Source organism: Bacillus sp. MT(2024), assembly GCF_036362845.1.
GTDB lineage: Bacteria > Bacillota > Bacilli > Bacillales > Bacillaceae > Bacillus > Bacillus velezensis.
The window spans coordinates 2,644,772-2,702,442 of sequence record NZ_CP143632.1 but is presented as its reverse complement, the minus strand read 5'-3'; the positions used below and the strand labels follow the sequence as shown (position 1 = coordinate 2,702,442).

58 protein-coding genes, 2 tRNA genes and 3 other annotated features (2 of these 63 running past the window's edge) are annotated in these 57,671 nt (G+C 47.4%); of the genes, 55 read left to right on the top strand and 5 right to left on the bottom strand.

Going from position 1 to position 57,671, the window contains the following annotated elements; translation table 11 throughout:
* The 13 genes from sdhA to VP472_RS13170 form a co-directional block, all read left to right on the top strand.
* Nucleotides 1–1,532, top strand: partial view of a succinate dehydrogenase flavoprotein subunit gene (sdhA, locus tag VP472_RS13230; protein ID WP_003152573.1) — the 3' portion only. It extends 229 nt beyond the left edge of the window; 1,532 of the gene's 1,761 nt are visible here — the last part of the coding sequence; its start codon lies beyond the left edge, outside the window; the stop codon is at nucleotides 1,530–1,532.
* 2 nt (nucleotides 1,533–1,534) lie between these two features.
* Nucleotides 1,535–2,293, top strand: coding sequence for a succinate dehydrogenase iron-sulfur subunit (gene sdhB, locus VP472_RS13225; protein WP_003152575.1), 759 nt, complete (start codon nucleotides 1,535–1,537; stop codon nucleotides 2,291–2,293).
* Nucleotides 2,294–2,352: 59 nt separating this feature from the next.
* On the top strand, nucleotides 2,353–2,790 hold the full coding sequence (locus VP472_RS13220; RefSeq protein WP_003152577.1) for an acyl-CoA thioesterase: 438 nt from the start codon (nucleotides 2,353–2,355) through the stop codon (nucleotides 2,788–2,790).
* Between the two features lie 120 nt (nucleotides 2,791–2,910).
* The gene (gene gerE / locus VP472_RS13215) at nucleotides 2,911–3,135 is read left to right on the top strand and encodes a spore germination transcription factor GerE (RefSeq protein ID WP_003152579.1); all 225 of its coding nucleotides are present in this window, start codon (nucleotides 2,911–2,913) and stop codon (nucleotides 3,133–3,135) included.
* A 186-nt stretch (nucleotides 3,136–3,321) separates the two neighbouring features.
* The gene (locus VP472_RS13210; protein ID WP_003152580.1) at nucleotides 3,322–3,762 is read left to right on the top strand and encodes a MarR family winged helix-turn-helix transcriptional regulator; all 441 of its coding nucleotides are present in this window, start codon (nucleotides 3,322–3,324) and stop codon (nucleotides 3,760–3,762) included.
* A gap of 7 nt (nucleotides 3,763–3,769) precedes the next feature.
* Entirely contained in the window at nucleotides 3,770–4,588 is an 819-nt protein-coding gene (racE, locus tag VP472_RS13205; protein WP_146277273.1) for a glutamate racemase, read from the top strand.
* Nucleotides 4,589–4,695: 107 nt separating this feature from the next.
* The gene (locus VP472_RS13200) at nucleotides 4,696–5,781 is read left to right on the top strand and encodes a GerMN domain-containing protein (protein WP_003152582.1); all 1,086 of its coding nucleotides are present in this window, start codon (nucleotides 4,696–4,698) and stop codon (nucleotides 5,779–5,781) included.
* Between the two features lie 109 nt (nucleotides 5,782–5,890).
* Nucleotides 5,891–6,628: a ribonuclease PH gene (gene rph / locus VP472_RS13195; protein ID WP_003152583.1), complete on the top strand. Its 738-nt coding sequence runs from the start codon at nucleotides 5,891–5,893 to the stop codon at nucleotides 6,626–6,628.
* A gap of 11 nt (nucleotides 6,629–6,639) precedes the next feature.
* Nucleotides 6,640–7,236 (top strand): XTP/dITP diphosphatase, encoded by a 597-nt coding sequence (locus VP472_RS13190; protein WP_087920775.1) that lies wholly within the window; start codon nucleotides 6,640–6,642, stop codon nucleotides 7,234–7,236.
* Between the two features lie 15 nt (nucleotides 7,237–7,251).
* Complete coding sequence (locus VP472_RS13185) at nucleotides 7,252–7,761, top strand: YfcE family phosphodiesterase (RefSeq protein WP_146277271.1); 510 nt, start codon at nucleotides 7,252–7,254, stop codon at nucleotides 7,759–7,761.
* A gap of 113 nt (nucleotides 7,762–7,874) precedes the next feature.
* A tRNA-Arg gene (locus tag VP472_RS13180) sits at nucleotides 7,875–7,948 on the top strand.
* A 122-nt stretch (nucleotides 7,949–8,070) separates the two neighbouring features.
* Nucleotides 8,071–8,144, top strand: a tRNA-Arg gene (locus VP472_RS13175).
* Between the two features lie 251 nt (nucleotides 8,145–8,395).
* A complete protein-coding gene (locus VP472_RS13170; RefSeq protein WP_007408136.1) occupies nucleotides 8,396–8,581 on the top strand; it encodes a hypothetical protein in 186 nt (61 codons plus the stop codon).
* A 39-nt stretch (nucleotides 8,582–8,620) separates the two neighbouring features.
* Here the strand turns inward: VP472_RS13170 and VP472_RS13165 are convergent, their stop codons facing one another.
* On the bottom strand, nucleotides 8,621–8,971 hold the full coding sequence (locus VP472_RS13165) for a hypothetical protein (RefSeq protein WP_014305527.1): 351 nt from the start codon (nucleotides 8,969–8,971) through the stop codon (nucleotides 8,621–8,623).
* A gap of 422 nt (nucleotides 8,972–9,393) precedes the next feature.
* Nucleotides 9,394–9,645, top strand: a binding site (T-box leader).
* Between the two features lie 119 nt (nucleotides 9,646–9,764).
* On the opposite strand from VP472_RS13165, the gene ilvB reads away from it, so the two are divergent.
* From ilvB to yihA, 13 genes are all read left to right on the top strand, one after another.
* Entirely contained in the window at nucleotides 9,765–11,489 is a 1,725-nt protein-coding gene (gene ilvB, locus VP472_RS13160) for an acetolactate synthase large subunit (protein ID WP_146277269.1), read from the top strand.
* Nucleotides 11,486–12,004 (top strand): acetolactate synthase small subunit, encoded by a 519-nt coding sequence (ilvN, locus tag VP472_RS13155; RefSeq protein ID WP_003152598.1) that lies wholly within the window; start codon nucleotides 11,486–11,488, stop codon nucleotides 12,002–12,004. The genes ilvB and ilvN overlap by 4 nt, the downstream gene beginning before the upstream one ends.
* Before the next feature lie 22 nt (nucleotides 12,005–12,026).
* Complete coding sequence (gene ilvC / locus VP472_RS13150) at nucleotides 12,027–13,055, top strand: ketol-acid reductoisomerase (RefSeq protein ID WP_007408142.1); 1,029 nt, start codon at nucleotides 12,027–12,029, stop codon at nucleotides 13,053–13,055.
* The gene (locus VP472_RS13145; protein ID WP_070082175.1) at nucleotides 13,042–14,598 is read left to right on the top strand and encodes a 2-isopropylmalate synthase; all 1,557 of its coding nucleotides are present in this window, start codon (nucleotides 13,042–13,044) and stop codon (nucleotides 14,596–14,598) included. The genes ilvC and VP472_RS13145 overlap by 14 nt, the downstream gene beginning before the upstream one ends.
* A gap of 20 nt (nucleotides 14,599–14,618) precedes the next feature.
* A complete protein-coding gene (leuB, locus tag VP472_RS13140; protein WP_146277267.1) occupies nucleotides 14,619–15,716 on the top strand; it encodes a 3-isopropylmalate dehydrogenase in 1,098 nt (365 codons plus the stop codon).
* 49 nt (nucleotides 15,717–15,765) lie between these two features.
* Nucleotides 15,766–17,184 (top strand): 3-isopropylmalate dehydratase large subunit, encoded by a 1,419-nt coding sequence (gene leuC / locus VP472_RS13135; protein WP_007408145.1) that lies wholly within the window; start codon nucleotides 15,766–15,768, stop codon nucleotides 17,182–17,184.
* Nucleotides 17,185–17,199: 15 nt separating this feature from the next.
* Complete coding sequence (gene leuD / locus VP472_RS13130; RefSeq protein WP_007408146.1) at nucleotides 17,200–17,799, top strand: 3-isopropylmalate dehydratase small subunit; 600 nt, start codon at nucleotides 17,200–17,202, stop codon at nucleotides 17,797–17,799.
* Between the two features lie 117 nt (nucleotides 17,800–17,916).
* The gene (gene ddcA / locus VP472_RS13125; RefSeq protein WP_070082174.1) at nucleotides 17,917–18,921 is read left to right on the top strand and encodes a DNA damage checkpoint antagonist DdcA; all 1,005 of its coding nucleotides are present in this window, start codon (nucleotides 17,917–17,919) and stop codon (nucleotides 18,919–18,921) included.
* A 216-nt stretch (nucleotides 18,922–19,137) separates the two neighbouring features.
* Nucleotides 19,138–20,412, top strand: coding sequence for a trigger factor (gene tig / locus VP472_RS13120; RefSeq protein WP_003152618.1), 1,275 nt, complete (start codon nucleotides 19,138–19,140; stop codon nucleotides 20,410–20,412).
* Nucleotides 20,413–20,683: 271 nt separating this feature from the next.
* Complete coding sequence (clpX, locus tag VP472_RS13115) at nucleotides 20,684–21,946, top strand: ATP-dependent protease ATP-binding subunit ClpX (protein ID WP_003152620.1); 1,263 nt, start codon at nucleotides 20,684–20,686, stop codon at nucleotides 21,944–21,946.
* Nucleotides 21,947–22,095: 149 nt separating this feature from the next.
* Complete coding sequence (gene lonB / locus VP472_RS13110) at nucleotides 22,096–23,754, top strand: ATP-dependent protease LonB (RefSeq protein WP_003152622.1); 1,659 nt, start codon at nucleotides 22,096–22,098, stop codon at nucleotides 23,752–23,754.
* 200 nt (nucleotides 23,755–23,954) lie between these two features.
* Nucleotides 23,955–26,279, top strand: coding sequence for an endopeptidase La (gene lon / locus VP472_RS13105; protein ID WP_052827698.1), 2,325 nt, complete (start codon nucleotides 23,955–23,957; stop codon nucleotides 26,277–26,279).
* Nucleotides 26,276–26,863 carry a ribosome biogenesis GTP-binding protein YihA/YsxC gene (gene yihA / locus VP472_RS13100; protein WP_003152626.1) on the top strand — a complete coding sequence of 196 codons (588 nt, stop codon included), beginning with the start codon at nucleotides 26,276–26,278 and terminating at the stop codon, nucleotides 26,861–26,863. Before lon ends, yihA begins: the two co-directional genes overlap by 4 nt.
* Nucleotides 26,864–26,895: 32 nt before the next feature.
* Here the strand turns inward: yihA and VP472_RS13095 are convergent, their stop codons facing one another.
* Nucleotides 26,896–27,387, bottom strand: a complete 492-nt coding sequence (locus VP472_RS13095) for a hypothetical protein (RefSeq protein WP_014305520.1) — start codon at nucleotides 27,385–27,387, stop codon at nucleotides 26,896–26,898.
* Between the two features lie 194 nt (nucleotides 27,388–27,581).
* On the opposite strand from VP472_RS13095, the gene hemA reads away from it, so the two are divergent.
* From hemA to ysxE, 8 genes are all read left to right on the top strand, one after another.
* Nucleotides 27,582–28,949: a glutamyl-tRNA reductase gene (hemA, locus tag VP472_RS13090; RefSeq protein WP_003152628.1), complete on the top strand. Its 1,368-nt coding sequence runs from the start codon at nucleotides 27,582–27,584 to the stop codon at nucleotides 28,947–28,949.
* 7 nt (nucleotides 28,950–28,956) lie between these two features.
* Nucleotides 28,957–29,787, top strand: coding sequence for a cytochrome c biogenesis protein (locus tag VP472_RS13085; protein ID WP_003152629.1), 831 nt, complete (start codon nucleotides 28,957–28,959; stop codon nucleotides 29,785–29,787).
* 34 nt (nucleotides 29,788–29,821) lie between these two features.
* Nucleotides 29,822–30,763, top strand: a complete 942-nt coding sequence (gene hemC, locus VP472_RS13080; protein WP_061862443.1) for a hydroxymethylbilane synthase — start codon at nucleotides 29,822–29,824, stop codon at nucleotides 30,761–30,763.
* Nucleotides 30,753–31,535 (top strand): uroporphyrinogen-III synthase, encoded by a 783-nt coding sequence (locus VP472_RS13075; RefSeq protein ID WP_146277265.1) that lies wholly within the window; start codon nucleotides 30,753–30,755, stop codon nucleotides 31,533–31,535. Before hemC ends, VP472_RS13075 begins: the two co-directional genes overlap by 11 nt.
* Before the next feature lie 2 nt (nucleotides 31,536–31,537).
* Complete coding sequence (hemB, locus tag VP472_RS13070) at nucleotides 31,538–32,512, top strand: porphobilinogen synthase (RefSeq protein ID WP_003152632.1); 975 nt, start codon at nucleotides 31,538–31,540, stop codon at nucleotides 32,510–32,512.
* Between the two features lie 28 nt (nucleotides 32,513–32,540).
* Nucleotides 32,541–33,830, top strand: a complete 1,290-nt coding sequence (hemL, locus tag VP472_RS13065) for a glutamate-1-semialdehyde 2,1-aminomutase (RefSeq protein ID WP_146277263.1) — start codon at nucleotides 32,541–32,543, stop codon at nucleotides 33,828–33,830.
* A 132-nt stretch (nucleotides 33,831–33,962) separates the two neighbouring features.
* Entirely contained in the window at nucleotides 33,963–35,909 is a 1,947-nt protein-coding gene (locus tag VP472_RS13060; protein ID WP_153986676.1) for a LysM peptidoglycan-binding domain-containing protein, read from the top strand.
* Between the two features lie 33 nt (nucleotides 35,910–35,942).
* Nucleotides 35,943–36,965: a spore coat protein YsxE gene (gene ysxE / locus VP472_RS13055; RefSeq protein ID WP_070082724.1), complete on the top strand. Its 1,023-nt coding sequence runs from the start codon at nucleotides 35,943–35,945 to the stop codon at nucleotides 36,963–36,965.
* A gap of 14 nt (nucleotides 36,966–36,979) precedes the next feature.
* Here ysxE and VP472_RS13050 read toward each other — a convergent pair whose 3' ends face one another.
* Nucleotides 36,980–37,171, bottom strand: a complete 192-nt coding sequence (locus VP472_RS13050; protein WP_003152639.1) for a hypothetical protein — start codon at nucleotides 37,169–37,171, stop codon at nucleotides 36,980–36,982.
* Nucleotides 37,172–37,343: 172 nt separating this feature from the next.
* Nucleotides 37,344–37,565 (top strand) — a binding site (T-box leader).
* A 58-nt stretch (nucleotides 37,566–37,623) separates the two neighbouring features.
* On the opposite strand from VP472_RS13050, the gene VP472_RS13045 reads away from it, so the two are divergent.
* From VP472_RS13045 to pheA, 20 genes are all read left to right on the top strand, one after another.
* The gene (locus VP472_RS13045; protein ID WP_060674740.1) at nucleotides 37,624–40,266 is read left to right on the top strand and encodes a valine--tRNA ligase; all 2,643 of its coding nucleotides are present in this window, start codon (nucleotides 37,624–37,626) and stop codon (nucleotides 40,264–40,266) included.
* A gap of 58 nt (nucleotides 40,267–40,324) precedes the next feature.
* A complete protein-coding gene (locus VP472_RS13040) occupies nucleotides 40,325–41,617 on the top strand; it encodes a bifunctional folylpolyglutamate synthase/dihydrofolate synthase (protein ID WP_077722653.1) in 1,293 nt (430 codons plus the stop codon).
* 139 nt (nucleotides 41,618–41,756) lie between these two features.
* A complete protein-coding gene (locus VP472_RS13035; RefSeq protein WP_070082169.1) occupies nucleotides 41,757–42,509 on the top strand; it encodes a prepilin peptidase in 753 nt (250 codons plus the stop codon).
* Nucleotides 42,510–42,635: 126 nt separating this feature from the next.
* Complete coding sequence (locus VP472_RS13030) at nucleotides 42,636–43,637, top strand: SPOR domain-containing protein (RefSeq protein ID WP_146277259.1); 1,002 nt, start codon at nucleotides 42,636–42,638, stop codon at nucleotides 43,635–43,637.
* 140 nt (nucleotides 43,638–43,777) lie between these two features.
* Nucleotides 43,778–44,347, top strand: coding sequence for a Maf family protein (locus tag VP472_RS13025; protein WP_070082167.1), 570 nt, complete (start codon nucleotides 43,778–43,780; stop codon nucleotides 44,345–44,347).
* 31 nt (nucleotides 44,348–44,378) lie between these two features.
* Nucleotides 44,379–45,074, top strand: a complete 696-nt coding sequence (gene radC / locus VP472_RS13020) for a RadC family protein (protein WP_007408165.1) — start codon at nucleotides 44,379–44,381, stop codon at nucleotides 45,072–45,074.
* Nucleotides 45,075–45,165: 91 nt separating this feature from the next.
* Nucleotides 45,166–46,179, top strand: a complete 1,014-nt coding sequence (mreB, locus tag VP472_RS13015) for a cell shape-determining protein MreB (RefSeq protein ID WP_003152647.1) — start codon at nucleotides 45,166–45,168, stop codon at nucleotides 46,177–46,179.
* Nucleotides 46,180–46,209: 30 nt separating this feature from the next.
* On the top strand, nucleotides 46,210–47,073 hold the full coding sequence (gene mreC, locus VP472_RS13010) for a rod shape-determining protein MreC (RefSeq protein WP_146277257.1): 864 nt from the start codon (nucleotides 46,210–46,212) through the stop codon (nucleotides 47,071–47,073).
* Entirely contained in the window at nucleotides 47,070–47,588 is a 519-nt protein-coding gene (gene mreD / locus VP472_RS13005; protein ID WP_003152650.1) for a rod shape-determining protein MreD, read from the top strand. Before mreC ends, mreD begins: the two co-directional genes overlap by 4 nt.
* Nucleotides 47,589–47,641: 53 nt before the next feature.
* Nucleotides 47,642–48,322: a septum site-determining protein MinC gene (minC, locus tag VP472_RS13000; protein ID WP_003152653.1), complete on the top strand. Its 681-nt coding sequence runs from the start codon at nucleotides 47,642–47,644 to the stop codon at nucleotides 48,320–48,322.
* Nucleotides 48,323–48,324: 2 nt separating this feature from the next.
* Nucleotides 48,325–49,128 carry a septum site-determining protein MinD gene (gene minD / locus VP472_RS12995; protein ID WP_060674730.1) on the top strand — a complete coding sequence of 268 codons (804 nt, stop codon included), beginning with the start codon at nucleotides 48,325–48,327 and terminating at the stop codon, nucleotides 49,126–49,128.
* Nucleotides 49,129–49,255: 127 nt separating this feature from the next.
* Nucleotides 49,256–50,059 (top strand): M23 family metallopeptidase, encoded by an 804-nt coding sequence (locus VP472_RS12990; protein WP_007408168.1) that lies wholly within the window; start codon nucleotides 49,256–49,258, stop codon nucleotides 50,057–50,059.
* On the top strand, nucleotides 50,052–50,918 hold the full coding sequence (locus VP472_RS12985) for a M50 family metallopeptidase (RefSeq protein ID WP_003152659.1): 867 nt from the start codon (nucleotides 50,052–50,054) through the stop codon (nucleotides 50,916–50,918). Before VP472_RS12990 ends, VP472_RS12985 begins: the two co-directional genes overlap by 8 nt.
* 58 nt (nucleotides 50,919–50,976) lie before the next feature.
* Nucleotides 50,977–51,050 (top strand) — a sequence feature (ribosomal protein L21 leader region).
* Nucleotides 51,051–51,063: 13 nt separating this feature from the next.
* Entirely contained in the window at nucleotides 51,064–51,372 is a 309-nt protein-coding gene (gene rplU / locus VP472_RS12980; protein WP_003152660.1) for a 50S ribosomal protein L21, read from the top strand.
* A gap of 2 nt (nucleotides 51,373–51,374) precedes the next feature.
* The gene (locus VP472_RS12975) at nucleotides 51,375–51,716 is read left to right on the top strand and encodes a ribosomal-processing cysteine protease Prp (RefSeq protein WP_146277255.1); all 342 of its coding nucleotides are present in this window, start codon (nucleotides 51,375–51,377) and stop codon (nucleotides 51,714–51,716) included.
* A gap of 12 nt (nucleotides 51,717–51,728) precedes the next feature.
* On the top strand, nucleotides 51,729–52,013 hold the full coding sequence (rpmA, locus tag VP472_RS12970; RefSeq protein ID WP_003152662.1) for a 50S ribosomal protein L27: 285 nt from the start codon (nucleotides 51,729–51,731) through the stop codon (nucleotides 52,011–52,013).
* A gap of 317 nt (nucleotides 52,014–52,330) precedes the next feature.
* Nucleotides 52,331–52,909, top strand: a complete 579-nt coding sequence (locus VP472_RS12965; protein ID WP_003152664.1) for a sporulation initiation phosphotransferase B — start codon at nucleotides 52,331–52,333, stop codon at nucleotides 52,907–52,909.
* 31 nt (nucleotides 52,910–52,940) lie between these two features.
* Complete coding sequence (obgE, locus tag VP472_RS12960; RefSeq protein ID WP_003152665.1) at nucleotides 52,941–54,227, top strand: GTPase ObgE; 1,287 nt, start codon at nucleotides 52,941–52,943, stop codon at nucleotides 54,225–54,227.
* A 53-nt stretch (nucleotides 54,228–54,280) separates the two neighbouring features.
* Nucleotides 54,281–54,724, top strand: a complete 444-nt coding sequence (gene thrR / locus VP472_RS12955) for a transcriptional regulator ThrR (protein ID WP_007408173.1) — start codon at nucleotides 54,281–54,283, stop codon at nucleotides 54,722–54,724.
* Between the two features lie 13 nt (nucleotides 54,725–54,737).
* Complete coding sequence (pheA, locus tag VP472_RS12950) at nucleotides 54,738–55,595, top strand: prephenate dehydratase (protein WP_003152668.1); 858 nt, start codon at nucleotides 54,738–54,740, stop codon at nucleotides 55,593–55,595.
* Nucleotides 55,596–55,620: 25 nt separating this feature from the next.
* On the opposite strand, the gene VP472_RS12945 is transcribed toward pheA, so the two are convergent.
* Both VP472_RS12945 and VP472_RS12940 read right to left on the bottom strand, forming a co-directional pair.
* Nucleotides 55,621–56,163: a transcription repressor NadR gene (locus tag VP472_RS12945; RefSeq protein WP_014305508.1), complete on the bottom strand. Its 543-nt coding sequence runs from the start codon at nucleotides 56,161–56,163 to the stop codon at nucleotides 55,621–55,623.
* The gene (locus tag VP472_RS12940; protein WP_146277253.1) at nucleotides 56,160–57,311 is read right to left on the bottom strand and encodes an IscS subfamily cysteine desulfurase; all 1,152 of its coding nucleotides are present in this window, start codon (nucleotides 57,309–57,311) and stop codon (nucleotides 56,160–56,162) included. The genes VP472_RS12945 and VP472_RS12940 overlap by 4 nt, the downstream gene beginning before the upstream one ends.
* Nucleotides 57,312–57,416: 105 nt before the next feature.
* On the opposite strand from VP472_RS12940, the gene nadB reads away from it, so the two are divergent.
* Nucleotides 57,417–57,671: the 5' portion of an L-aspartate oxidase gene (nadB, locus tag VP472_RS12935; RefSeq protein ID WP_146277251.1), read on the top strand. It continues 1,311 nt past the right edge of the window; 255 of the gene's 1,566 nt are visible here — the first part of the coding sequence; its start codon is at nucleotides 57,417–57,419; its stop codon lies beyond the right edge, outside the window.

The following is a 57,671-nucleotide window of genomic DNA, read 5'->3' as shown; positions in this document are numbered from 1 at the left end:
CAAACCAGCCTCCTGTAAAAGCGATGTGTGAAGCGGCGCCGTCCATTATCCACTTATTGGACCGCATGGGGGTTATGTTTAACAGAACGCCGGAAGGGCTCTTGGACTTCCGCCGTTTCGGGGGTACACAGCATCACAGAACCGCTTACGCGGGAGCGACGACGGGTCAGCAGCTTCTTTACGCACTGGACGAGCAGGTGCGCAGATATGAAGTGGCGGGTCTCGTCACAAAATACGAAGGCTGGGAATTCCTCGGCGCCGTTCTTGACGATGAGCGCACGTGCCGCGGTATCGTAGCCCAAAATCTGACCAATATGCAAATCGAGTCATTCCGTTCTGACGCCGTTATTATGGCGACGGGAGGACCCGGAATCGTATTCGGAAAATCAACAAACAGCATGATCAATACGGGATCTGCCGCATCAATCGTCTATCAGCAGGGCGCTTATTATGCAAACGGCGAATTTATCCAAATTCACCCGACAGCAATCCCGGGGGACGATAAACTGCGTCTGATGAGTGAATCGGCGCGCGGCGAGGGCGGTAGAGTCTGGACGTACAAAGACGGAAAACCTTGGTACTTCCTCGAGGAAAAATATCCGGCTTACGGAAACCTCGTGCCGCGGGATATTGCGACACGTGAAATCTTTGACGTGTGCGTGAATCAGAAACTCGGCATCAACGGAGAAAACATGGTGTATCTCGATCTGTCGCACAAAGATCCGAAAGAGCTTGACGTTAAGCTTGGCGGCATTATCGAAATCTATGAAAAATTCATGGGCGATGACCCGCGCAAGCTTCCGATGAAAATTTTCCCTGCCGTTCACTATTCGATGGGCGGACTGTGGGTTGATTATGATCAGATGACAAGCATCCGCGGACTGTTCGCAGCGGGTGAATGTGACTATTCAATGCACGGAGGAAACCGTTTAGGGGCGAACTCTCTGCTTTCCGCCATCTACGGAGGAATGGTGGCCGGACCGAATGCGGTGAAATATGTTTCCGGACTTGAAACATCAGCGGAAGACCTGTCTTCTTCATTATTTGATTCCTATGTGAAAAAAGAAGAAGAAAAATGGGCCGATATCATGAAGATGGACGGCGACGAAAATGCCTACGTGCTTCACCGTGAGCTCGGAGAATGGATGACGGCCAACGTCACGGTGGTCCGCCACAACGACAAGCTTTTGAAAACGGATGACAAAATCCAAGAGCTGATGGAACGCTTTAAGAAAATCAATATCAACGATACGACAAAATGGAGCAACCAAGGGGCGATGTTTACCCGCCAGTTCTCCAATATGCTTCAGCTTGCCAGAGTCATCACGCTCGGCGCATATAACCGAAATGAAAGCCGGGGAGCGCACTATAAACCGGATTTCCCTGAAAGAAATGACGATGAGTGGCTCAAAACGACGATGGCTAAACATGCCGGTCCGTTTGAAGCTCCAGAATTTGAATATCAGGATGTCGATGTATCACTGATTGCGCCCCGTAAACGCGACTACTCGAAGAAGAAGGTGGCGAAATAATCATGAGTGAGAAAAAGATACGGTTTATCATTACACGCCAGGATACGCCCGAAAGCGCGCCATACGATGAAGAATTCGAAATCAATTACCGCCCGAATCTGAACGTGATTTCCGCCCTGATGGAAATCCGCAGAAATCCCGTGAATGCAAAAGGAGAGAAAACCACTCCGGTCGCATGGGACATGAACTGTCTTGAAGAAGTATGCGGCGCCTGCTCCATGGTCATCAACGGAAGACCGCGCCAGTCATGTACGGCGCTGATTGATAAGCTGGAACAGCCGATCCGTCTGAAGCCGATGAAAACATTCCCGGTTGTCCGTGACCTTCAGGTTGACCGCAGCAGAATGTTTGATTCACTGAAAAAAGTGAAAGCATGGGTGCCGATTGACGGAACTTACGATTTGGGGCCGGGGCCGAGAATGCCGGAAAAACGCCGCCAGTGGGCATATGAATTGTCTAAATGCATGACATGCGGCGTCTGCCTCGAAGCCTGCCCGAACGTCAACAGCAAGTCGAAATTCATGGGGCCTGCCCCGATGTCGCAAGTGCGTCTGTTTAACGCCCACCCGACGGGCGCAATGAACAAAGCAGAACGTTTAGAAGCTTTAATGACAGACGGCGGTCTCGGAGATTGCGGGAATTCACAAAACTGTGTTCAATCCTGCCCGAAAGGCATTCCGCTTACGACTTCAATCGCTGCTTTGAACAGAGATACCAATTTACAAGCATTCCGTAATTTCTTCGGAAGCGACAGAGTATAAGAAAGAGAAAAAGAGCCTCTTCCGCACGGGAGAGGTTTTTTTATAAGGAGCTGAAGGTGATGAAACAACCGCAATATATTGATATCCCGTTTGAAGAATGGAGACAGTCGTTTTCTTTCTTTACTGAAGTATCGGTTCGTTTTTCAGAAACGGATATGTTCGGCCATATGAATAATGTAACCCCTTTCATCTATTTTGAAGAAGCACGGATCGCTTATTTTAAACAGCGGGGCATGACGGCGCAAAACTCGGAAACGATGACGGTCGTCGCAAGCCAGCAGTGCGACTATATGCGTCAGGTGATGCCGTATGAAAATCTGCGGATTTATGTGAAAGCAAGCGCTGCCGGAAATGCGTCCGTCACCCTTCATTACCTTGGAGAAAATGAGTCGGGCCTGCCGTGCTTTACAGGTTCCGTCGTTATGGTTCAAGTGTCGAAAAAAAGCGGCAAAGCGGTCAGCTGGACGGAGCGGGAGAAAGGCATTCTGCTCGCCTGAACGGATAACTATTTCTCTAAGAGACGTCACCTCCGAAGCGCCCTTTACATATGATATCTTGACTATATAAACCCATTCGTTTCAGATTCGCTCTCACCTTAGCAAGGAGGGTTACAATACTTGAAGGAGAAAGATTTTCAATCAAAGCCGCTGCTGACCAAAAGAGAAAGAGAAGTATTCGAATTGCTCGTTCAAGACAAGACAACAAAGGAAATTGCAAGCGAGCTATTTATCAGTGAAAAAACTGTACGGAATCACATTTCAAATGCCATGCAGAAGTTAGGTGTGAAAGGGCGTTCGCAAGCTGTTGTCGAGCTTCTTAGAATGGGTGAGCTAGAGCTCTGATTCTTGCCGGTTTTCCTTCTTTACGAGAAGGAGCCGGTTATTTGCGTTGGCGCCCGGGCTGATGGGCATGCGGTGAAAATTCCGGTTTTTCCTTTTTCTCCGTCAGTCTTGCATTTTCTTAAAAAAAGAAGGAAAATAGACACGGAGCGCATAGCCCAGAAAGATCCTTGAGTGAGGGATGGACAAATGACATCAAAATCTGTAGAGCATGTTGCGGATATCGAAAAATCACTCCGCCATATCGCTGCGATCATTAAACAAAAAGGAAGAGAAATCCTTAACCAATATGCAATTACACCGCCGCAATTCGTGGGGCTTCAATGGCTTTATGAATTGGGGGATATGACAATAGGCGAATTATCAGGCAAAATGTATTTGGCTTGCAGCACGACGACGGATCTGATAGACCGCATGGAAAAAAATAAGCTTGTCGAGCGGGTCAAAGACCCGGCTGACAGACGGGTCGTCAGAATTCATCTTCTCGCTGAAGGAGAGCGCATTATCCAAGAAGTGATTTTGAAAAGACAGGCTTATTTGCGGGATATGTTTGCGACATTTTCCGAAGAAGAAACAGCCGCTTTCGAAAAATCATTATTGAAACTGCAGCATGAAATGAAAAGAAAATGAGGCGATTTTGTTGGAACAGCCGATAGGAGTCATTGATTCCGGGGTTGGCGGGTTAACCGTTGCTAAGGAAATCATGAGACAGCTACCGAAGGAAAATATCATCTATGTGGGAGATACAAAACGCTGCCCGTACGGCCCGCGTCCTGAAGAAGAAGTTCTTCAATACACGTGGGAAATGACCGATTACCTGCTGGAAAACCACCATATCAAAATGCTCGTGATCGCCTGTAATACGGCCACGGCCATTGCCTTGGAGGATCTTCAGCGCAAAACGGATATTCCGGTTGTCGGCGTCATTCAGCCGGGTGCGAGAACGGCGATAAAGGTCACGAAAAACCAGCATATCGGCGTCATCGGCACGGTCAATACCATTAAAAGCAGAGCGTATGAGCAGGCGCTGCTCGGGTTAAACGCAGAACTTCAAGTTGAGAACACGGCTTGTCCGCTGCTCGTGCCGTTTGTGGAAAGCGGACGGTTTCTTCAGGAATCAGCGGAGGAAGCGGTTGAAGCATCGCTTGAACCTTTAAAAGGTACATCAATTGACACCTTGATTTTAGGATGTACGCATTATCCGATTTTAAAAGACCCGATTCAGAATTATATGGGAGAGCATGTGAAAATCATTTCCTCCGGAGACGAGACGGCGAGAGAAGTGAGCACCATCTTGTCTTATAAAGGTTTGTTAAACCAATCGAAACATGCACCGGAGCATCAATTTCTTACAACGGGAGAGCGGAACGGCTTCGCAAAAATTGCCGAAGACTGGTTCGGTCACGAAATCGGCCATGTCGAGTGCATCTCCCTTCAAGAGCCGGTCAGAAAATAAATCAAAAAAACCCCGCTGTTTACAGCGGGTTTTTTTGCGCTTCCCGGTCTATTTCCCGGACAGGGCTCGTATACATCATAGTACAAACAGCCTTAGGAGGGAAAAGTATGCTGAAAAAAGGACCTGCAGTCATTGCTGCAACATGTCTTACTTCGGCTTTTGTGTTATCTGGATGCGGTTTGTTTCAATCCGATAAAACAGCCGGGGAAATTGACCCGCCTCAAGACATTTCATATGTAAAGGATGAAGCGGGAATTCAGGCAAAACCAAAGCAGTCAGAGAAAAACGGCACTTCTAAAGCCGACCAGCCGGCCAATACAGTCATGCGAGAACTGTATCTGATTGATAAAAACGGCTATGTCGCAGCACAAACACTGCCTCTTCCGAACAGTGAGGGAACCGCAAAGCAGGCCCTTGAGTACTTGGTTCAGGGAGGGCCTGTATCAGAAATCCTGCCGAACGGCTTCAGAGCGGTGCTCCCTGCGGATACGACGGTAAATGTCGATATTAAAAAAGACGGCACTGCCGTCGCTGATTTTTCGAAGGAATTTAAAAACTATAAAAAAGAAGACGAACAAAAAATCCTGCAATCGATTACATGGACGCTTACCCAATTCAGCTCAATAGATAAAGTCAAAATCAGAATCAACGGGCACGAACTGAAAGAAATGCCTGTGGGCGGCACGCCGATTACGGGCGACTTAAGCAGAAAAGACGGGATTAATATTGAAACGGCCGGAGTGAATGATCTGACAGACACCCATCCGCTGACTGTATATTATCTGGCGGAAACAGAGACAAGCGAATACTACGTGCCTGTTACAAAGCGGATTGACAATTCGGAAACAAATGACATCACCGCTGCCGTTGAACAGCTCACCGACGGACCGGGCAAAGCAAGCGGGCTTTTGACGGACTTTAATAACGATGTTAAGCTTCTCAGCAAGCCGAAAGTGAAAGACGGCCAGGTTACACTGGACTTTAACAGCTCTATTTACGGAAGCGCCGACGAAAAAACAAAAATGGTGTCATCGGGCGTACTGGACAGCATCGTTCTCACGTTAACCGAACAGCCGTCGATTAAAAGTGTTTCTATAAAAGTAAACGGAAAATCAGAACTGGTGAATGAAAAAGGAGAATCCCTTTCAAAACCTGTTTCGAGGCCGGCCCAAGTGAATACGGGTAGTTTTTAATTTGCGATTTTTGATATACTAGTAAAAAAGAGGTTAGCGTTCCGGCTGCCTCTTTCTTTATTCGCAATCCGGAACAAAAGGTTTATGTACATATAATCGGAGGTAAAATATGAGACACGACGGAAGACAGCACGATGAGCTGCGCCCTATCACATTTGATTTGGATTTTATCACTCACCCGGAAGGCTCTGTTTTAATTACAGCGGGAAATACAAAGGTCATCTGTAATGCATCTGTGGAAGACCGGGTGCCGCCATTTTTACGCGGCGGAGGAAAAGGCTGGATCACAGCGGAATACAGCATGCTTCCCCGCGCGACGAATCAAAGAACGATAAGAGAATCTTCAAAAGGAAAGGTCTCCGGCAGAACGATGGAAATTCAGCGGCTGATCGGGCGCGCGCTCCGGGCTGTCGTTGATTTGGAGAAGCTCGGCGAACGGACGATTTGGATCGACTGTGACGTCATTCAAGCTGACGGCGGAACAAGAACGGCTTCCATTACCGGCGCATTCTTGGCAATGGCCATTGCGACCGGCAAACTCGTAAAAAGCGGCGTTATCAAAACCTCTCCCGTGACAGATTATCTCGCGGCCATTTCTGTCGGGATGGATAAAGAAGAAGGCCTTCTTTTAGATCTGAATTATGAAGAGGATTCGGCGGCTGAAGTCGACATGAATATCATCATGACGGGAAGCGGACGTTTTGTAGAGCTTCAAGGGACGGGCGAAGAAGCCACATTCTCCCGTGAAGATTTAAACGGACTGTTAAGCCTTGCCGAAAAAGGAATCCAGACGCTTATTCAAAAGCAAAAAGAAGTGCTCGGAGAAACATTGCCTGAACTGAAATAAGAAAGAGAGGCCTGATCACCGTGAAAGAAGCTATTATTGCGACACACAATCAGGGAAAAGTGAAAGAATTCAAGGAAATACTCGAACCGAAAGGCTACAGCGTCTCTTCTTTGGCGGAAATCGGATTTACGGAAGAAATTGAGGAAACCGGACATACCTTTGAAGAAAACGCCATCTTAAAAGCAGAAGCCGTGGCAAAAGCCGTCAACAAAATGGTCATTGCAGACGACTCCGGTTTATCAGTGGACAACCTTGGAGGCAGACCGGGCGTTTATTCAGCCCGTTATGCCGGAGAAGCAAAAGATGATAAGGCGAATATGGACAAGGTGCTGTCAGAATTAAAAGGCATCGAAAAAGAGCAGCGCACGGCCCGTTTCCGCTGCGCCCTTGCCGTCAGCATGCCGGGGCAGGAAACAAAAACGGTCGAAGGTCATGTTGAAGGGTATATTGCAGAAGGACCCGAGGGAGATAACGGGTTCGGCTATGATCCCATTTTTATTGTAAAAGATAAAGATAAAACCATGGCCCAGCTGACAAGCGCTGAGAAAAACAAAATCAGCCACAGGGCTGAGGCGCTCAAGAAACTGTCAAAGCTGCTTGATTCATAAGGGGGAGCGTATGCAATGAAAGTGCTGATAATAAGTGACAGTCACGGCCTTGAAAACGAGCTGGAGACGATTGCAAAGCGGCACGAAGACGAAGCGGATCTGATGATTCATTGCGGTGATTCAGAGCTTGACGCCGCACATCCGGCACTCACGCCGTATCACACGGTAAAAGGCAATTGCGACTTTGGCGGCGGGTTTCAGGATGAACTCCTTCTGGACGCCGGTTCAAAGAAAATTCTGGCTGTTCACGGGCATCTTCACGGCATTAAACAGTCACTTTTAACTGTTTTTTACCGGGCGGAAGAGCTTGGGGCGGATATCGTCTGCTTCGGCCATTCACATATTGCCGGGAGTGAAGTGCTTCGGGGCAAGCTTTTAATTAATCCGGGCAGCATCCGTCTTCCGAGAGTCCGCAATGTGAAAAGCTATGCCATTCTTACTCTTACAGAAAGAGAAGGCGCCGTGACATTTTACGATGAAACGGGTCGGGAATTGAAGGACTTGGGGAATACAATCAGTTTTTAACAAGTGATGGGGGAGATTTCATTCTTCCCCATCAAAAGTTTTTAAAAAAATATTGACTTATGATTTGAACCTGTATATAATAAATCTTGTCGCTGATACATAAAGCAAAAGCTGTCCCAGTAGCTCAGCTGGATAGAGCAACGGCCTTCTAAGCCGTCGGTCGGGAGTTCGAATCTCTCCTGGGACGTACAAAAAAAGAGCTGGTGACATCAGATTGAAAACTGATGCCGCTGGCCTTTTTTATCGGATGACTATATTGTCAATTCGCTGATATCATGGTAAAATGATCAGCAGATATTTGTTTTTCATGTCCCAGTAGCTCAGCCGGATAGAGCAACGGCCTTCTAAGCCGTCGGTCGGGAGTTCGAATCTCTCCTGGGACGTATAAAAAACCTCAAGCCCTGACAATGGGTTTGAGGTTTTTTTTTGTATTTTATTTTTATTTTACCAAACAAAAGTTCCGTATTTGATGAAAATTGTAAAGTAATTTTAATATAAATGAAACTTAATGTAATATTTACCGTAATAAATATATGTATAAATATACTTAAGGCGCCCTTGAGTGATAAATTATCTGATTTCTATCATATGTTTTGTCGATGATTGATAGAAAGACAGCAGGAGGAATTAGCTTTTGAAGTACGCATTTGCATATAAAAATCACAATATAGAAACGATCTTTTGCGGAAAAGACGAGCTGTTTGAGGAACTGAAACAATTTTTAATCACTCAATGCGGTTTAATCATTGTTGAGGTTTCAAGGGCTGATTACTATACGGAGCAGGAAATGAATCAGTGGAATGACCGTTATACTCTGTGAATAAGAAAAGAAACCGGCCGTGTGAGACCGGTTTTTGTATCATCTGAATCCGCTCGGAGCGCTGAAGCCCCCGGCATGGCCGCTGAAACCGCCTCCGAGCGCGCCGGGATGTGCCCCGGCGCCGAGGCTTCCGCCGACGTCACTGAAGGTTTGGCCGTAGTACCCGGATGTATAAGGGTACGGAACGAATTGCTGTCCGGCGAATGACAGTGTGCTTTGCGGGGTCTGCTGTCCGTATCCGGATGGCGGAAATCCCTGCTGAAAAGAAGGGCCGCCTTGATATGGTGCTGTATGCATCGGGGCCGGAGGATAGTAAGACTGCGGCGGTAAGACCGGTAAAGGCGGAAATCCAGGAGGCAGGCCCTGCATGCCTGATAACATCTTATTCATGACATCACTCATTTCTTACGAGATAAGAACAGTGTATGCGTATGTCTGTATAAAGAGCCTGTTCAATCGAACGGAATATCTGACAAGCATGCCGGAAGGACAGAGAAAAATCGCGTAATAAAATGTGACATATTCGTATATGAACGGAAAAATTTCATGTAATCTTGAGAGATTAATAAAAAAATGATAAAAACTTTTAATATTTACAGATCCCTTTGTACCAGTAATGAAAGCGTATACAAAGTAGATTGATTAATCTAAATTGTCTAATAATTATAAAAATGCTGTTGACACTGTCTGCAAACGGGCGTAATATGAGTTCAAACAAAAATAAATAAATGATTCACGCTAAAAAGAAAAATCATAAAACACTGAAAAAACAAACAAATGAAGGTTCTTTTTTAATAAAAGAGCTGCCATAATAAAAAGCGCAGAAGAGGATAAGTAGCTTTGCTGAAGTTTTTCACAGAGAGCCGGTAACGCTGAGAGCCGGTAAAACAAATCAAAGTGAACTCCCCTCAGAGTGCCGGTCTGAAATGTAAAGAGTAGGACTCGGCCGAGTGAACGCAATGTTTACTCGTTATCAAAACGGATAATCATTATCCATGAGACGGTCTGCATATGACCGTAAACAAGGGTGGTACCGCGGAGAGCAAAGCCTTTTCGCCCCTTTTGGCTATCGCATGAAATGCTTGGCTGAATGTGGGTGGGAAGGCTTTTTTATTTGCGTCAGCCGGCGCTGCGTTTTATGAATTGGATTTTAGAAGGGAACATTGAAAAGGAGGAACTGAAAATGGGCACAAATGTACAGGCGGATTCTTTGTCTGCCGATTGTACAAAAACAATGAACGGGGCTCTGATGCTGATTGAATCATTAAAGAAAGAAAATGTCGAGATGATCTTCGGCTATCCGGGGGGAGCCGTCCTTCCGATTTACGATAAACTGTATCAATCAGGATTGGTTCACATCCTGCCCCGCCACGAGCAAGGCGCGATCCATGCGGCAGAAGGGTATGCGAGAGTCTCCGGAAAGCCGGGGGTTGTGATTGCTACCTCCGGACCCGGAGCGACAAATTTAGTTACCGGTCTTGCGGATGCGATGATTGATTCACTGCCGCTCGTAGTGTTTACCGGTCAGGTGGCCACTTCGGTCATCGGCAGCGACGCTTTCCAGGAAGCCGACATTTTAGGAATTACGATGCCGATTACGAAACACAGCTACCAAGTCCGCCGTCCGGAAGATCTCCCTCGTGTGATTAAAGAGGCGTTCCATATTGCCACGACGGGAAGACCGGGCCCGGTATTAATTGATATACCGAAGGATGTCGCAGCATTTGAAGGAGAATTCAGATATGATCACGAGATCAATCTTCCGGGTTATCAGCCGGTAAAAGAGCCTAACTATCTGCAGATCCGAAAGCTCGTGGAAGCTGTCAGCAGTGCGAAAAAGCCGGTTATTTTAGCCGGAGCGGGTGTTTTGCACGGTAAAGCTTCAGAAGATTTAAAAAATTATGCCGAACAGCAGCAAATTCCGGTAGCGCACACGCTTCTCGGTCTGGGCGGTTTCCCGGCAGACCATCCTCTTTTTCTGGGAATGGCGGGGATGCACGGCACATACACAGCGAATATGGCGCTTTATCACTGTGACTTGCTGATCAGCGTCGGGGCGCGGTTCGATGACCGCGTGACCGGAAATCTGAAGCATTTTGCAAAATCGGCCAAAGTAGCGCATATCGATATTGATCCTGCTGAAATCGGAAAAATTATTGAAACGCAGATTCCGGTGGTCGGCGACAGTAAAATCGTCCTTCAGGAATTATTGAAGCAAAACGGAAAACAGGGACAGACAGAGGAATGGAAACAGCAGCTTTCAGAATGGAAAGAAGAATATCCCCTTTGGTATACAGACGACAGAGAAGAGGGCTTGAAACCCCAAAAGCTGATTGAGTATATTCACCAATTCACAAACGGTGAGGCGATTGTGGCGACGGATGTCGGCCAGCACCAGATGTGGGCGGCTCAGTTTTATCCTTTCCGAAAGGCTGATAAGTGGGTGACCTCGGGGGGGCTCGGCACAATGGGCTTCGGCCTTCCGGCGGCTATCGGTGCGCAGCTGGCCGATCGTAACGCCACGGTCGTTGCCATCCTCGGAGACGGCGGTTTTCAGATGACCCTTCAGGAATTAGATGTCATCCGGCAGCTGAATCTTCCTGTCAAAGTGGTTATCTTGAACAACGAATGTCTGGGCATGGTCAGACAGTGGCAGGAAATCTTCTATGAAGAACGCTATTCTGAATCCAAATTCTCGGCGCAGCCTGACTTTGTCAAATTGTCAGAAGCCTACGGCATTAAAGGCGTCCGGATTTCATCGGAAGAAGAGGCGGAAGAAGAGCTTAAAAAGGCGCTTTCATCAAAAGAACCGGCCGTTATTGACGTCCGGGTCGCTAAAAGCGAGAAAGTATTCCCGATGATCGCGCCGGGTAAAGGACTTCATGAAATGGTGGGGGTGAAACCTTGAAACGCATTATCACATTAACGGTGGTCAACCGCTCGGGGGTATTAAACCGGATCACCGGCCTGTTTACAAAAAGACACTATAATATCGAAAGCATCACTGTAGGCCACACGGAAACAAGCGGTGTTTCAAGGATTACATTTGTCGTCCATGTGGAAGGCGAAAATGACGTAGAGCAGCTGACAAAGCAGCTTAACAAACAAATTGACGTCCTGAAAGTGACGGATATTACAAACCAATCGATTGTACAGCGTGAGCTGGCATTAATCAAAGTTGTTTCCGCACCGTCGGCCAGAACGGAAATCAATGGAATCATTGAGCCGTTCAGAGCTTCCGTCGTTGATGTCTCAAGAGACAGCATCGTCGTTCAGGTTACCGGCGAATCTAATAAAATCGAAGCGCTCATAGAGCTTCTCAAACCTTACGGAATTAAAGAAATCGCGAGAACGGGCACAACGGCTTTTGCGAGGGGAACCCAGCAGAAGGCGTCATCCAATAAAACAATTTCAATTGTATAACACAAAAAAGGGAGAGATTAAAATGGTAAAAGTATATTATAACGGTGATATCAAAGAGAACGTATTGGCAGGTAAAAAAGTAGCGATTATCGGTTACGGTTCACAAGGTCATGCACACGCGCTGAACTTAAAAGAAAGCGGAATTGATGTCATTGTCGGCGTCAGACAAGGCAAATCATTTACACAGGCCCAAGAAGACGGTCATCAAGTCTTTTCGGTAAGAGAAGCGGCTGCGCAGGCTGATATCATTATGGTTCTTCTTCCGGATGAACAGCAGCAAAAAGTATATGAAGCTGAAATCAAAGATGAATTGACGGCGGGCAAGTCATTGGTATTCGCACACGGATTTAACGTCCATTTCCATCAGATCGTGCCTCCTGCTGATGTGGATGTATTCCTTGTCGCCCCTAAAGGACCGGGACACCTTGTCAGAAGAACATATGAACAAGGCGCGGGCGTACCGGCATTGTTTGCCATCTACCAGGATGTATCAGGCGAAGCGAAAGATACGGCTCTTGCTTATGCAAAAGGAATCGGCGGAGCGCGTGCGGGGGTTCTTGAAACAACATTTAAAGAAGAAACGGAAACGGATTTGTTCGGTGAGCAGGCTGTTCTGTGCGGAGGTTTAACGGCGCTTGTCAAAGCGGGTTTTGAAACGCTGACAGAAGCCGGCTACCAGCCTGAACTCGCATACTTCGAGTGTCTGCACGAACTGAAGCTGATCGTAGACTTGATGTATGAAGAAGGATTGGCGGGCATGAGATACTCTATCTCCGATACGGCTCAATGGGGAGACTTTGTATCAGGACCGCGCGTAGTCGATGCGAAGGTAAAAGAATCGATGAAACAAGTATTAACGGATATTCAAAACGGTACATTCGCAAAAGAATGGATCGTGGAAAACCAAGTGAACCGTCCTCGTTTCAATGCGATCAATGCAAGCGAAAACGAGCATCAGATTGAAAAGGTCGGCAGACAGCTTCGTGAAATGATGCCGTTTGTCAAACAAGGCAAGAAGAAGGAAGCGGTGGTCTCCGTTGCGCAAAATTAATGTTTTCGACACGACCCTTCGTGACGGTGAACAATCTCCCGGGGTCAACCTCAATTCCCGGGAGAAACTGGCGATAGCCAAGCAGCTTGAAAGACTCGGGGTGGACATTATTGAAGCGGGATTTCCCGCTTCATCCCGAGGTGATTTTTTAGCCGTGCAGGAAATCGCAAGAACGATTAAAAATTGTTCGGTAACAGGGCTTGCCCGATCTGTTAAAGGTGATATCGACGCAGCCTGGGAAGCGCTGAAAGACGGGGCCAGCCCGCGCATTCACATCTTTATCGCCACCTCTGACATTCATCTGAAGCATAAGCTGAAAATGACGCGGGAAGAGGTTAAGAAAAAAGCGGTTGAAATGGTGAAGTATGCAAAAGAACGCTTTCCGATCGTTCAATGGTCGGCAGAAGACGCATGCCGCACCGAACTTCCGTTTCTGGCTGAAATCGTAGAAGAAGTGATTGATGCCGGCGCGAGCGTCATCAACCTGCCGGACACTGTAGGTTACCTGACGCCGGCTGAATACGGAAACATCTTTAAATATATGAAGGAACACGTTCCGAATATCAGCCGGGTAAAGCTCTCAGCCCATTGCCACGATGATCTCGGAATGGCGGTTGCCAACTCACTTTCGGCAATTGAGAACGGCGCTGATCAAATTGAATGCGCCATTAACGGCATAGGAGAAAGAGCCGGGAACGCCGCGCTAGAGGAAATCGCCGTTGCGCTTCATGTCAGAAATGACGCGCATCAAGCCGATTCATCTCTCAATCTTCATGAATTGAAGCGGACGAGTGATCTTGTCAGCAAACTGACGGGCATGGCCGTTCCCCGCAATAAAGCAATCGTCGGAGATAACGCTTTCGCACATGAATCCGGCATTCACCAAGACGGTTTCCTGAAAGAAAAATCAACATATGAAATCATTTCACCGGAACTTGTCGGCGTGACTGCTGATGCGCTCGTACTCGGAAAGCATTCCGGACGCCATGCGTTCAAAGACCGCCTGAATGCGCTTGGATTCCAGTTTGATAGTGAGGAAATCAATAAATTTTTTACGATGTTTAAAGAACTGACCGAAAAGAAAAAAGAAATCACCGATGATGACTTGATTTCTCTTATTTTAGAAGAAAAAGTGACGGACAAAAAAATCGGCTATGAATTTCTTTCTCTGCAAGTGCATTACGGGACGTCTCAGGTGCCGACTGCAACAGTCTCTTTGAAAAATCAGGAAAACGAACAGCTGATGCAAGAGGCGGCAACGGGGGCGGGCAGCGTAGAAGCCGTTTATAATACGCTCGGGCGCTGCATCGATAAAAATATTGAACTGACAGACTACCGCATCCAATCCAACCGGAAAGGCGAAGACGCGCTGGCTCAAGTTTATGTCAGAGTGACCGTGAACGGAAAAGAAACATCAGGGCGGGGAATCGCGCAGGATGTTCTGGAAGCTTCTGCTAAAGCTTATCTGAACGCCGTGAACCGGCAGTTGGTGCTGGATTGCAATTTAGACGGATTAAAGAGACAGACTGCGGTCGGCTCGTAATAGAAAGGAGAACGTTTGATTTGAAAAAACGCATTGCTTTGCTTCCCGGTGACGGAATCGGACCGGAAGTGGCGGAATCAGCGGCAGATGTATTGAAAAGCGTTGCCGAACAATTCGGACATGAATTTGAATTTGAAAACGGACTGATCGGGGGAGCGGCCATTGACGCCCATCAAAACCCCCTTCCTGAGGAGACGGTGGCTCTTTGTGAAATATCCGACGCCATCCTGCTCGGGGCAGTCGGCGGACCGAAATGGGACCAAAATCCTCCGGAGCTCAGACCGGAAAAAGGCCTGCTCGGCATCAGAAAAAAACTCGGCCTGTTTGCGAATCTGCGTCCCGTGACCGTATTTGAAAGCTTGTCTGAGGCGTCTCCGCTGAAAAAAGAATATATCAGCGGCGTCGACTTTGTAATCGTCAGGGAACTGACGGGCGGCCTCTACTTCGGAGAACCGAGCAGACAGTATGTCAATGAAGCGGGAGAAAAGGAAGCGGTCGATACCCTTTTTTATAAGAAAGAAGAAATCGCACGCGTTGTCAGAGAAGCCTTTAAGATGGCTGCCGGCAGAAAAGGAAAAGTGACGTCCGTTGATAAGGCGAATGTGCTTTCTTCAAGCAGACTGTGGCGTGAAACGGCAGATGAAATCGCAAAAGAATTTCCTGATGTGACGCTTGAACATATGCTTGTCGATAATGCCGCGATGCAGCTCATCTACGCTCCGAGCCAGTTTGACGTCATCGTAACTGAGAATATGTTCGGCGATATTTTAAGCGATGAAGCCTCCATGCTGACAGGCTCGCTCGGCATGCTGCCGTCAGCCAGTTTATCAAGTTCAGGTCTTCACTTGTTTGAACCCGTGCATGGATCTGCGCCTGACATCGCCGGTAAAGGGATGGCCAATCCGTTTGCGGCGATTTTATCAGCGGCGATGCTTTTGAGAACATCTTTCGGACTTGAAAACGAAGCGCAGGCGGTGGAAAAAGCGGTCGCAAAGGTGCTTGCAGACGGCAGCCGTACACGTGATATCGCCCGGGACGGCCAATATGCCGGAACGCATGACATTACTGAAAAAGTAAAAGCCGCATTAGCCGGCTCGAATACAAAATCTATAGTATGACGCTTTAAAGAAAGCGGTCTTAGTTCATAGGTAGAGGGAGGAAACAAAGATGATGCCTCGAACAATCATCGAAAAGATTTGGGATCGGCATGTTGTAAAAAGCGGTGAAGGAAAACCCGACCTTCTCTATATTGATCTGCACCTCATTCATGAGGTGACGTCTCCTCAGGCGTTTGAAGGGTTAAGGCAGAAGGGAAGAAAGGTCAGACGGCCGCAGAACACATTCGCGACGATGGACCACAATATTCCGACCGTCAACCGTTTTGACATTAAAGATGAAGTCGCAAAGCGCCAAGTAACCGCGCTTGAACGGAATTGCGAGGAGTTCGGCGTCCGTCTTGCGGATCTTCACAGCGCAGACCAGGGGATCGTTCACGTGGTCGGGCCTGAGCTTGGTCTGACACTTCCGGGAAAAACGATCGTTTGCGGAGACAGCCATACATCGACTCACGGCGCGTTCGGAGCGCTTGCCTTCGGTATCGGCACAAGTGAGGTGGAACATGTTCTTTCCACACAGACATTATGGCAGCAACGGCCGAAAACGCTTGAAATCCGCGTTGACGGAACGCTCCAAAAAGGAGTGACAGCGAAGGATGTCATCTTGTCGGTCATCGGAAAATACGGGGTGAAATTCGGTACCGGATATGTCATTGAATACACCGGGGAAGTATTCAGAAACATGTCTATGGACGAACGCATGACCGTCTGCAATATGTCAATAGAAGCGGGAGCACGGGCGGGACTGATCGCTCCAGATGACACGACGATTGAATACTGTAAAAACCGTAAATACGCGCCAAAAGGCGAGGAATTTGAAAAAGCCGCCGCAGAATGGAAAGCGTTAAAAACCGATCCGGGCGCCGTATACGATCATTCCATCGTGTTAGACGGCAGCGAGATTTCTCCAATGGTAACATGGGGCGTCAATCCCGGCATGGTTCTTCCGGTCGATGCCCAAATACCGGCGCCGGAAACGATTGATTCTGAAGACGGTAAAAAAGAAGCCATCCGCGCGTACGAATACATGGGAATCTCACCGAATCAAAAAATTGAAGATATTAAAGTCGAGCATGTGTTTATCGGCTCCTGTACAAATTCGCGGATGACCGATCTTCGCCAGGCTGCGGATATGATCAAAGGCCGAAAAGTCGCCGACAGCGTCAGAGCCATTGTGGTGCCGGGTTCTCAAAGCGTGAAACAGCAGGCCGAGGAAGAAGGGCTGCACCGCGTGTTTCTCGAGGCCGGCTTTGAATGGAGAGAATCAGGCTGCAGCATGTGCCTCAGTATGAATAATGATGTCGTGCCTGAAGGGGAACGATGCGCTTCCACTTCCAACCGCAACTTCGAAGGCAGACAGGGAAAAGGCGCGAGAACACACCTTGTCAGCCCGGCGATGGCGGCAATGGCGGCCATTCACGGGCATTTCGTCGATGTAAGAAAGTTTTATCAAGAAAAAACAGTTGTGTAAGGAGTGCGCGAAAAGATGGAACCTTTAAAAACGCATACGGGAAAAGCGGCCGTCTTAAACCGGATCAACGTCGATACGGACCAGATTATTCCGAAACAGTTTTTGAAAAGAATTGAAAGAACCGGATACGGCAGATTCGCGTTTTTTGATTGGAGATACCTTGAGAACGGTGAGCCTGACCCTGAATTTGAATTAAACCGTAAAGTCTATGAAGGCGCGTCCATATTAATTGCCGGAGAGAATTTCGGCTGCGGATCATCCCGTGAACACGCTCCTTGGGCGCTGGATGATTACGGCTTCAAAATCATCATTGCTCCGTCATTTGCCGATATTTTTCATCAAAACTGTTTTAAAAACGGTATGCTTCCCATCCGTATGCCGTATGATCAGTGGAAAAAACTCGCCGGCCAATATGAAAATCAGTCTCTTAACATGACGGTTGATTTGGAAAACCAGCTCATTCATGACAGTGAAGGAAAAGAGATTTCATTTGAAGTCGATCCTCACTGGAAGGAAATGCTGATTAACGGTTATGATGAAATTTCATTAACACTTCTGCTGGAGGACGACATTCAGCAGTTTGAATCGAAAAGGAGTTCATGGCTTCAAGCCTGAAAAAAGCTGTCCGGCATCTGTCCGGCGGCTTTTTTTACCGTGTGCATCATCCTTTCTTGTGTTTCATGACGCGTGTTGATACACTTGAACAAAATAGCGCCTGAAAGGAAATAAAGTATGACGCATGACAAGAAAAAAGCTGATATCATTCCTTTCCCCCGTCTGAAAGAACGCTTGGTTGATAAAGGGATGGCCGCCATGAAGGATAAACAGTATGAGGAGGCCCTCGAACTGTTTTCAGAGGCGGTAAGCCACGGCGATACCGAGTCCGACGTACATTTAGGCATGGCGATTTGTTTTCTGGAACTCGGGGAATTGGAAGAAGCAAAACAAGTTTGCGAGAAAATGCTGAATGAAGGGTACGGCCATTATTTCACCGTGCTGCAGGTGTACATGACCATTTTAATTCAGCTGAAACAATATGAAGAAGTCAAAAGCACAATTGAAGCTGTGCTGGAAGAAAACCAGCTGCCCGCAGAAAGTGCGGAGCAATTCTACCGGCTGCTCGAATTCAGCCGCAAAATGACCGATCCCGATCAGCAGGATGAGGCGTGGGAGGAGGAATACGAGGACATTCTTGATGCGGAAAAAGTGCTGAACAGCCCGGCTGAACAAATGAATCTGATTCATTCTCTTAAAGACCGCAATATTGCAAAATACACGGGTCTCTTAAAAACAATTCTTCAAGATCCGGGCGCGCATCCGCTTATCAAGACGATGATTTTGACGCTGATGGCGGAGCATGACTACAGCAAGCCGGTCCATATTACAAAATTCGGCGATTCAATGACCGCGGTTCCGAGTGAAACGGTTCAGCCTGATGCAGCTCCGATTTTGCATCGCGTTCTTCGGGTGCTTGATGAAACGCTCGGCAATGAAAACCCTACATTATACGCTGCCGTCGAGGAGCTGTGGAGAAGGCATCTGTACGTCCTGCACCCTTTTATGCCGAAGTTTTTGAACGCGGATTTATGGGCGGCTGCGCTTCATAAGGTCGGTTACGAGATGCACGGCATTGACATTGAGCCGGAGGAACTTCATATGATGTACGAGTTTGACAGCCGCGAACTCGAAGAAGCCTGCACGATGATTAAGGATATTGAAGAAATTTCTTATTTGTAAATCACACCATATAGTTGAAAGCGGTAGGCGTTATGTTATAATATAGTGGTTGTATTTATGTATAGCGGTTTAACTGAAATGAGAATTACGGTTGGACAGGCTGCCAGTTCATTACATAATGATTCTGATTCAAAGCGGTTTTTTCTTTGACAAAGCCGCGGATTGCTTTAGAATGGAAGACCGACACAACCTGAATAGATTTTTGGAGGGAAACACATGTCTGTAAAATGGGAAAAACAAGAAGGCAACGAAGGCGTATTAACGGTTGAAGTTGATGCGGATACGTTCAAAACAGCTCTTGATGATGCATTTAAAAAAGTAGTAAAACAGGTTTCTATTCCTGGATTCCGCAAAGGGAAAGTTCCCCGCGGTTTATTCGAACAGCGTTTCGGCGTTGAAGCTCTTTACCAGGATGCTTTAGATATTTTACTTCCTGTAGAATACCCTAAAGCGGTTGAAGAAGCCGGCATTGAGCCTGTAGACCGCCCTGAAATCGATGTTGAAAAAATCGAAAAAGGCGAAAGCTTAATTTTCACTGCAAAAGTGACTGTAAAACCGGAAGTGAAACTTGGCGATTACAAAGGCTTAGGAATCGAAAAAGATGACACTGCCGTTACTGACGAAGATGTACAAAACGAACTTAAAGCGCTTCAAGAGCGTCAGGCTGAGCTTGTCGTGAAAGAAGAAGGCGCTGTTGAAAACGGCGATACAGTCGTTCTTGACTTCGAAGGTTTCGTTGACGGCGAAGCGTTTGAAGGCGGAAAAGCTGAGAACTACTCACTTGAAGTAGGATCAGGTTCATTCATCCCGGGCTTCGAAGAGCAGTTAACAGGCCTTGAAGCAGGCGCTGAAAAGGATGTTGAAGTAACATTCCCTGAAGAGTATCACGCTGAAGAGCTTGCCGGAAAACCAGCTGTTTTCAAAGTGAAAATTCATGAAATCAAAGCGAAAGAGCTTCCTGAGCTTAATGACGAATTCGCAAAAGACATTGACGAAGAAGTTGAAACGCTTGCTGAATTAACTGAGAAAACAAAAAAACGCCTTGAAGAAGCAAAAGAAAACGAAGCTGACGCTAAATTGCGTGAAGAGCTTGTTCTGAAAGCATCTGAAAACGCTGAAGCTGATGTTCCTCAAGCGATGATCGACACTGAGCTTGACCGCATGCTGAAAGAATTCGAACAGCGTCTGCAAATGCAAGGCATGAACCTTGAGCTTTACACTCAATTCTCAGGCCAAGACGAAAACGCGTTAAAAGAGCAAATGAAAGAAGATGCCGCAAAACGCGTAAAATCAAACCTGACTCTTGAAGCGATCGCTCAAGCAGAAAACCTTGAAGTAACGGACGAAGAAGTTGAAGCTGAGCTGACTAAAATGGCTGAAGCTTACAACATGCCGGTTGAAAACATCAAGCAGGCAATCGGTTCAACTGACGCGATGAAAGAAGATTTAAAAGTTCGAAAAGCAATTGATTTTCTTGTAGAAAACCGTTAATATGGTTCATAATAATAGACATAATAAAACAGGGCGCGATTAATTCGTGCCTTGTTTTGTACAATTATGATATAACTCTTTTTCTTGGGGCAAGATAGTCATTGCCGGGCTGTTTTTCGTCATACATATAGAATGTGCAAGTGCGAAACACATTGTTACCGTCTTACTGGAAAGTATGGTAAAATGCAATACATACTCGATCGTAGCAAGAACCGTTTTCTTTTGCCCTTCAGGTAAAAGAAAAAGTGAGACAAGATTAAGGGGTGAAAGAATGTTTAAATTCAACGAGGAAAAAGGACAATTGAAATGCTCGTTCTGCGGAAAAACGCAAGATCAGGTTCGTAAGCTGGTTGCAGGACCGGGTGTATATATATGCGACGAATGTATTGAGCTCTGTACAGAAATCGTAGAGGAAGAGCTTGGTACAGAAGAAGAAGTCGAATTTAAAGACGTTCCGAAGCCGCAGGAAATCCGTGAGATTCTGAATGAATATGTCATCGGACAGGATCAGGCGAAGAAATCACTTGCGGTTGCGGTATACAACCATTACAAACGCATCAATTCCAACAGTAAAGTGGATGATGTCGAGCTTTCTAAAAGTAATATTTCTTTAATCGGACCGACTGGAAGCGGGAAAACACTTCTTGCCCAGACGCTTGCGCGTATTCTGAACGTTCCGTTTGCGATCGCGGACGCTACATCTCTGACTGAAGCCGGATATGTCGGTGAGGACGTAGAAAACATCCTCCTCAAGCTGATTCAGGCAGCAGACTATGATGTGGAAAAAGCAGAAAAAGGCATTATTTATATCGATGAAATCGATAAAGTAGCGCGGAAATCTGAAAACCCGTCCATTACACGCGACGTATCAGGCGAAGGCGTTCAGCAGGCGCTGCTGAAAATTCTTGAAGGAACGGTTGCAAGCGTGCCGCCTCAAGGAGGACGTAAACATCCTCATCAGGAATTCATCCAGATCGATACGACGAACATTCTGTTCATTTGCGGCGGTGCATTTGACGGCATTGAACAAATCATCAAACGCCGTCTCGGACAAAAAGTCATCGGCTTCGGCTCAGATAATAAAGCGGCAGACCTGGAAAAAGAAGAACTGCTTTCTAAAGTTCTCCCGGAAGACTTGCTCCGTTTCGGTCTGATTCCTGAATTCATCGGCCGTCTTCCTGTCATTGCAAGCCTTGAGCAGCTTGACGAAACGGCACTGGTTGAAATTCTGACTAAACCGAAAAACGCACTCGTCAAACAATACAAGAAAATGTTAGAACTTGATGATGTCGAGCTTGAATTTGAAGGCGAGGCATTATCTGAAATTGCGAAAAAAGCGATCGAGCGTAAAACAGGCGCACGCGGCCTGCGTTCTATCATTGAAGGCATCATGCTTGACGTCATGTTTGATCTGCCGTCCCGTGATGATATTGAAAAATGTGTCATTACCGGAGCGACAGTCGCAGACGGTGAAGCGCCGCGTCTTGTATTAAAAGACGGCACTGTTGTTGGCCAAGATAAAACATCAGCATAACACGACAAAACCTCCTGACCCGATTTGATCAGGAGGTTTTTTTCTTGTCTTGACCCTTCTGAAAATGTTTATTCCGGGCTTTGCTGGGAGATACTAGCGGACAGAGGAATGAATTGGATACATAAATCGTTTTTTCAGGAGGGACCAGCATGAGTTGGACAGGGATCGCATTATTTGTACAGCTGTTTTTCGGGATAGTCATCGGACTATATTTTTGGAATCTGCTCAAAAACCAGCGAACACAAAAAGTGACGATAGATAAAGAATCAAAAAAGGAAATGGAACAGCTGCGCAAAATGCGCGCCATCAGTTTATCAGAACCTTTATCAGAAAAGGTGCGGCCGAAAAGCTTTCAGGACATTGTCGGCCAGGAAGACGGAATTAAAGCGTTAAAAGCAGCGCTTTGCGGACCGAACCCGCAGCACGTCATTATTTACGGTCCTCCGGGAGTCGGTAAAACGGCTGCGGCGCGGTTGGTATTGGAAGAAGCGAAAAAGCATAAACAGTCACCGTTTCAAAAGCAGGCTGTTTTTGTTGAACTTGATGCGACGACCGCGCGATTTGATGAACGGGGGATTGCCGATCCGCTTATCGGTTCAGTGCATGATCCGATTTATCAGGGAGCGGGTGCGATGGGCCAAGCAGGCATTCCGCAGCCGAAACAGGGGGCTGTGACCCATGCTCACGGCGGGGTATTGTTTATTGATGAAATCGGCGAGCTTCACCCGATTCAGATGAATAAAATGCTGAAGGTGCTTGAAGACCGAAAAGTATTTTTAGACAGTGCGTATTACAGTGAAGAAAATACGCAAATACCGAATCATATCCATGATATTTTTCAAAATGGGCTTCCGGCGGATTTCCGTTTGATCGGTGCGACAACGAGAATGCCGACTGAAATTCCTCCGGCCATCCGTTCGCGCTGTCTTGAAGTATTTTTCCGCGAGCTGGAAAAGGATGAACTTAAAATCGTTGCGAAAAAAGCAGCCGACAAAATTCAGAAAGAGATTTCTGACGAAGCTCTCAGCGTGCTGACCGCATATACGAGAAACGGACGTGAAGCCGTCAATATGATCCAGATCGCTGCCGGCATGGCGGTGACTGAGGACAGAAAAGAAATCACGACAGAAGATATAGAATGGGTTGTTCATTCCAGTCAGCTTACACCTAAAAATGAGCAGAAAATCGCCGATGAACCGCAAGTCGGCATCGTGAACGGACTTGCCGTCTACGGGCCGAACAGCGGCGCATTGCTGGAAATCGAAGTGAATGTCACACCTGCGCAGGACAAAGGAAGCCTGAATATCACGGGAATTGCAGAGGAAGAAAGCATCGGCAGCCAATCGAAGTCGATCCGCCGCAAAAGCATGGCGAAGGGATCTGTGGAAAATGTGCTGACGGTTCTCCGCACAATGGGCATCAAACCTTCAGACTATGATATTCACGTCAATTTTCCGGGCGGAGGCCCGATTGACGGACCTTCAGCAGGTATCGCGATGGCCGCGGGGATTTTTTCCGCGATTCACCGCATCCCGATCGACCATACGGTGGCGATGACGGGAGAAATCAGCCTGACGGGGCTTGTCAAACCGATCGGCGGCGTCATTCCGAAAATTAAAGCCGCAAAACAGGCCGGAGCAAAAACGGTCATTATCCCATATGAAAATCAGCAGTCCATTCTGAAACGAATAGACGGAATCACCATTAAAGCGGTAAAAACGTTCCAGGAAGTGCTTGACGTCATATTGGTTGACCCTCCTTCAGAACAAAAACCGTTTGATATTCAAATGAATAAAGAATCCGTATAAACCCCATTTTTATAATGGGGTTTTTTTTATGGAGGACATCTTTTCCTTTTTCAGAACAGAAAGAAAGGGTATACTACGAAGAGACTGTTTTATATACAGGGCAGGCGGATAAGCCGATTAAAGCCCGATCCCGGAATTGTACAACGATGAAAAAGTTGTATTATAATGGTTCATACTAAAGTCACGGAGGTGTCAGTCACATGGCAGAAGATACAAAACGCAGCATCCCGCTCCTCCCTTTAAGAGGCTTATTGGTATACCCGACAATGGTTTTACATTTAGATGTAGGCCGTGACAAGTCGGTTCAGGCTCTTGAACAGGCAATGATGCATGATCATATGATTTTTTTAGCCACTCAGCAGGATATTTCGATAGACGAACCGGGTGAAGAGGATATTTTCGCCGTCGGCACTTATACAAAAATTAAACAGATGCTGAAGCTGCCCAACGGTACGATCAGAGTGCTTGTAGAAGGAATTCAGCGGGCGCAGATCCTTGAATACACCGAACTCGAAGATTATACTTCGGTCGATATACAGCTGATGCATGAGGATGATTCAAAAGACGTGGAAGACGAAGCGCTTATGCGGACGCTGCTGGACCATTTTGACCAGTACATAAAAATTTCTAAAAAAATTTCCGCAGAAACGTATGCGGCTGTGACTGATATTGAAGAGCCCGGCAGAATGGCGGATATCGTCGCTTCTCATCTCCCGCTGAAATTAAAGGACAAGCAGGACATTCTAGAAACGGCGGATATTAAAGAACGTCTGAATAAGGTCATTCGTTCCATTCATAATGAAAAAGAAGTGCTGGAGATTGAGAAAAAAATCGGTCAGCGCGTCAAACGTTCGATGGAACGCACTCAAAAGGAATATTATTTGCGCGAACAGATGAAAGCCATTCAGAAGGAGCTTGGCGACAAAGAAGGAAAAACCGGCGAAGTTCAGTCGCTCACGGAAAAGATAGAAGAAGCAGGCATGCCTGAGCGTGTCAAAGAAACGGCGCTTAAGGAATTAAGCCGTTACGAAAAAGTGCCGTCAAGCTCAGCGGAAAGCTCTGTTATCCGCAACTATATTGATTGGCTCATCGCCCTTCCGTGGTCGGATGAAACAGAAGATAAACTTGATATTAAAAAAGCCGGGGAAATCTTAGATAAAGAGCATCACGGCTTAGAGAAAGTGAAAGAGCGGATTTTGGAGTATTTGGCCGTGAAACAGCTGACGAAAACGCTGAAAGGGCCGATTCTTTGTCTCGCCGGACCTCCGGGAGTCGGTAAAACATCTCTTGCAAAATCAATCAGTACGAGCATGGGACGCCGTTTTGTGAGAATTTCACTGGGCGGAGTGCGCGATGAGTCTGAAATCCGCGGGCACCGGCGCACATACGTCGGGGCGATGCCGGGCCGGATTATCCAGGGAATGAAAAAAGCCGGCAAACAAAATCCGGTCTTTCTCCTCGACGAGATCGACAAAATGTCGTCTGATTTCAGAGGCGATCCGTCTTCGGCGATGCTTGAGGTGCTGGATCCGGAACAAAACAGCACATTCAGCGACCACTATATTGAAGAGACGTTCGATTTATCGAAAGTGCTGTTTATCGCGACTGCGAATAACCTTGCTTCCATCCCGGGCCCTCTCAGAGACAGAATGGAGATTATCAGCCTGTCAGGCTACACTGAAAACGAAAAGCTGGAGATCGTGAAAGACCACCTGCTTCCGAAACAAATCAAAGAGCACGGGCTCACAAAGAGCAGCCTGCAGATTCGGGATCAGGCGATTACGGACATCATCCGCTACTACACGAGGGAAGCCGGCGTGAGAACGCTTGAACGCCAGATTGCCGCCATTTGCCGAAAGGCTGCGAAAGCCATTGTGTCTGAGGAGAGAAAACGCATTACCGTTACAGAGAAAAATCTGGCCGACTATCTCGGAAAACGGATATTCAGATACGGACAGGCGGAAACCGAAGATCAAATCGGGGTTGTCACGGGGCTCGCGTATACGACGGTCGGCGGAGATACGCTGTCAATCGAAGTGTCATTGTCACCGGGAAAAGGAAAGCTGATTCTGACCGGGAAGCTTGGAGATGTCATGCGGGAATCAGCGCAGGCCGCTTTCAGTTATGTCCGCTCGAAAGCGGAACAGTTCGGAATCGACCCGAAATTCCATGAGAAGTATGACATTCATATCCATGTCCCTGAAGGAGCGGTGCCGAAAGACGGCCCTTCTGCCGGAATTACGATGGCCACGGCGCTCGTTTCAGCATTAACGGACCGTGCGGTAAAACGCGAAGTCGGTATGACGGGAGAAATCACGCTGCGGGGCCGCGTGCTTCCGATCGGCGGACTGAAAGAAAAGGCGCTCGGCGCGCACAGAGCGGGCCTGACCACGATTATTGCGCCTAAAGATAACGAAAAAGATATAGAGGATATTCCAGAAAGCGTCAGAGAAGGACTGAAGTTTATATTCGTTTCTCACCTGGATGACGTTTTGGAACATGCCTTAGTAGGAGAGAAGAAATGAAAGTCACAAAGTCAGAAATCGTGATCAGCGCGGTCAAACCTGAGCAGTACCCAGATGGGGGGCTTCCGGAAATCGCGCTGGCGGGAAGATCAAATGTAGGAAAGTCATCTTTTATCAATTCATTAATCAATCGGAAAAACTTGGCCAGAACGTCATCAAAACCGGGGAAAACACAGACTTTAAACTTTTACATCATCAATGATGAATTGCATTTTGTCGACGTTCCCGGGTACGGATTTGCGAAAGTTTCCAAAAGCGAGCGGGAAGCATGGGGGAGAATGATTGAAACCTATATGACGACCCGCGAAGAGCTGAAAGCCTGCGTGCAGATTGTCGACCTCAGGCACGCGCCGTCTGCTGAAGACGTGAACATGTATGAATTCCTGAAGTATTACGGCATTCCCGTCATCGTTATCGCGACAAAAGCGGATAAGATTCCAAAAGGAAAATGGGACAAGCACTTAAAGGTTGTCAAACAGACGCTTGATATGGATCCTGAAGATGAGCTGATTTTATTTTCCTCTGAAACGAAAAAAGGCAAAGATGAAGCATGGGGAGCCATTAAAAAAATGATCAGCCGGTAATGAAAAACCCAAAACGCAGTGCGTTTTGGGTTTTATCGTATAGTTTTGTTCCGCTTGATAAACAATAATAAAAGGCTGATTCCGATGAAAACATACGGCCAGTATGTTTTGAAGTGTTCCGTCGGAATATGGACGGACTCCAGCCACGCCGTAATTTGTTTAAAGAAGTATAAAAAGAGGGAAAAACCAATCATGGCAGCCGCTTCGTATACATATTCTTTTCTGGCAGCCGCAAATAAGGAGAATCCGAAGACGAAGAGAATCATTTCAAAATCTCCCGGCCACCATGAGAGCTCAGGTTTGGCGAAAAAGTGTAAACCTATGCCGAAAAGAAGCATGCCGATCAGGACGTGAGGCCCGGCCGCTTCCTTTTTGCCCTGATACAAGAGCACGGCCCCCAAGAGCATAAGGAGCACCGGCCATTCCCCCTGATTCGCAAACAGGTGAACCTGTCCGCTCTGAAGCCATGCGAATAATGAAGCGGCTAGCAGAAGTCCCGGTAATAAAATTGATGTTTTTTTCATCCTGTCACCTACCCGCAGTAAAGGATTTTTAGTATGATGATTACAGTGGAAACGCGCTTTTTATACTATAGCATAACATTTTTGAAATCTGTTCACATTTTCCCGAAGAAACTATGTTATAATTATTATAAATAATAAATTCTATGTTAGAATGATTATAAATAAATTGCGATGTACGGGGGTGCATGAAAGCGATGCATATTCTTGTTGTGGGAGTAGATTATAAATCCGCCCCTATTGAAATACGCGAAAAAATAAGTTTTCAGCCGGATGAGCTTGCAGAAGCGATGCTCCGTTTAAAAGAAGAAAAAAGCGTTCTTGAAAACATTATCGTGTCAACCTGCAACCGCACCGAAATATATGCGGTGGTCGACCAGCTTCATACCGGCCGTTATTATATAAAGACATTTTTATCCGAATGGTTCTCGCTGCCGAAAGAAGAGCTGTCTCCGTTTCTGAAATTTTATGAGAGCGACGCGGCGATCGAGCATTTATTCCGTGTGGCGTGCGGTTTGGATTCCATGGTCATCGGAGAGACGCAAATACTCGGCCAGGTCCGCTCGAGCTTTAAAACGGCGCAGGCAGAAAAGACGATCGGCACCATTTTCAATGAGCTGTTTAAACAGGCGGTGACCGTCGGCAAACGCACGCATGCCGAAACCGATATCGGCGCTAATGCCGTTTCCGTCAGTTACGCCGCCGTTGAACTCGCGAAAAAAATCTTCGGCTCATTGTCAAATAAGCACATTTTGATTCTCGGTGCGGGAAAAATGGGCGAGCTCGCCGCAGAAAACCTGCACGGTCAGGGTATCGGCAAAGTAACGGTCATCAACAGAACGTTTTTGAAGGCAAAAGCGCTTGCTGACCGTTTCTCCGGAGAAGCGCGCAGCTTAAACCAGCTTGAACATGCACTCGCTGAAGCTGATATTTTAATCAGTTCGACAGGCGCAAGTGATTTCGTCGTGTCTAAAGAAATGATGGAGAGAGCGGGCAGACAGCGGAAAGGCCGTCCGTTATTTATGGTGGATATCGCTGTGCCGAGAGACCTCGATCCGGCGCTTAACGATCTTGAAGGTGTTTTTCTGTACGATATTGATGACCTTGAAGGAATCGTTGAAGCCAACTTACAAGAACGCCGCGAAACCGCTGAAAAAGTCGAGCTGTTTATTGAAGCGGCAATTGTTGAGTTTAAGCAGTGGCTTAATACGCTCGGCGTCGTGCCGGTCATTTCGGCGCTGCGTGAAAAGGCGCTGTCCATCCAGTCCGATACGATGCAGAGCATTGAGCGCAAGCTGCCTCATCTGACGGTCAGAGAGAAAAAGCTTCTCAGCAAACATACGAAAAGCATCATTAACCAAATGCTGCGCGACCCGATTCTGAAAGCGAAAGAGCTTGCGGCTGAAGCGGATTCAGATGAAAAGCTGAAGCTGTTTATGCAGATTTTCGATATTGAGGAAGAGGCCGGCCGCCAGCTGGACAAAAGCCTGGATAACCGCCAGACGGTTCATTCGTTTCAAAAGGCAGAAGCAAAAACGGGCTTACGTCCGCTTGTAAGTGAGTGAGGGCTGTATGATTGATACAGCAATGGCAAGACTTAATGAAGCGACAATTGTTATTTATGCAGTAAGCGTCCTTTTTTACTTTATAGATTTTCTTCAACACAACCGGAAGGCTGGAAAAATAGCCTTCTGGTTGCTTTCTATTGTCTGGACTCTGCAAACCGTCTATCTTTCTTATTTCATGTGGCAGACGGGCAGATTTCCGGTCTTGAATATTACAGAGGCCCTTTACTTTTATGCGTGGGTGCTTGTCACGCTCTCACTTGTGGTCACGCAGATTCTGCGGGTTGATTTTATCGTGTTTTTCACGAATGTCATCGGTTTCTCGATGATTGCGATCCATACGTTTTCACCGACGGATCAGCATTCGGCCGCCTTTTCCGGCCAGCTGGTCTCAGAGCTTTTGGTCATTCATATTACAATGGCGATTCTGTCTTACGGCGCTTTTTCCCTTTCTTTTGTCTTTTCGCTTCTTTATCAGTTTCAATATTCTTTATTAAAGAAGAAAAAATGGGGAAAATGGCTGTTGAGAATTGAAGATTTGTCAAAACTTGATTATATGGCTTACGTTTTAAATGTCATCGGGGTTCCGATGCTGCTGTTGAGCCTGATATTAGGCGTGATCTGGGCGTATGTGTCGCTGGAAACGCTGTACTGGTTTGATTCAAAAGTGCTCGGCTCGTTTATTGTGCTGCTTTTATACAGCTACTATTTATATATCAGAATGATTAAGGAACTGCAGGGAAAAGTGGCGGCGTTATGGAATTCAGCATGTTTTCTCGTGCTGATGATTAATTACTTCCTGCTCGGAAGCCTGTCACAATTCCATTGGTTCAGTTAACGCACGCGCCCAAACAGATTCGGGAGGAAAGAAAATGAGAACGATTAAGGTAGGTTCCAGACGGAGTAAACTGGCTATGACCCAGACAAAATGGGTGATTAACAAACTGAAGGAATTGAATCCTTCCTATGACTTTGAAATCCGGGAGATTGTCACAAAAGGCGACCGCATCCTCGATGTTACACTGTCAAAAGTGGGCGGCAAAGGTTTGTTTGTCAAAGAGATTGAACAGGCGCTGCTGCATCAGGAGATTGATATGGCGGTTCACAGCATGAAAGACATGCCCGCCGTTTTGCCTGAAGGTCTTGTCATAGGCTGCATACCGAAACGTGAGGATCCGCGTGATGCGCTCATTTCAAAAGGGCATCAAAAGCTGGACGGCATAAAAGAAGGGGGCATCATCGGCACCAGCAGTTTAAGAAGAAGCGCCCAGATTCTTGCTGAACGCCCTGACCTTACAATTAAGTGGATCAGAGGCAATATCGATACGAGACTTCAAAAGCTTGAAACGGAAGATTACGATGCTATTATTTTAGCGGCTGCGGGGCTTTCGAGAATGGGCTGGAAAGATGATGTCGTATCTGAATTCCTCGAACCGGACCGCTGTCTGCCCGCGGTCGGCCAAGGCGCTCTTGCCATTGAATGCAGAGAGTCGGATGAAGAGCTTTTGAAGCTGTTTGCGCAATTTACCGATGAGTATACGCAGCGCACTGTGGCAGCCGAACGGGCTTTCTTACACGCGATGGAAGGCGGCTGCCAAGTGCCGATAGCCGGGTATGCGTCCGTCAATGACCGGGATGAGGTTGAATTGGTCGGTCTTGTCGCGTCTCCGGACGGAAAGACGATTTATAAAGAAACAGCGGCGGGACATGATCCGGAAGAAATCGGGAAACGCTGTGCGGCGATGATGTCTGAAAAAGGAGCCAAAGCACTAATCGACAGCGTGAAACAGGAGCTCGATCAGGATGGCAAATGACCTTCCTTTACAAGGAAAGACCGTGCTCGTCACCCGGAACAAAAGACAGGCAGCACCGTTCCGACAAAAAGTGGAGGCGCTCGGCGGAACGGCTGTTTCCGCCTCTCTGATCGCTTTTCAGGAAGCGCTCCCGGATGAATGTGCGGACAGTCTGCGGGAAGACCTTTCTGAACCGGGCTGGCTTGTGTTTACAAGCGTAAACGGTGTCCGGTTCTTTTTTTCCTACCTTGATCAGCATGGCCTTGCGCTTTCGGGATGGAAAAAAATCGCAGCCGTCGGTGAAAAGACAGCGCGCGCCCTGAAAGAGCGGGGAGCCCGGACGGATGCGATGCCTGACGAGTATGTGGCGGAATGTCTGGCTGATACTTTAAAACGGCACGCATCAGCTGCCGAACCCATTTCAGTGATAAAGGGCAATTTATCACGCGATGTCATAAAAGCGGAGCTTGAGCCGCTTGGCTATCAAATAAGGGAATGGGTGTTATACAATACCATTCAGGATGAAAAAGGCATGGACGAGCTGAGACGGGCTGCATCCCGCTCTCATTTTGATTTTATTACGTTTACCAGCTCATCGGCGGTGCATACGTTTATGCATGCGGTCGGAGACGGAGAAAAAGCGTGGGAAAACAGCGGTGCGAGCTATATCAGCATCGGCCCTTTGACAGAGAAAGCGCTCTTGGAATACGGGATCTCATCCCATGTGCCTGACACCTATACGATTGAAGGCATGCTGGACGTCATGTGCAGCATGTCGGGAAAGGATAGATAATGATGAATCAAACATTTAACAGACACCGCCGTTTGCGCGCGAACGCTGCGATGAGAGATCTAGTAAAAGAAACACGTCTTCACCCTTCAGATTTTATTTACCCGTTATTTGTCGTTGAAGGACTCGAAGGAAAAAAAGAAGTTCCTTCCATGCCGGGGGTTTATCATGTATCACTCGATTTGTTAAAGGATGAAATGGCTGAGCTGATATCGCTCGGCATTAAGTCGGTCATCGTTTTCGGCGTGCCGGAAGAAAAAGACGCTTGCGGAACCCAGGCTTTTCACGATCATGGCATTGTGCAGAAAGGGATTGCTGAAATTAAAAAGCATTATCCTGAAATGATCGTCATCGCTGATACATGTCTTTGTGAATACACGGATCACGGCCATTGCGGCGTCGTGAAAGACGGAGTAATCCTGAATGACGAGTCGCTTGAACTGCTGGCGCAGACAGCCGTCAGCCAGGCTAAAGCCGGCGCTGACATCATCGCTCCTTCAAATATGATGGACGGTTTTGTCACAGTGATCAGGGAAGCGCTCGACAAAGAAGGCTTCACGAATATTCCGATCATGTCTTATGCCGTGAAATATTCAAGTGAATTTTACGGTCCGTTCCGCGACGCGGCTGACAGCACGCCGCAGTTCGGTGACCGAAAAACATATCAGATGGATCCGGCCAACCGCCTGGAAGCGCTACGTGAGGCTGAATCAGACGCGGCAGAAGGCGCTGACTTTTTAATCGTCAAACCGTCTATGTCATACTTAGATATTATGCGTGATGTGAAAAACCGCCATCACCTGCCGCTGGTCGCATATAATGTGAGCGGGGAGTATTCCATGGTGAAAGCGGCAGCCCAAAACGGCTGGATTAAAGAAAAAGAAATGGTGCTGGAAATTTTAACGGGCATGAAACGTGCAGGAGCCGATCTGATTATGACGTATCATGCAAAAGACGCAGCAAAATGGCTTGCTGAGTAACGATTTCATTTGACGGGAGCTGAGGCAGATGAGAAGCTATGAAAAATCAAAAGCCGCTTTTAAAGAAGCGCAGAAACTGATGCCGGGCGGAGTGAACAGCCCGGTGCGCGCGTTTAAATCAGTTGATATGGACCCGATCTTTATGCAGCGCGGAAAAGGATCGAAAATTTTTGATATTGACGGCAATGAATATATCGACTACGTCCTGAGCTGGGGGCCGCTCATTTTGGGCCACACGAACGACCGGGTCGTTGAAAGCCTGAAAAAAGTAGCCGAGAACGGGACAAGTTTCGGGGCATCCACTGAAGTGGAAAACGAACTGGCCAAATTGGTCATTGACCGTGTGCCGTCTGTTGAAATCGTGCGGATGGTCAGCTCCGGCACAGAGGCGACAATGAGCGCCCTGCGTCTGGCAAGAGGATATACCGGCCGCAACAAAATTTTGAAATTTGAAGGCTGTTACCACGGCCATGGTGATTCGCTGCTGATCAAAGCGGGATCCGGAGTGGCGACACTCGGCCTGCCGGACAGCCCGGGCGTACCGGAAGGAATAGCGATGAATACGATTACCGTTCCATACAACGACTTGGAAAGCGTTGCACTCGCATTCCGGGAGTACGGTGAAGATATTGCCGGGGTCATTGTTGAACCGGTAGCGGGCAATATGGGCGTTGTTCCGCCGCAGGAAGGCTTTTTACAAGGACTTCGCGACATTACAGAACAGTATGGCGCGCTGCTCATTTTTGATGAGGTCATGACCGGTTTTCGCGTGGATTATAACTGTGCGCAAGGGTATTTCGGCGTGACGCCTGATTTAACGTGTCTCGGCAAAGTCATCGGCGGCGGTCTTCCTGTCGGTGCGTATGGCGGCAAAGCTGACATTATGGAACGAATCGCGCCGAGCGGTCCGATCTACCAGGCGGGAACATTGTCAGGAAATCCGCTTGCCATGACAGCGGGACTTGAGACGTTACAGCAGCTCACACCTGAATCTTACCAAGAATTTGTGAAAAAAGGCGATATGCTTGAAGAAGGCATTTCAAAAGCAGCTGCAGCACATGGCATTCCGCACACGTTTAACCGGGCGGGGTCAATGATCGGCTTCTTTTTCACCAATGAGCCTGTCATTAACTATGAATCAGCCAAATCTTCTGATTTAAAGCTGTTCGCCAAGTATTATAAAGGGATGGCCGACGCAGGCGTATTTCTGCCGCCGTCTCAATTTGAAGGATTGTTTCTCTCCACTGCGCATACAATGGAGGATATTGAAAATACCATTCAAGCCGCTGAGAAAGTGTTCCAGGCGATCAGCCGCTGATACCGAAAAGCCGATGCAAGCAAGACTTGTATCGGCTTTTTTCAATGCTTCCATTATCATATTTTCCCGGATTGCGGCATACACCTTTAGTGACATCTAATTGTATGGATTAGATGAAAGGAGGATATGAACTTGCCGCATAATCACCGATTGCAATTTTCTGTTGAAGAATCAATCTGTTTCCAAAAAGGACAGGAAGTTTCTGAATTACTTTCGATTTCATTAGACCCTGACATCAGGGTGCAGGAAGTAAATGATTATGTCTCAATTAAAGGATCATTAGAACTTACTGGCGAGTACAACATAGATCACAGCAGTCATTTTGAAGAGCTTAATAGTGAGCTGAGGCATGTAGAGGAAGTGAGGGCAAGGGAGGATGGCACGGCCGAGCTCATTCATTGTTTCCCGGTGGACATTACGATTCCGAAAAATAAAGTGAGCCACCTCAATGATGTTTTCGTATTTATTGATGCCTTTGATTATCAGCTGACGGATTCAAGGATCTTAACCATTCAAGCTGATTTGGCAATTGAAGGGCTGCTTGAGGAATCCGAGCCAAAAGAGCCGGAGATCCCTTTGTACGTGGCGCCTGAATTTGCCAGAGAAGAAATGATCAATCTTGCCGGACATCATTCAGAGGACGAAAATGAACCAGAATTAATGATACGCCATGAGCCTGAAATACCTTTGACTGTATCAGAAGAAGCAGCACAAGAAACAGAGAAAAACGAGGAAGAAATCCCGTCTTCACTCAGGCAGGAGGAAGAAGAACAGGAAGCAGCTCCGATTCTGAGGGAGCGGGAAGAAGAGCAGGAAGCAGCCCCGATTCTGAGGGAGCAGGAAGAAGAGCAGGAAGCAGCCCCGATTCTGAGGGAGCGGGAGGCAGAAGAGCAGGAAGCAGCTCCGATTCTGAGGGAGCAGGAAGAAGAGCAGGAAGCAGCTCCGATTCTGAGGGAGCGGGAAGAAGAAGAGCAGGAAGCAGCCCCGATTCTGAGGGAGCGGGAAGAAGAAGAGCAGGAAGCAGCCCCGATTCTGAGGGAGCGGGAAGAAGAGCAGGAAACTGCCCCGATTTTGAGTGAGCAAGAAGAAGAGCAGGAAGCAGTCCCGCTTCTGAGAGAGCAGGAAGAAGAGCAGGAAGCAGCCCCGATTCTGAGGGAGCAGGAAGAAGAGCAGGAAGCAGCCCCGATTCTGAGGGAGCAGGAAGAAGAGCAGGAAGCAACCCCGATTCTGAGGGAGCAAGAAGAGGTGCCGAAACCTGTTTCCTTTACTGAGCCTCCTCCTCCCGTTTCCTTTCAGCACGAAGAAGAACCGGAAGAAGCTGAGGAGCCTGCAATCATGTCAGCCGTGAGGAATGAACCCGTATTTGAGGATGATTCAGCAGAAGCGCAGGAAGAGCCAAAAGATGATATCGAACCGGTTTTCCCTGCATTCACTCTGACTCCGCATGCAGAAAAAACAAAAATTGCGGAACAGCCCTTCCTTCAAAAAGAAGAACAGCCAGAGGCCGAGCCGCTTCTCCGTCAGAGCGATCATAAGGCGGCAGAAGACGAAGATGAGCCTGCGGTTTTTCAAGAAGAGCAGGCGCCCGTTTATCGTGAGTTCGTTCCGGAACGGCAGGAAGAGGAGTTTTACAGCGCTCCTAAGCTGCTTGAAGAAGAGGCTCATGATGAAGAAGGGTTTGAAATTGAGGTAAGGAAGATGGCGCCGCCGGAGGAGGAAACCGGGAAGCCTCTCGATTTGTCTTTTCAGTTTTCCAAACTGCCGCCGGAGGAGCCGGCGCAAGCGGAACAGCCTGAGCCGCTTAAGCCTGAAAGAAAGAATGAAGAAGCGGCACCGGGAACCGAGCAGAAGGAAAATGACAACTCTCATTACTTGACAAAATTATTTACAAGGGAAGAAGAAAAGTTTTCAAGAATGAAAATTTGTATCGTGCAGCAGCAAGATACAATCGACCGGGTGTGTGAACGATATGACATTACATCCCAGCAGCTCATCCGAACGAATGCTTTATCGTTTGATGACGAGCTTGAGGAAGGTCAGCTTCTGTATATACCTGAATATAATAACAGCCATGTGTAAGCACAAAGAGGCCGTAAAAATGTGGTGAATGGAATGGAAGCAGTCCAATCAGTGCTTCAGGAATACGGGCTGACGGCTGAGTACATTGAGCCTGTCAGCCCGCATGTTTGGAAGGTCTACTCAAACTACGGCATTTTTGCTTTGAAACAGCTCAAGCCGGCCCGCAGCAGTGAATTTACGGATCTTATGATTGAGATTGAGGAGAAAGGCTACCGATCATTTGTGCCGATCTGCCGCACGTATGCAGGCGATTTTTTTGCGGGAAGACAGACGGAGAATTCTTATTATTTAATGCCTTGGCTTCAGTACGATCAGGAAGAAGAACGGGACCAAAAACATGTTTACCTTTTTAAAGAGGTCGCGAAGCTCCATTCTGCGACTGTGCGGGACATCCAAATCCGGACTGAAGATATCAGCCGCTTTTATGAAGCAACGAAAAGAGATTGGGAAAATGATAAACTTGTCTATGAACAATTCGCCGACCGGGCGGAAAAAGAGTGGTACCTTTCACCTTTTGAACTGCAGGCTGTTACGTATCTTACAGAAACGGTTTCCGCCGTCAATTTTGCTCTCGAACGTCTGGAAGAATGGTTTGACGCGGCAAAGGATCATGACAAGACGAGAGCGGTGATCAACCACGGCAGTTTATCGAGCCGCCACTTTCTGTATAATGATGCGGGATCAGGCTTTTTCACAAATTTCGAGAAAGCTGCGCTGGGCCCTCCGCAAAATGACCTGCTCAGCTTTTACTCCAGAATGTTCAGAAGCTATCCGAAAGCATGTCCGGAATGCCTGGACTGGTTTTATACGTATCACAAATCATTCCCGCTCCGTGAAGCGGAAATCAGCCTGTTTCTCAGCTATATGGCTTATCCGTCCGCCATGTACAAAGTGCTGAAACGGTATCAGACCGGCCAAAGGGGCTCTGAAAAAGAAGAATGCACGCAATTATTAAGAGCGTTTTGGCAGATGAAAAATGTTGAGCCTTTTCTCATGAAGGTTCATCAGATTGAGCGGGAGAAAAAAATAAAAGCGGAAAACGAGTCCTCTTCATAACGGGACTCGTTTTTTTATATCCATTCCAAATGCAGGGCGCACGCTAAAAACAGCAGGATGGCAAGCAGCAGGACATCAAAAGTCGTCGGAAAGAAAATCGTCCTGATCCCCTGAAAGATCGTAATCGGGATAATGACTTGCACGGATACAAGGCGGACCTGTCTGGCCCACTGGGGGAGCGAATAAGAATTGAATTTTTTTCTCACGGGCAATTCCTCCTCACATTCGCCTTTCTATGTATCGTATGTAAGGGGAAGAGCGGGGTGCATGCCCATTTATGTATGACGGCAGCGGTTTTTGGAAAAGATGATTGACGAATCAAAAACACTTTTACTATAATAAAGAACATAATAAATAAGATCATGAGCTGATATAAATACACCTGCTTTGAACGGGAAGAGTACAAGAAAGACGCATGAAGAGAGAGAAGCTACTGTGCTGAAAGGCTTCTTATGCCGTCTCATTGGAAGGTCGCCCGGGAGCATAATTTCTTGAACATACAGTAGAGAAATTCGGGCCGCACCCGTTATCCGTTTAAGTGCATGAACAAATCTGTTCATGAAAAAAGGTGGTACCGCGAAAGAGCTTTTCGTCCTTTATCAGGATGAAGGCTCTTTTTTAGTTGCTCAGCCATTTCTAAACATGCTGGAGGGTTATCATGGATACAAACGAACAAACAATGCCGACAAAATATGATCCGTCTGCGATTGAAAAAGGCCGCTATGATTTTTGGCTGAAAGGAAAATATTTTGAAGCGGGCGGCGATCAAACGAAACAGCCGTATTCTGTCGTCATTCCGCCGCCGAACGTGACGGGCAGGCTGCACCTCGGACATGCGTGGGATACGACGCTGCAAGATATCGTTACGCGTATGAAACGCATGCAGGGCTATGACGTGCTCTGGCTTCCGGGCATGGACCACGCCGGCATCGCCACTCAGGCAAAAGTCGAAGCGAAACTCCGCGAGCAGGGCACAAGCCGTTATGACCTCGGCCGTGAAAAGTTTTTAGAAGAAACGTGGAAGTGGAAAGAAGAGTATGCTGATTTCATCCGCAGCCAATGGGCCAAGATGGGACTCGGACTCGATTATTCACGCGAACGTTTCACTCTTGATGAAGGGCTGAACAAAGCCGTGCGTGAAGTATTCGTCAAGTTGTACGAAAAAGGCTTGATTTACAGAGGCGAATATATCATCAACTGGGACCCTGCCACAAAAACGGCTTTATCCGATATTGAAGTGATTTACAAAGACGTACAGGGCGCGTTTTATCATTTGCGCTACCCGTTAGCAGACGGCTCAGGCTCAATTGAAATCGCGACCACCCGTCCGGAAACGATGCTTGGCGACACGGCTGTCGCGGTTCATCCTGAAGATGAGCGCTACAAGCACTTAATCGGCAAAACGGTGATTCTGCCGATTACAAACCGCGAAATTCCGATTGTCGGCGATGATTATGTTGATATGGAATTCGGATCAGGCGCCGTTAAAATTACGCCTGCCCATGACCCGAATGACTTTGAACTCGGAAACCGCCACAATTTAGAGCGGATTCTCGTCATGAATGAAGACGGAACAATGAATGAAAAAGCGCTGCAATATAACGGCATGGACCGGTTTGAATGCCGCAAAAAACTCGTCAAAGATCTTCAGGAATCCGGCGTTCTCTTTAAAATCGAAGACCATATGCATTCTGTCGGCCACAGTGAGAGAAGCGGCGCCGTTGTTGAGCCGTACCTGTCCACACAATGGTTTGTCAAAATGCAGCCGCTGGCTGATGCTGCGGTTGACCTTCAGGCAAAAGAAGAGAAGGTTCACTTCGTTCCTGACCGTTTCGAGAAAACGTACCTGCACTGGATGGAAAACATCCGTGATTGGTGTATTTCCCGTCAGCTGTGGTGGGGCCACCGCATCCCGGCTTGGTATCATAAAGAAACAAAAGAAGTGTACGTCGGCCTTGAGGCGCCTGAGGACAGCGAAAATTGGGAGCAGGATTCAGACGTGCTTGATACATGGTTCAGCTCCGCGCTTTGGCCGTTTTCTACAATGGGCTGGCCTGATGAAAACGCTGAAGACTTTAAGCGGTATTACTCAACCGATGTACTTGTAACGGGATATGACATCATTTTCTTCTGGGTATCCCGGATGATTTTCCAAGGTCTTGAGTTTACCGGCGAGCGTCCGTTCAAAGACGTGCTGATTCACGGCTTAATCCGTGACGAGCAGGGCAGAAAAATGAGTAAATCCCTTGGGAACGGTGTGGACCCGATGGATGTCATCGACAAGTACGGAGCGGATTCCCTGCGCTATTTCCTGGCAACCGGAAGTTCACCGGGACAGGATCTCCGTTTCAGCTATGAAAAAGTGGAATCCACATGGAACTTCGCAAATAAAATTTGGAACGCCTCCCGTTTTGCATTAATGAACATGGACGGCATGACGTATGACGAGCTTGATCTGTCCGGTGAAAAATCAGTTGCTGATAAGTGGATCCTCACAAGACTGAATGAAACGATAGAAGACGTAACACAGCTTGCGGATCGTTATGAATTCGGTGAAGTCGGACGCCACCTGTACAACTTTATCTGGGACGATGTGTGCGACTGGTATATCGAAATGGCGAAGCTTCCGCTGTACGGGGAAGATGAAGCGGCGAAGAAAACAACCCGGTCTGTTCTGGCATACGTGCTTGACCAGACGATGCGTCTTCTTCACCCGTTTATGCCATTCTTAACGGAAGAAATCTGGCAGCACCTTCCTCATGAAGGCGAGTCAATCACGATCAGCTCTTGGCCGGTTCCGGTGTCGGAACATACGGATAAAGAGGCAGCGGCGGATATGAAACTGCTCGTTGAATTAATCCGTTCTGTCCGCAATATCCGGAGCGAAGTCAACACGCCGATGAGCAAGCAGGTTGAACTTTACATTAAAACATCTACCGAAGACATTGCCGGCCGCCTTGAGAAGAACCGTTCTTACGTTGAACGCTTTACGAATCCGAGCACGCTGAAAATCGGGACGGATATCGCTGCGGCAGACAAAGCGATGACAGCTGTCGTCACCGGAGCGGAAGTCATTCTGCCGCTTGAAGGGCTGATTAACATTGATGAGGAGATCGCCCGTCTGCAAAAAGAATTCGACAAGCTGACAAAAGAAGTCGAACGCGTTCAGAAAAAACTCGGCAACGAAGGATTCATTAAAAAAGCTCCTGAGCATGTCATTGAAGAAGAACGCGGAAAAGAGAAAGACTACACGGCAAAACGCGAAGCTGTCCGGCAGCGGATTGCAGAGCTGAAAGGCTGATAAAACAGCGGGGCGGTTTCCTAAGAAACCGCCTTGTCGTATAAAAGAGGGGATTTCATTGTTTAATACGTACAAAGAAGCGATCAGCTGGATTCACGGCAGACTCAAGTTCGGCGTTAAGCCGGGCCTTCTCCGTATGGAAAAGCTGATGGAAAAACTGGAACACCCGGAAAAGAACATTCGCGCCATTCATGTGGCGGGCACAAACGGCAAAGGATCAACCGTTTCTTTTATCCGTTCCGTCCTTCAAGAAGCCGGTTATACGGTCGGCACGTTCACATCGCCTTACATGATTACGTTTAATGAGCGAATCAGCGTCAACGGCACGCCGATTACCGATGAGGAATGGAGAACGCTCGTTAATGACATAAAACCGATAGTCGATGAGCTTGATAAGACCGATGCCGGAACGGTGACGGAATTTGAAATCATTACAGCGTGTGCATTTTTATATTTTGCGAAGCGGGCTGATATCGATTTTGTTATTTTTGAAGCGGGGCTCGGCGGCACATTTGATTCAACCAATATTGTGAAACCGCTCCTGTCGGTCATTACAAGTATCGGACATGACCATATGGCCATTTTAGGCAATACCATCGAGGAGATCGCCGGGCAGAAAGCCGGTATCATTAAAAATTCCATTCCGGTCATTACGGGTGTCAATCAGCCGGAAGCACTCGGCGTTATTGAAGCGGAAGCCGAAAAAAAGCAGGCTCCGTATCAGTCACTATATAAAACGTGCAGACTGTTTAATGAAGCGGCGCTTCCGTCCGGCGAAAGCTTTTCGCTGGAAACAGAAACGAAATGCTATGAAAACATTCAAACGTCGCTGATCGGCATTCACCAAAGGCAGAATGCGGCATTGGCGATATTGGCCGCTGAATGGCTGAATCGCCTGGAAGCCGCAGTCATTTCAGAAGAAGCGATGCGAAACGGCCTGAAAAAAGCTTCCTGGCCGGGCCGGTTTGAACGTCTTCAAAGCCGCCCTTTAGTGTTTGCGGACGGCGCGCATAACGAAGAGGGCGTTGAAACGCTGACAGAAACGATCAGGCAGCGCTTTGCCGATAAAAACGTCCATGTAGTATTCAGCGCATTAAAAGACAAACCGTATCAGGAAATGATTAAAAAGCTTGAAACCGAAGCAGATTCCATTCACTTTGTATCATTTGACTTTCCGCGTGCTTCAAGCGCCGAAGCTCTTTACAATGCAAGCAGTCTTGCGTCTAAGAGCTTCGATGAGAACCCGGACAGTGTGAAAGAATGGATAGAACAAAAAGACGGGGCGGATGATGTCATCATCATTACCGGCTCCTTATATTTTATTTCAGAAATGAGAAAGCGGCTTATCTGACAGCCCCTCGGATGCCCGGCAGACCATTTTCCGGTTTTGCCGGGTGTTTTTATGCTGAAAATATATTTTCAGCCATTTCAGTCATGGTGTTTTTCTTTGCTATAATCTGAGCCAGATTGATAGTAAAGGTGTGGTCTGAGTGCTTTTGATTCTGTTTTTTCTCGGCTTGATTTTCGGTTCTTTTTTTTATACAGCAGCGTGCCGTATCCCGCTTCGAATCTCGGTTATTTCGCCGCGTTCAGCCTGCTCGTTCTGCGGCTTGCCGCTCTCCTGGGGGGAGCTTGTGCCCGTCGTCTCCTATATTCTGCAAAGAGGCAGATGCAGAAACTGCCGTGCGAAGCTGTCGGTTATGTATCCGGCGGCGGAATGCTGGACGGCGTGTTTATTCACGGCTGCAGGCATTCATTTCGGTTTCTCAAAAGAACTGTTAGTCGCGCTGTTATTTCTGTCTCTGCTCATGATTGTTACTATGACGGATCTGCAATATATGCTGATTCCTGACAAAGTTCTGCTGTTTTTTCTTCCGCTTTTCATCGCCGGCCGTATGTTTTCTCCGCTGGATTCATGGTATGCGGGATTTGCCGGAGCTGTTTGCGGATTTTTTCTGCTAGTTTTTATCATGTTTGTCAGTAAAGGAGGCATCGGCGCAGGTGATGTGAAACTGTTTGGGGTGATCGGCCTGACGCTCGGCGTGAAGCTCGTGCTCATTGCATTCTTTCTTTCCGTTATGATCGGAGCCGTATACGGTATGTGCGCCGCAGCCCGGGGCAGGCTTGGTAAAAAGCAGCCATTTCCGTTTGCGCCGGCCATCTCAGCCGGGAGCGCTTTGAGTTATTTATACGGTGATGAGCTGTTTTCGTTTTACATCAAGCTCGCTTCAGGCGGAGCTTGAAAAATTTGGCGAACGTTTTTTGGACAAGACGACAAAAGTCTTGTTCTTTTTTTTTTCGCCTATGCTAAAGTGTGAACCATGATCAGTTCAAGGTACGGCCAAGACGAATGCAAGGGGGAAGAGACGTTGAAAAAAAGGAAGAGCAAAAAGCACAGCAAAGCTAAAAACAATGCCCTTAAAGTAACCATTAACGGACAAGAAGAAACGATGTATGGACAAGAAGATGTGAATGAAGGCGGGGAGAAGACCGTCACATTTTCCAATTGGGAAGAAACAAAAAAGGCGGAACAGGAGACCGCCGCTTCCCATGAAGATCCGAAAGAAGAAGATTTCAATTGGGATCATGAGAAGAATTCTGAGGTATTTGAAGATGACCCGAAAGTCGTTCCGCCATACCAGAAGAAAAAAACAGGCCCTCATTTTCCGAAAAAAAAGCAGCCGTCTTCTCCAGTTAAAAAAGCGGTCACGACAATTGCCGTTGCGGCTGTTTTAGGCACCGGGCTCGGCCTTGTCGCCTTAAATATGTCGGGAAGTAAAGAAGCCTCCGCTCCGGCATCAGCTGACAAAGGTTCACAAGGGCAGACGGTGAAAGCGGGAGATGTTTCTAAAGACAAATCTGAAACAGCCGGCACAGGAGATGCGGAATCTTCAGTGGGAAACTATAAAACATATGCGGTGCAGGCCGGAAAATTTTCATCAGAAAAAGGAGCGCAAACGCTTGTTGACCAGCTGACTGAAAAAGGATACTCGGCCGTCTCTCTGGCAAAAGAAGACGGATACACATACGTGATCGCCGGGCTTGCAGCGGAAAAAAGCTTATCACAGCAATTGGGTCAGACACTGATAGACCATGATTTTGAGGCTTGGGGCGGAAAAGAGCTCAGCTTTGCGGTCGATTCAGGGCTGGAAGACTCTTTTAAACAGGCATCTGAGCTCTCCGCCAAAGCGATTACCGGCAAAGATCTTTCAAAAACGGAAGTGGCTGAAGCGGCAAAAGCGGCAGACGGTGCAGACGCCGCTGACAAAAAGCAGAAAGAGGCCGTGCTTCAAGCGCTGAAAGAGCTGGAAACGTCGGGGGCAGAATCCGGCTGGAAAGCCCAAAAAGAGCTTTTAAGTGTTGTAAAATAGTATCTCATTTCCCGTCATCCGGCGGGATTTTTTATTTTGTCATCAAAAAGTTATTTTTCTGAAATTGTGGTTGCCCGTTTGATTTGGTAGGATAGACAAGTATCTTTTTTTCTTAAGCAAACCCTGAAAGGATGACAACCATGACAAAACGCTTAATACTCGCATCACAATCTCCGCGAAGAAAAGAACTCCTTAATCTTCTTCAGATTCCTTACAGCATTATTGCGAGCCGCACAGAAGAAAAATTAAATCGAAACCTTTCGCCGGAAGAAAACGTCCAATGTTTGGCCGAGCAAAAAGCCGGTGCTGTATTGGCTGAAAATCCCGATGCAGTCGTTATCGGGGCTGACACGATGGTGTGCATAGACGGCGAGTGCCTCGGCAAACCGCGTGACAGGGAAGAAGCGGCACAGATGCTGCGAAGGCTTTCCGGCCGAAGCCATCAAGTCATTACGGCGGTCAGCATTCAGACGCATGACCGGAAAGAAACATTCTGTGACACGACGGAAGTGACGTTTTGGCCGCTCAGTGAAGACGACATACAGCTCTACATTGAAACAAAAGAACCGATGGATAAAGCAGGTGCATACGGCATCCAAGGAAAAGGCGCGCTTTTAGTGAAAAAAATAGACGGTGATTTTTATTCTGTCGTCGGGCTTCCTGTCGCTAAAACAATGAGAGCCTTGAAAGAATTTAATATAAAAGCTTGATGTTCAAACCGGGAAGGGGAACAAGGAGGGGTTGATCATCCGTGATCTGCCGTTAAAATTAAGAGATTTCCCCGAAAAAGAAAAACCGAGAGAGCGGCTTCTCCACTTCGGAGCCGAACATCTCTCTAACAATGAATTGCTCGCCATCCTGCTGCGGACGGGAACGAAACATGAGTCCGTCATGAACCTCGCTCACCGGCTGCTGCGGACGTTTGACGGGCTGCGCCTGTTAAAAGGCGCCTCTGCCCAGGAGCTTTCCAGCATTCCGGGAATCGGCACGGTGAAAGCTGTTCAGATCCTTGCCGCAATTGAGCTGGGGAGCCGCATTCATAAGACATCCGCCGGGGAGCATTGCGTCATCCGCTCTCCGGAAGACGGGGCGAAGTATGTGATGGAGGATATGCGCTTTTTATCCCAGGAGCATTTTGTCTGTTTATATTTAAATACCAAAAATCAAGTCATTCATAAACGCACCGTTTTTATCGGAAGTCTGAATTCATCTATTGTCCACCCGCGGGAGGTGTTTAAAGAAGCTTTCAAACGATCCGCCGCGTCCTTCATTTGCGTTCATAATCATCCTTCAGGAGATCCTACACCGAGCAGGGAAGATATAGAGGTAACCAGGCGGCTTTTTGAGTGCGGAAATTTAATCGGCATCGAGCTGCTGGATCATTTGGTCATTGGTGATAAAAAATTTGTGAGTTTAAAGGAAAAAGGATATTTGTAACACTTTTTTTTTCGTTGATTTAAGATATAATAGATTTTATGAGTTTTTCCCTTTAGGGTATTTTTGCTTTAAGAAAGGAAGATACATACATATGTTCGGAATTGGTACAAGAGACCTTGGTATAGATTTGGGAACCGCGAATACGCTTGTGTTTGTTAAAGGTAAAGGAATCGTAGTGAGAGAGCCGTCTGTCGTTGCTCTGCAAACGGATACGAAGTCAATCGTTGCGGTCGGTAACGATGCGAAAAACATGATCGGAAGAACTCCGGGCAACGTGGTTGCGCTCCGTCCGATGAAAGACGGCGTTATCGCTGACTATGAAACAACTGCGACAATGATGAAATACTACATTAATCAGGCTGTGAAAAATAAAGGATTGTTTGCGAGAAAGCCGTACGTTATGGTGTGTGTGCCGTCAGGTATTACGGCCGTTGAAGAACGGGCGGTCATCGACGCGACAAGACAAGCGGGCGCACGTGACGCTTATCCGATTGAAGAACCGTTTGCGGCCGCAATCGGTGCGAATCTTCCTGTATGGGAGCCGACGGGCAGCATGGTCGTTGATATCGGCGGCGGAACAACTGAAGTGGCGATCATTTCTTTAGGCGGCATTGTCACGTCTCAGTCCATCCGCGTAGCCGGTGACGAAATGGACGACTCAATCATCAGCTATATCAGAAAAACATATAATCTGATGATCGGTGACCGTACGGCGGAAGCCATTAAAATGGAAATCGGTTCAGCAGAAACCGGTGAAGAAAATGCGTCAATGGAAATCCGCGGCCGCGATCTTCTGACTGGTCTGCCGAAAACGATCGAAATCACGGGAACGGAAATTGCAAATGCACTGCGTGATACAGTTCTCTCAATCGTTGATGCGGTGAAGAGCACGCTTGAAAAAACACCGCCTGAGCTGGCCGCTGACATTATGGACAGAGGTATTGTATTAACAGGGGGAGGCGCCCTGCTCCGCAATCTCGACAAAGTCATCAGCGACGAAACGAAAATGCCTGTTCTTATCGCTGAAGATCCGCTGGATTGTGTTGCGATCGGCACTGGAAAAGCACTGGAGCACATCCATCTTTTCAAAGGAAAAACAAGATAATCAGGAGTTAAATAGAAGAGGTGTATCACGATGCCGAACAAACGGTTAATGCTATTACTTCTGTGTATTATCATATTGGTGGCTATGATTGGATTCTCGCTGAAGAACGGCCGTAATACCACCTGGCCTGAAAAGCTGATCGGTGATACGACGGGAGTATTTCAAAACATTTTTCACACGCCTGCCGAATATTTTGCAGGGTTCTTCGGGGACATAAAAGACCTGAAAAACACGTACAAAGAAAACGAACGCTTAAGACAAAAGCTGGACGGACAGACACAATATGAAGCGAAGCTCCAAGAACTCAAAGATGAAAACAAGAAGCTGCGTGATGAACTCGGGCATGTCAAATCAATTTCCGACTATGATCCGATTTTAGCGACCGTTATCGCCAGAAACCCTGATCAATGGTACAAGCAGATCATGATCAATAAGGGAACGAAGCACAAAGTGGCCAAAGACATGGCTGTCACGAACGAAAAGGGTGCGCTGGTCGGGAAGATCAAAAGCAGCGGACTCAACAGTTTCACATCCGCCGTTCAGCTGCTGAGCGATGTTGACCGCAATAACAGAGTGGCCACCAAAATCTCCGGCAAAAAGGGAAGCAAAGGCTACGGTTTAATTGAAGGGTATGATAAAAAGAAACAGACCCTGAAAATGACCATCCTTGAACCGGATGAAAAACGTGAAGTGAAAAAAGGCGACCTCGTGGAGACCTCCGGAACGGGCGGCGTATTTCCTCAAGGGCTGACGGTCGGCGAAGTGACCGATGTAGAATCAGATGCTTACGGCCTGACGAAAATCGCTTACGTTAAACCGGCTGCCAACTTGTATGATCTTGACCATGTCATCGTTGTCAATCGAAGCGTAGCAACAGGGGAGGAAGGATCGTGAAACGTTTCCTTCTCCCTTTGATTATGATTTTGGTCTTTTGTGCGGAAAGCATCTATACCGATCTGGTGCGTTTTCCTTTCGTTTCCGTCGAGCAGCAGGTCGTTCCGCATTTTCTTTTGCTTGCGCTGATTTTTATGTCGGCTTATATCAACCAAAAGCATGCGGTGATCTACGGTTTCATTTTCGGATTTCTTTATGACATCAATTATACGGGTGTTTTAGGCGTTTATATGTTTGGTTTTGCCGGATTATGCTATCTGGCGGCCAAAGCGTTTAAAGTGCTGCAGACAAACGCCCTGATGGTTATTCTGGTCGCGGTGCTGAGCGTATGTGTGCTTGAATTTTACGTCTACGGCATTCAGACGTTAATCCGCAGCGGCACTATGACGTTTAACGATTTTGTCATTCAGCGGTTCTTGCCGACCGCTTTGCTGAATATCGCGGGAGCCGTTATATTAGTCCTGCCCTTTAGGCTGTTTTATATAAGTCTGAAGAAAGAATTAAGAGATGAGTAAAAAGGATTTTATCTTTTTTTGACGAAAAGAGTATGTTGTTGAGGTGAACATTGATGAAGACCAAAAAGCAGCAATATGTAACAATAAAAGGAACAAAAAACGGCTTAACATTGCATCTGGATGATGCGTGTTCTTTTGATGAGCTTCTCGATGGTCTTCAAAACATGCTGTCGATTGAACAATATACTGATGGCAAAGGCCAAAAAATCAGTGTTCATATTAAACTCGGGCATCGGTATCTGTATCAGGAACAGGCAGAGCAGCTGACTGATCTGATCGCGTCAAAGAAAGATTTAGTCGTGCATTCAATTGACAGTGAAGTCATCGCCAAAGAAGAAGCGCAGCGGATGAAAGAGGAGCAGGAAATTGTTTCGGTTTCCAAAATCGTCCGTTCGGGCCAGGTGCTTCACGTGACGGGAGATTTGCTTTTAATCGGAGATGTGAATCCCGGCGGTACGATCAGAGCCGGAGGAAATATATTTGTTCTCGGTTCATTAAAAGGGATTGCCCACGCGGGTTATAACGGAAATAACCGGGCTGTGATCGCCGCATCCGAAATGATGCCGACACAATTGAGGATCAATCATGTGTTAAATCGCTCCCCAGACCACATTCAAAAAGGGAACGACATGGAATGTGCTTATTTAGATACTGACGGAAATATGGTCATTGAACGCCTTCAGCAATTGGCTCATTTAAGACCTGATCTAACAAGGCTTGAGGGAGGAATGTGAAATTGGGTGAGGCTATCGTAATAACTTCGGGAAAAGGCGGAGTAGGTAAAACAACAACATCTGCAAACCTCGGTACCGCCTTAGCCATTTTAGGGAAGCGCGTCTGTTTGGTAGACACAGATATCGGACTGCGCAACCTTGATGTCGTAATGGGTCTTGAAAACAGAATTATTTACGACTTAGTAGATGTAATTGAAGGCAGATGCAAGACGCATCAGGCGCTTGTCAAAGACAAACGTTTTGATGATCTGCTTCATTTAATGCCGGCTGCCCAGACAAGCGACAAGACGGCTGTTGTCCCTGAGCAGATCAAATTGCTTGTGCAGGAGCTTAAGCAGGAATTTGATTATGTCATTATTGATTGTCCGGCCGGAATTGAACAAGGCTATAAAAATGCCGTCTCCGGAGCTGATAAGGCGATTGTTGTGACGACGCCGGAAATATCAGCGGTGCGGGACGCTGACCGCATTATCGGACTTTTGGAGCAGGAAGATATCGAACCGCCGCGCCTTATCGTGAACCGCATCAGAAATCACCTGGTGAAAAACGGTGACACGATGGATGTGGATGAAGTTGTTCATCATCTGTCTATTGATCTCCTCGGAATCGTTGCTGACGATGATGAAGTGATCAGGGCTTCAAATATCGGCGAACCGATTGCCATGAATTCCAAAAACCGCGCCAGCATTGCGTACCGCAATATCGCCCGGCGCATTTTAGGAGAATCCGTTCCTTTGCAGGTGCTTGAAGAGCAGCAAAAAGGGATGATGGCGAAAATCAAGTCATTTTTCGGCGTGCGTTCATAATATATACCAGAATACAAAGATCTGATGAAGCCCAGCTTATCAGGTCTTTTTTGTTTTTTAAGAGCGCATATTTGCAATGGACAAGACATAGGATGTACAAACCCAACGATTGCAAAGGATGATGGCGATGAGTCACAGAGCTGATGAAATTAGAAAAAGACTGGCCAAAAGAAGAAAACAGCGGCCTGAATCAAAACGGACTTTCGTTCAAAACGCTCAAACGCAGAATTTTCCCGCGTGGCAGACGGTCAAGGAGCAGGAAAAGCACAAGCTTCTTCCGGACTACGAATATCAAACGGAACACCCGCCCGAATTTAACGGGCGGCATCCATTGATCAGCGCTCATTCTATTATTTTAAAATGCCTGCTGGCCGCCTGTCTCGTACTGATCTCCGCTATTGCCTATAAAACTGACAAACAGCCGCTGAGTCAGATCAAACCGGCAATCGCACAAACCTTTCAAAAAGAATTTCAGTTTGCTGCCGTAAGCAATTGGTTCGTATCTTCCTTCGGAAACCCGCTCGCTTTTCTTACGCCGGGAACGAAAAAGAAGGACGGTCAGGTGGCGGTCAGTCAGGATATGGCCGTTCCTGCCGCGGGGAAAATCCAGCAGGACTTTCAAAATAACGGAGAGGGCGTCGTCGTCGAAACCGCCAGTGAAGCCATTGACAGCGTAAAAGAAGGCTACATTATGGAAGTGAGCAAAGATAAAAAAACAGGGCTGACGGTGAAGGTGCAGCATGCCGACAATACAAGCAGCATTTACGGCCGGCTGAAAGATGTTAACGTTTCATTGTACGACTTTGTCGATAAAGGGAAAAAGATCGGTTCGATCAAGCTCAACGATAAAAGTAAAGGCCAGTACTATTTCGCGATCCAGGATGGCGATAAATTCATAGATCCGATCCAGGTGATCACATTTGATGAATAAATGGCTCATCCTCCTTTTTAAAATTCATGTCCATCCTTTTCTTTGGATTATTATGGGGCTCGGTCTTATGACGGGGCACATCAAAGCGCTGCTGTGTCTTTTGCTGGTTGTATCCGTTCATGAGCTGGGGCATGCTGCTCTGGCTGTGTTTTTTTCGTGGCGCATTAAACGCATCTTTCTGCTCCCTTTCGGCGGGACGGTTGAGGTGGAGGAGCACGGAAACCGGCCGCTAAAAGAGGAATTCGCGGTCATCCTGGCGGGCCCGCTTCAGCATGTGTGGCTTCAGGCGGCAGCCTGGCTCTTTTTCATGTCAGGCTTTGCAAGTGAGCAGACATTTGAGATGTTTACCTTTTATAATCTCTCCATTCTTTTCATCAATCTTTTGCCGATCTGGCCGCTTGACGGCGGCAAGTTCGTGTTTTTATACTTCTCTAAACAAATGGCTTTTCAAAAAGCGCATCTCCTCAGCCTGCAGACATCGGCCGTTTCCGCTCTTTTGCTCTGCTGCTGGATTGTGCTGGCCGTCCCCCTTCAGGTCAGCGCATGGGTGCTGTTCGTCTTTCTCGCCGCTTCTTTATGGGATGAATACCGGAAGCGGCATTATATTCAGCTGAGGTTTCTTTTGGAGAGATACTACGGCAAAAACCGCGATGTCGCCATGCTGCATCCTTTGACGGTCGCGGCCGATGCCAAAGTAAAGCATGTCATGGCCGAATTCAAACGGGGATGCAAGCACCCCATTATCATTGAAAAAGCCGGAGAAAAGCTCAGCCAGCTCGATGAAAATGAAGTGCTTCATGCGTATTTTGCCGATAAACGGACAGATTCCTCTATGGAAGACCTGCTGCTGCCTTACTAGAAATAGATTGACATATCCTTTTGGTTCTGATATATTTTTTAATGTTATGGATGTAGCACCAATGCTACAACCGCTCGGGACAGGTGATAAGAGCTTTAAAGCCCCCTGTTGCTGGCGAGTCTTAGTCTAATAGGAGGTGCAGAGAATGTACGCAATCATTAAAACAGGCGGAAAACAAATCAAAGTTGAAGAAGGTCAAACTGTTTACATCGAAAAACTTGCTGCTGAAGCAGGTGAAACAGTGACGTTTGAAGACGTATTGTTTGTTGGCGGAGACAGCGTGAAAGTCGGCAACCCAACAGTTGCAGGCGCGACAGTTACAGCTAAAGTTGAAAAACAAGGCCGTGCGAAAAAAATCACTGTTTTCCGTTACAAGCCAAAGAAAAATGTTCATAAAAAACAAGGTCATCGTCAGCCTTATACTAAATTGACAATCGAAAAAATCAACGCGTAAGCATGATTGAGGCAACAATTCGAAGATCCCGGGATGACGGGGGCATTTTGTCCTTTGAAATGACGGGACATGCCGATTTTGCTGAACATGGACGAGATCTCGTTTGCGCCGGGGTCACGGCTGTCGTTTTCGGAGCGGTCAATGCGGTTATCGCGCTGGCTCCTCTCGAACCGATTCTTGATATAGGCGAGGACGGGGGTTATTTCTACTTTGAATTCCCTGAAGCCGCTGATCAGGAAGCTTTGCAAAAAGCGCAGCTGCTGATTGAAGGCATGATTGTTTCTCTTGAAACGATCGAGCGGGATTACAGTGAACACTTACGGTTGGGTGCAAACCAAATATAGGAGGTGAGTTACATGCTTAGATTAGATCTTCAGTTTTTCGCTTCTAAAAAAGGTGTAGGTTCTACAAAGAACGGACGTGACTCTGAATCTAAACGTTTAGGCGCTAAACGTGCAGACGGTCAATTCGTAACAGGCGGATCTATCCTTTACCGTCAACGCGGAACGAAAATCTACCCAGGTGAAAACGTGGGCCGCGGAGGAGATGACACTCTTTTTGCTAAAATCGACGGAACTGTTAAATTCGAACGTTTCGGCCGTGACCGCAAAAAAGTGAGCGTATATCCTGTAGCTCAATAATGACACAAAAAACTCCGGTCGTTGACTGGAGTTTTTTTTGCAGTAAGCGGAGTAACATCAAGAATGAAAAGCAGAGGATGCGTGAGTGAACCCCGCCTTGAATGAGGACATCAGCTTCTCATACCCACTGGATATGTTCCCCAAGCAGTGATACCAAAAATGTTTCTGCCTGGCATCCGCATTGTATGCGATCCGAAAAAGGAACATGATGAACCAGGAAAAACAAGTGTTTTTTTAACAAAGCCTTCTCTGTTATAATTCATAGTACACACTTATCAAGACTCCTAAAAAGAAATTAAACGATTGGGAGTGCGAAAATGAAGGATGTATCGAAGAAACAAGAAGAACCTGTAAGCGATGCGGCTCTGATCAATGAACTGATCCAATTAATGGGCCATTTCCGTCATGATTGGATGAATAAGCTGCAGCTGATAAAAGGAAACTTAAGTTTGCAGAAGTATGACAGGGTCGTTGAAATTATTGACGAAATGGTCATAGATGCAAAGCACGAATCAAAGCTCTCAAACCTGAAAACCCCGCACTTGGCGTTTGACTTTCTGACATTTAATTGGAAGTCCCGTTATATGAGGCTCGAATACGAAGTGCTCGGAGAAATTAAAGATTTATCGGCATATGATCAAAAGCTGTCGAACCTGATGAGAAAACTGTTTCATCTGTTCGGTCTGGCGGTAAGCAATGAAAGTGAAAATCATCTGACCGTATCGCTGCAGACAGATCACCCTGACAGACAGCTTATTGTATATCTCGATTTTCATGGAACGATTGCAAATGCAGATGTGTTTGATGAATTTCGCAAATCGCGGTATGAGGACTTTGATGTCATGCAATTTGAGCTGACCGGCCATGAATGTGTGGCCGAAATTGGAATGAACTAGCGGTTTTTTACGGTTTAGAACGGAGGATATTATGTTTGTAGATCAGGTGAAAGTATATGTAAAAGGCGGCGACGGCGGTAACGGAATGGTTGCGTTCCGCCGTGAAAAATATGTGCCGAAAGGCGGGCCTGCCGGCGGTGACGGAGGTAATGGAGGCGACGTCGTTTTTGAGGTTGATGAAGGACTGCGCACGCTTATGGACTTCCGGTACCAGCGCCATTTCAAAGCGATACGCGGCGAGCACGGCATGTCTAAAAACCAGCACGGCAGAAATGCGGACGATATGGTTGTTAAAGTTCCGCCCGGCACAGTCGTAACGGATGACGATACAAAACAGGTCATTGCCGATCTGACAGAGCACGGGCAGCGCGCCGTCATCGCAAAAGGCGGACGCGGCGGACGCGGAAATACCCGCTTTGCGACACCGGCCAACCCGGCACCGCAGCTGTCAGAGCACGGAGAACCCGGAAAAGAGCGCTATATCGTGCTTGAACTGAAAGTGCTTGCAGACGTAGGTCTCGTCGGCTTCCCGAGCGTCGGAAAATCTACGCTTCTGTCTGTCGTTTCATCGGCAAAGCCGAAAATCGCCGATTATCATTTTACAACGCTTGTTCCGAATCTGGGCATGGTGGAAACGGATGACGGAAGAAGCTTCGTCATGGCGGATCTGCCCGGTTTGATTGAAGGAGCGCACGAAGGAGTCGGCTTAGGCCACCAATTTCTCCGCCATATCGAACGGACGCGCGTCATCGTTCACGTTATTGACATGTCAGCGATGGAAGGCCGTGATCCGTATGAGGATTATGTGACCATTAATCAGGAGCTCAGTGAATATAATCTGCGGCTGACGGAGCGTCCGCAAATTATCGTTGCGAATAAAATGGACATGCCCGAAGCGGCTGAAAATCTTAAAGCGTTTAAAGAAAAGCTTCAGGATGACCATCCTGTCTTCCCGATCAGCGCGGTGACGAGAGAAGGGCTCCGCGATCTTCTGTTTGAAGTCGCCAACCAGCTGGAAACAACGCCTGAATTCCCGCTGTATGATGAAGAAGAACTGGCGGAAAACCGCGTAATGTACACGATGGAAGATGAAGAAATTCCATTTGACATTACCCGTGATCCGGACGGCGCGTTTGTGCTTTCAGGTGACAGTCTGGAACGCCTCTTTAAAATGACTGACTTCTCCCGTGACGAATCCGTCAAGCGTTTTGCAAGACAGATGCGCGGTATGGGCGTTGATGAAGCGCTCAGAGAACGCGGTGCTAAAGACGGCGATATCATCCGGCTGCTGGAATTTGAATTTGAATTTATTGATTAAAAAAATGGAGAGCTTGCAATGCAGGCTCTCTGATGTAAAAGGGAGGGGTGCAGGTGAAAGAAGAGACATTTTATTTAGTGCGTGAAGACGTTCTGCCTGATGCGATGCGGAAAACCCTTGAAGTCAAAAAACTGCTGGACAGAAAAAAGGCTGAATCGGTTGCAGATGCCGTGCAAAAAGTTGATTTAAGCAGAAGCGCTTTTTATAAATACCGAGATGCGGTTTTCCCTTTTTACACGATGGTTAAAGAACAAATAATCACACTTTTCTTTCATTTGGAGGATCGGTCAGGCGCGTTATCCCAGCTTTTGCAGGCGGTGGCTGACTCAGGAAGCAACGTGCTTTCCATTCACCAGACGATTCCGCTTCAGGGCAGGGCGAATGTCACGCTCTCAATCAGTACGTCCGCAATGGAAGAAAACATTCATACGTTAATGAATAAACTGAGAAAATTTGATTTTATAGAAAAAGTTGAGATCTTAGGGTCAGGCGCGTAAGGAGAGAAGAGACATGAAAGTCGGTTATTTAGGGCCAGAAGCCACATTTACACATCTAGCAGTCAGTTCCTGCTTTCAAAACAGCGTGACACAAGCACCTTATCAAACAATACCGGCATGCATGGATGCGGCGGTTGCGGGAGAAGTTGATCTTGCATTTGTTCCTTTGGAAAACGCGCTGGAGGGCTCGGTTAACTTAACGATTGACTACTTGATTCATGAGCAGCCTCTTGCGATCGTGGGGGAAATGACGCTGCCGATTCACCAGCATCTGCTCGTTCACCCTTCGAGAGAAAATGAGTGGAAAAAGCTTGAGAAAATTTATTCTCATTCCCATGCGATTGCGCAATGCCACAAATTTCTTCACCGGCATTTTTCGTCCGTTCCTTATGAGTATGCGAAGTCAACAGGTGCGGCGGCCAAGTATGTCAGTGAGCATTCGGACCTTCCGATCGGCGTGATTGCAAATGAAATGGCGGCCGCTACATACGGATTGAGCATCGTGAAGCGGGATATTCAGGATTATCAGGACAACCACACGAGATTTGTCATTCTTTCGCCTGAAAAAGACGTCTCATTCGAAGTGAATGCGAAACTGTCTTCACGGCCGAAAACGACGATGATGGTAACGCTTCCCCAAGATGACCAATCAGGCGCGCTGCACAGGGTGCTGTCCGCTTTTTCATGGAGAAACCTGAATTTATCAAAGATCGAATCGCGCCCGACAAAAACGGGTCTCGGCAACTATTTCTTTATTATTGATATTGAACAGGCGATGGATCAGGTTCTCATTCCCGGTGCCGTTCAAGAGATGGAAGCCCTCGGCTGCCGGGTCAAGCTTCTGGGAACATATCAATCCTATTCGATATAAAAAAAGCCCTTCAGGGGGCTTTTTTTTAATCTTTTATTAAAATACCCGCGTCGTCCAGCGCTTGGCAGGCTTGGTCAATCCGCTCTTTTGTCGGGGCGCTTAACGTATGGAGATGCACGCCTCCGGTCAGCTGTGAAAGATAAGCGGCATTTGTCGAGTTAATGTGATCCATGAATTGTTTGACTTCTTTCCGTGTGCTGACTCTTATGGCGGCGGTTAAATCGCCGTATACGGGGTGTTCAATAATGACGTCCTTTATGGTGACGCCTTCATCGACAATGAGTTCAAGCTCTTCTTCCGTCCGCTCCGGGCCGTGCAGACAGGCGACAATCCGTTCGGCGTTTTTTTCGCCGCCGGCATTCATGCTGATGTATAAATAGCCTTGGCTCGTCGCGATAATCGGTTCGCTTTTTGCTTTCAAGAGCGATATGTCCTGCACGATCACCTGTCTTGAAACATTTGCTTTTTTGGCCAATTCGCCTCCTGTTAATGGCGAGCCGGCTTCTTTCAGCCAATGAAGCAGCATGTCGCGTCTTTTCGCCCCAGTAAGCTTCGTTCCTTCTGTCAAATTGCTGATTCTCCTTTCTTTTGCTCCCATAGCGCCGTAAATGTATGTATCAGCATATCGAGCTGTTCACATGTTGTTTCGTTTCCGAATGAGATCCGGAAAAACTGCCGCGCTTCCCGTTCGGTTTTTCTCAGCGCCTTCATAGCTGAAGAAGGGCCGTGGCTGCCGGCGGAACATGCGCTCCCGGTTGAGATGCAAATATCGTTACGATTACATTCTAACATAATATATTGTCCTTCAAAGGAGTGAAAAAAACACCCGACAATGTGGGGCAGGCATTCACCGCCGGTTTCTTCCTCTGAAAATGAAATGGGAAGGCCTTGACGCCGAATTTGATCATACAAATAATTCCTCAGCCTGTCAGCATGCTCACGGTGTTCCTCCATATGTTTCACTGCATGCTCCGCAGCAGCGGTAAAAGCGCCGATGGCCGGCACATTCACCGTACCGGGCCTGAACCCGTTTTCATGCACGGTATGCGGATAAACCGGATTCCAGCTGACACCGGGCCGAATGTAAACAGCCCCGGTGCCTTTCGGGCCGTATACTTTATGACCGGAGACGGAAAGGGCGTCGATTCCCGCCTGATCCGCATCAATCGGCAGTTTGCCGAAACTTTGAACACAATCGCAATGCAGCAAAATGTTTCTCTGGTGAAGAAAAGCGGCCAGACGATTCACAGGCTGGATGAGGCCGGTTTCTGAATTGGCGTGCTGTATGGAAACGAGCCCCGTGTCAGGTCGGATATGAGCCGCCAGTATGTCCTCGGTTATAAGGCCGTTTTCGTCGGGATATATGATGGTGACATCAATTCCCCGGTCAGCTAAAAACGCCGCGGCATTATGGATCGAGTGGTGTTCCATTGCGGTCGTAATAAAATGTTTTTTGTGGTCGGGCAGACCGTGCAGCAATGATTGGACGGCCAAGATGTTCGCTTCCGTTCCGCCGCTTGTAAAGTAAATGCCGTCTGCCGCTCCGCCGATCAATTTTCCTGCAGAATGTCTGCAATATTCCAGCACGTCCGCCGCTCTTCCTCCGGCGTCATGAAGGCTGCTTGCATTGCCGTATACCTCTGTGCTGAGATGCTGAAAGACTTTCGCGGCTTCTTTGCTTAAAGGCGTTCCCGCCGCGTAATCAAGATAAATCATACAGCCCGTCTCCTATCCGTTTATGTTAAAAAAAGCTTGAGTTTATTTTATCGTTGTGTAAATATAGGTGTCAAGACAGGTGTAAATATAACAGGAGGGTGATGTATGTCTGAAAAAACAATTATCGTCATTGGTTCGGGGACGGCGGCCCTTGCCTGTGCTTCCTCATTTCCTCCGTCATACCAAGTGACCGTCATTACAAAGAGAAACGTAACGAACAGCAATTCGCATTATGCTCAAGGCGGGATTGCTGTGTCATACGCAAAAGATGACTCTATAGAATCCCATGTGAACGATACACTGTATGCGGGATGCGGACACAATGACGTGACAGCCGTGCGGCATTTGCTGAAAAGCGGA

What these genes read in the sequence shown, in the direction of transcription:
- sdhB (WP_003152575.1), top strand. Translation starts at nt 1,535, where the DNA reads ATGAGTGAGAAAAAGATACGGTTTATCATTACACGCCAGGATACGCCC.
- VP472_RS13220 (WP_003152577.1), top strand. Translation starts at nt 2,353, where the DNA reads ATGAAACAACCGCAATATATTGATATCCCGTTTGAAGAATGGAGACAG.
- VP472_RS13210 (WP_003152580.1), top strand. Translation starts at nt 3,322, where the DNA reads ATGACATCAAAATCTGTAGAGCATGTTGCGGATATCGAAAAATCACTC.
- VP472_RS13200 (WP_003152582.1), top strand. Translation starts at nt 4,696, where the DNA reads ATGCTGAAAAAAGGACCTGCAGTCATTGCTGCAACATGTCTTACTTCG.
- rph (WP_003152583.1), top strand. Translation starts at nt 5,891, where the DNA reads ATGAGACACGACGGAAGACAGCACGATGAGCTGCGCCCTATCACATTT.
- VP472_RS13185 (WP_146277271.1), top strand. Translation starts at nt 7,252, where the DNA reads ATGAAAGTGCTGATAATAAGTGACAGTCACGGCCTTGAAAACGAGCTG.
- VP472_RS13165 (WP_014305527.1), bottom strand. Translation starts at nt 8,971, where the DNA reads ATGAATAAGATGTTATCAGGCATGCAGGGCCTGCCTCCTGGATTTCCG.
- ilvB (WP_146277269.1), top strand. Translation starts at nt 9,765, where the DNA reads ATGGGCACAAATGTACAGGCGGATTCTTTGTCTGCCGATTGTACAAAA.
- ilvC (WP_007408142.1), top strand. Translation starts at nt 12,027, where the DNA reads ATGGTAAAAGTATATTATAACGGTGATATCAAAGAGAACGTATTGGCA.
- leuC (WP_007408145.1), top strand. Translation starts at nt 15,766, where the DNA reads ATGATGCCTCGAACAATCATCGAAAAGATTTGGGATCGGCATGTTGTA.
- leuD (WP_007408146.1), top strand. Translation starts at nt 17,200, where the DNA reads ATGGAACCTTTAAAAACGCATACGGGAAAAGCGGCCGTCTTAAACCGG.
- ddcA (WP_070082174.1), top strand. Translation starts at nt 17,917, where the DNA reads ATGACGCATGACAAGAAAAAAGCTGATATCATTCCTTTCCCCCGTCTG.
- tig (WP_003152618.1), top strand. Translation starts at nt 19,138, where the DNA reads ATGTCTGTAAAATGGGAAAAACAAGAAGGCAACGAAGGCGTATTAACG.
- clpX (WP_003152620.1), top strand. Translation starts at nt 20,684, where the DNA reads ATGTTTAAATTCAACGAGGAAAAAGGACAATTGAAATGCTCGTTCTGC.
- lonB (WP_003152622.1), top strand. Translation starts at nt 22,096, where the DNA reads ATGAGTTGGACAGGGATCGCATTATTTGTACAGCTGTTTTTCGGGATA.
- lon (WP_052827698.1), top strand. Translation starts at nt 23,955, where the DNA reads ATGGCAGAAGATACAAAACGCAGCATCCCGCTCCTCCCTTTAAGAGGC.
- yihA (WP_003152626.1), top strand. Translation starts at nt 26,276, where the DNA reads ATGAAAGTCACAAAGTCAGAAATCGTGATCAGCGCGGTCAAACCTGAG.
- VP472_RS13095 (WP_014305520.1), bottom strand. Translation starts at nt 27,387, where the DNA reads ATGAAAAAAACATCAATTTTATTACCGGGACTTCTGCTAGCCGCTTCA.
- hemA (WP_003152628.1), top strand. Translation starts at nt 27,582, where the DNA reads ATGCATATTCTTGTTGTGGGAGTAGATTATAAATCCGCCCCTATTGAA.
- VP472_RS13085 (WP_003152629.1), top strand. Translation starts at nt 28,957, where the DNA reads ATGATTGATACAGCAATGGCAAGACTTAATGAAGCGACAATTGTTATT.
- hemC (WP_061862443.1), top strand. Translation starts at nt 29,822, where the DNA reads ATGAGAACGATTAAGGTAGGTTCCAGACGGAGTAAACTGGCTATGACC.
- VP472_RS13075 (WP_146277265.1), top strand. Translation starts at nt 30,753, where the DNA reads ATGGCAAATGACCTTCCTTTACAAGGAAAGACCGTGCTCGTCACCCGG.
- hemB (WP_003152632.1), top strand. Translation starts at nt 31,538, where the DNA reads ATGAATCAAACATTTAACAGACACCGCCGTTTGCGCGCGAACGCTGCG.
- hemL (WP_146277263.1), top strand. Translation starts at nt 32,541, where the DNA reads ATGAGAAGCTATGAAAAATCAAAAGCCGCTTTTAAAGAAGCGCAGAAA.
- ysxE (WP_070082724.1), top strand. Translation starts at nt 35,943, where the DNA reads ATGGAAGCAGTCCAATCAGTGCTTCAGGAATACGGGCTGACGGCTGAG.
- VP472_RS13045 (WP_060674740.1), top strand. Translation starts at nt 37,624, where the DNA reads ATGGATACAAACGAACAAACAATGCCGACAAAATATGATCCGTCTGCG.
- VP472_RS13025 (WP_070082167.1), top strand. Translation starts at nt 43,778, where the DNA reads ATGACAAAACGCTTAATACTCGCATCACAATCTCCGCGAAGAAAAGAA.
- mreB (WP_003152647.1), top strand. Translation starts at nt 45,166, where the DNA reads ATGTTCGGAATTGGTACAAGAGACCTTGGTATAGATTTGGGAACCGCG.
- mreC (WP_146277257.1), top strand. Translation starts at nt 46,210, where the DNA reads ATGCCGAACAAACGGTTAATGCTATTACTTCTGTGTATTATCATATTG.
- minC (WP_003152653.1), top strand. Translation starts at nt 47,642, where the DNA reads ATGAAGACCAAAAAGCAGCAATATGTAACAATAAAAGGAACAAAAAAC.
- VP472_RS12990 (WP_007408168.1), top strand. Translation starts at nt 49,256, where the DNA reads ATGAGTCACAGAGCTGATGAAATTAGAAAAAGACTGGCCAAAAGAAGA.
- VP472_RS12985 (WP_003152659.1), top strand. Translation starts at nt 50,052, where the DNA reads ATGAATAAATGGCTCATCCTCCTTTTTAAAATTCATGTCCATCCTTTT.
- rplU (WP_003152660.1), top strand. Translation starts at nt 51,064, where the DNA reads ATGTACGCAATCATTAAAACAGGCGGAAAACAAATCAAAGTTGAAGAA.
- VP472_RS12975 (WP_146277255.1), top strand. Translation starts at nt 51,375, where the DNA reads ATGATTGAGGCAACAATTCGAAGATCCCGGGATGACGGGGGCATTTTG.
- rpmA (WP_003152662.1), top strand. Translation starts at nt 51,729, where the DNA reads ATGCTTAGATTAGATCTTCAGTTTTTCGCTTCTAAAAAAGGTGTAGGT.
- VP472_RS12965 (WP_003152664.1), top strand. Translation starts at nt 52,331, where the DNA reads ATGAAGGATGTATCGAAGAAACAAGAAGAACCTGTAAGCGATGCGGCT.
- obgE (WP_003152665.1), top strand. Translation starts at nt 52,941, where the DNA reads ATGTTTGTAGATCAGGTGAAAGTATATGTAAAAGGCGGCGACGGCGGT.
- pheA (WP_003152668.1), top strand. Translation starts at nt 54,738, where the DNA reads ATGAAAGTCGGTTATTTAGGGCCAGAAGCCACATTTACACATCTAGCA.
- VP472_RS12940 (WP_146277253.1), bottom strand. Translation starts at nt 57,311, where the DNA reads ATGATTTATCTTGATTACGCGGCGGGAACGCCTTTAAGCAAAGAAGCC.